Annotated in this window: 47 protein-coding genes and 2 pseudogenes (1 of these 49 cut by a window edge); 27 read left to right on the top strand and 22 right to left on the bottom strand. The window is 70.6% G+C overall.

Features of this window, described 5'->3' with window-relative positions:
- Together CP978_RS33925 and CP978_RS33920 are read left to right on the top strand one after the other, a co-directional pair.
- Positions 1-487 carry the final stretch of an MFS transporter gene (locus CP978_RS33925; RefSeq protein WP_043447473.1) on the top strand. The gene continues 755 nt to the left of window position 1, outside the view, so 487 of the gene's 1,242 nt are visible here — the last part of the coding sequence; its start codon lies beyond the left edge, outside the window; it ends in the stop codon at positions 485-487.
- Positions 488-507: 20 nt separating this feature from the next.
- Positions 508-978 carry a hemerythrin domain-containing protein gene (locus CP978_RS33920; RefSeq protein ID WP_043447469.1) on the top strand — a complete coding sequence of 157 codons (471 nt, stop codon included), beginning with the start codon at positions 508-510 and terminating at the stop codon, positions 976-978.
- 76 nt (positions 979-1,054) lie between these two features.
- Here CP978_RS33920 and CP978_RS33915 read toward each other — a convergent pair whose 3' ends face one another.
- The 4 genes from CP978_RS33915 to CP978_RS33900 form a co-directional block, all read right to left on the bottom strand.
- Complete coding sequence (locus tag CP978_RS33915; RefSeq protein WP_052454467.1) at positions 1,055-1,951, bottom strand: YHYH protein; 897 nt, start codon at positions 1,949-1,951, stop codon at positions 1,055-1,057.
- A gap of 300 nt (positions 1,952-2,251) precedes the next feature.
- Entirely contained in the window at positions 2,252-3,079 is an 828-nt protein-coding gene (locus CP978_RS33910) for a copper homeostasis protein CutC (RefSeq protein WP_052454667.1), read from the bottom strand.
- 65 nt (positions 3,080-3,144) lie between these two features.
- The gene (locus tag CP978_RS33905; RefSeq protein WP_043447467.1) at positions 3,145-4,668 is read right to left on the bottom strand and encodes a M81 family metallopeptidase; all 1,524 of its coding nucleotides are present in this window, start codon (positions 4,666-4,668) and stop codon (positions 3,145-3,147) included.
- 82 nt (positions 4,669-4,750) lie between these two features.
- Positions 4,751-6,028, bottom strand: coding sequence for an ROK family transcriptional regulator (locus CP978_RS33900; RefSeq protein WP_079162452.1), 1,278 nt, complete (start codon positions 6,026-6,028; stop codon positions 4,751-4,753).
- Positions 6,029-6,348: 320 nt separating this feature from the next.
- Here CP978_RS33900 and CP978_RS33895 point away from each other — a divergent pair, with 320 nt between their 5' ends.
- The 5 genes from CP978_RS33895 to CP978_RS33875 all read left to right on the top strand — a co-directional run bounded on the left by CP978_RS33895 (position 6,349) and on the right by CP978_RS33875 (position 12,962).
- Positions 6,349-8,166, top strand: coding sequence for a peptide ABC transporter substrate-binding protein (locus CP978_RS33895; protein WP_043447464.1), 1,818 nt, complete (start codon positions 6,349-6,351; stop codon positions 8,164-8,166).
- Between the two features lie 176 nt (positions 8,167-8,342).
- Positions 8,343-9,302, top strand: coding sequence for an ABC transporter permease (locus CP978_RS33890; RefSeq protein ID WP_043447462.1), 960 nt, complete (start codon positions 8,343-8,345; stop codon positions 9,300-9,302).
- On the top strand, positions 9,299-10,198 hold the full coding sequence (locus CP978_RS33885; RefSeq protein ID WP_150478360.1) for an ABC transporter permease: 900 nt from the start codon (positions 9,299-9,301) through the stop codon (positions 10,196-10,198). The genes CP978_RS33890 and CP978_RS33885 overlap by 4 nt, the downstream gene beginning before the upstream one ends.
- On the top strand, positions 10,195-11,973 hold the full coding sequence (locus CP978_RS33880) for a dipeptide ABC transporter ATP-binding protein (RefSeq protein ID WP_043447458.1): 1,779 nt from the start codon (positions 10,195-10,197) through the stop codon (positions 11,971-11,973). The genes CP978_RS33885 and CP978_RS33880 overlap by 4 nt, the downstream gene beginning before the upstream one ends.
- A 62-nt stretch (positions 11,974-12,035) precedes the next feature.
- Positions 12,036-12,962 carry an ROK family protein gene (locus tag CP978_RS33875; RefSeq protein WP_221501819.1) on the top strand — a complete coding sequence of 309 codons (927 nt, stop codon included), beginning with the start codon at positions 12,036-12,038 and terminating at the stop codon, positions 12,960-12,962.
- 199 nt (positions 12,963-13,161) lie between these two features.
- On the opposite strand, the gene CP978_RS33870 is transcribed toward CP978_RS33875, so the two are convergent.
- A complete protein-coding gene (locus CP978_RS33870; protein ID WP_043447455.1) occupies positions 13,162-13,530 on the bottom strand; it encodes a VOC family protein in 369 nt (122 codons plus the stop codon).
- Positions 13,531-13,594: 64 nt separating this feature from the next.
- On the opposite strand from CP978_RS33870, the gene CP978_RS33865 reads away from it, so the two are divergent.
- Positions 13,595-14,056, top strand: coding sequence for a MarR family winged helix-turn-helix transcriptional regulator (locus CP978_RS33865; RefSeq protein ID WP_043447453.1), 462 nt, complete (start codon positions 13,595-13,597; stop codon positions 14,054-14,056).
- A gap of 139 nt (positions 14,057-14,195) precedes the next feature.
- Here CP978_RS33865 and CP978_RS33860 read toward each other — a convergent pair whose 3' ends face one another.
- From CP978_RS33860 to CP978_RS33850, 3 genes are read right to left on the bottom strand one after another with little or no spacing between them, the layout of a single operon-like run.
- Positions 14,196-15,971: an ABC transporter permease gene (locus CP978_RS33860; protein WP_043447450.1), complete on the bottom strand. Its 1,776-nt coding sequence runs from the start codon at positions 15,969-15,971 to the stop codon at positions 14,196-14,198.
- Between the two features lie 2 nt (positions 15,972-15,973).
- Complete coding sequence (locus CP978_RS33855; RefSeq protein WP_043447447.1) at positions 15,974-16,819, bottom strand: ABC transporter ATP-binding protein; 846 nt, start codon at positions 16,817-16,819, stop codon at positions 15,974-15,976.
- Complete coding sequence (locus CP978_RS33850; RefSeq protein WP_043447444.1) at positions 16,816-17,358, bottom strand: PadR family transcriptional regulator; 543 nt, start codon at positions 17,356-17,358, stop codon at positions 16,816-16,818. Before CP978_RS33850 ends, CP978_RS33855 begins: the two co-directional genes overlap by 4 nt.
- 253 nt (positions 17,359-17,611) lie before the next feature.
- Between CP978_RS33850 and CP978_RS33845 the strand changes: the two genes are divergently transcribed.
- The 5 genes from CP978_RS33845 (at position 17,612) to CP978_RS33825 (ending at position 21,923) form a co-directional block, all read left to right on the top strand.
- Positions 17,612-18,226 carry a TetR/AcrR family transcriptional regulator gene (locus CP978_RS33845; RefSeq protein WP_043447440.1) on the top strand — a complete coding sequence of 205 codons (615 nt, stop codon included), beginning with the start codon at positions 17,612-17,614 and terminating at the stop codon, positions 18,224-18,226.
- 34 nt (positions 18,227-18,260) lie between these two features.
- Entirely contained in the window at positions 18,261-19,199 is a 939-nt protein-coding gene (locus CP978_RS33840; protein ID WP_221501031.1) for an NADP-dependent oxidoreductase, read from the top strand.
- 68 nt (positions 19,200-19,267) lie between these two features.
- Positions 19,268-20,014, top strand: a complete 747-nt coding sequence (locus tag CP978_RS33835; protein WP_043447437.1) for an ATP-binding cassette domain-containing protein — start codon at positions 19,268-19,270, stop codon at positions 20,012-20,014.
- Complete coding sequence (locus CP978_RS33830) at positions 20,014-21,327, top strand: DUF7224 domain-containing protein (RefSeq protein ID WP_043447434.1); 1,314 nt, start codon at positions 20,014-20,016, stop codon at positions 21,325-21,327. The genes CP978_RS33835 and CP978_RS33830 overlap by 1 nt, the downstream gene beginning before the upstream one ends.
- A complete protein-coding gene (locus CP978_RS33825) occupies positions 21,324-21,923 on the top strand; it encodes a hypothetical protein (RefSeq protein WP_043447431.1) in 600 nt (199 codons plus the stop codon). Before CP978_RS33830 ends, CP978_RS33825 begins: the two co-directional genes overlap by 4 nt.
- A gap of 63 nt (positions 21,924-21,986) precedes the next feature.
- On the opposite strand, the gene CP978_RS33820 is transcribed toward CP978_RS33825, so the two are convergent.
- Positions 21,987-22,652, bottom strand: a complete 666-nt coding sequence (locus CP978_RS33820) for a TetR/AcrR family transcriptional regulator (protein ID WP_043450271.1) — start codon at positions 22,650-22,652, stop codon at positions 21,987-21,989.
- Positions 22,653-22,755: 103 nt separating this feature from the next.
- On the opposite strand from CP978_RS33820, the gene CP978_RS33815 reads away from it, so the two are divergent.
- Complete coding sequence (locus CP978_RS33815) at positions 22,756-23,721, top strand: NAD(P)-dependent alcohol dehydrogenase (RefSeq protein ID WP_043447428.1); 966 nt, start codon at positions 22,756-22,758, stop codon at positions 23,719-23,721.
- Between the two features lie 71 nt (positions 23,722-23,792).
- Here the strand turns inward: CP978_RS33815 and CP978_RS33810 are convergent, their stop codons facing one another.
- Positions 23,793-24,680: a haloalkane dehalogenase gene (locus CP978_RS33810; RefSeq protein WP_043447425.1), complete on the bottom strand. Its 888-nt coding sequence runs from the start codon at positions 24,678-24,680 to the stop codon at positions 23,793-23,795.
- Positions 24,681-24,866: 186 nt separating this feature from the next.
- A complete protein-coding gene (locus CP978_RS33805) occupies positions 24,867-25,589 on the bottom strand; it encodes a TioE family transcriptional regulator (RefSeq protein ID WP_043447422.1) in 723 nt (240 codons plus the stop codon).
- A gap of 58 nt (positions 25,590-25,647) precedes the next feature.
- On the opposite strand from CP978_RS33805, the gene CP978_RS33800 reads away from it, so the two are divergent.
- Positions 25,648-26,868, top strand: coding sequence for an erythromycin esterase family protein (locus tag CP978_RS33800; RefSeq protein WP_043447419.1), 1,221 nt, complete (start codon positions 25,648-25,650; stop codon positions 26,866-26,868).
- A gap of 42 nt (positions 26,869-26,910) precedes the next feature.
- Here the strand turns inward: CP978_RS33800 and CP978_RS33795 are convergent, their stop codons facing one another.
- The 4 genes from CP978_RS33795 to CP978_RS36170 form a co-directional block, all read right to left on the bottom strand.
- On the bottom strand, positions 26,911-27,789 hold the full coding sequence (locus CP978_RS33795; RefSeq protein WP_043447417.1) for a TauD/TfdA dioxygenase family protein: 879 nt from the start codon (positions 27,787-27,789) through the stop codon (positions 26,911-26,913).
- Between the two features lie 43 nt (positions 27,790-27,832).
- Positions 27,833-36,901, bottom strand: coding sequence for a non-ribosomal peptide synthetase (locus CP978_RS33790; protein WP_043447414.1), 9,069 nt, complete (start codon positions 36,899-36,901; stop codon positions 27,833-27,835).
- Positions 36,898-40,869: a non-ribosomal peptide synthetase gene (locus CP978_RS33785; protein WP_207312937.1), complete on the bottom strand. Its 3,972-nt coding sequence runs from the start codon at positions 40,867-40,869 to the stop codon at positions 36,898-36,900. The genes CP978_RS33790 and CP978_RS33785 overlap by 4 nt, the downstream gene beginning before the upstream one ends.
- A 395-nt stretch (positions 40,870-41,264) precedes the next feature.
- Positions 41,265-41,390, bottom strand: coding sequence for a hypothetical protein (locus tag CP978_RS36170; RefSeq protein WP_260421140.1), 126 nt, complete (start codon positions 41,388-41,390; stop codon positions 41,265-41,267).
- Between the two features lie 149 nt (positions 41,391-41,539).
- Between CP978_RS36170 and CP978_RS33780 the strand changes: the two genes are divergently transcribed.
- Entirely contained in the window at positions 41,540-42,079 is a 540-nt protein-coding gene (locus CP978_RS33780) for a GNAT family N-acetyltransferase (protein ID WP_043447411.1), read from the top strand.
- Positions 42,080-42,211: 132 nt separating this feature from the next.
- Here the strand turns inward: CP978_RS33780 and CP978_RS33775 are convergent, their stop codons facing one another.
- From CP978_RS33775 to CP978_RS33760, 4 genes are all read right to left on the bottom strand, one after another.
- On the bottom strand, positions 42,212-43,438 hold the full coding sequence (locus CP978_RS33775) for a cytochrome P450 (RefSeq protein ID WP_043450267.1): 1,227 nt from the start codon (positions 43,436-43,438) through the stop codon (positions 42,212-42,214).
- A gap of 134 nt (positions 43,439-43,572) precedes the next feature.
- Positions 43,573-44,766, bottom strand: coding sequence for an NAD(P)/FAD-dependent oxidoreductase (locus tag CP978_RS33770; RefSeq protein WP_043447408.1), 1,194 nt, complete (start codon positions 44,764-44,766; stop codon positions 43,573-43,575).
- Entirely contained in the window at positions 44,763-44,963 is a 201-nt protein-coding gene (locus CP978_RS33765) for a ferredoxin (RefSeq protein WP_043447405.1), read from the bottom strand. The genes CP978_RS33770 and CP978_RS33765 overlap by 4 nt, the downstream gene beginning before the upstream one ends.
- 93 nt (positions 44,964-45,056) lie before the next feature.
- Positions 45,057-45,737 carry a TetR/AcrR family transcriptional regulator gene (locus tag CP978_RS33760; RefSeq protein WP_043447402.1) on the bottom strand — a complete coding sequence of 227 codons (681 nt, stop codon included), beginning with the start codon at positions 45,735-45,737 and terminating at the stop codon, positions 45,057-45,059.
- Between the two features lie 441 nt (positions 45,738-46,178).
- On the opposite strand from CP978_RS33760, the gene CP978_RS33755 reads away from it, so the two are divergent.
- Positions 46,179-47,696, top strand: coding sequence for an MFS transporter (locus CP978_RS33755; protein WP_079162451.1), 1,518 nt, complete (start codon positions 46,179-46,181; stop codon positions 47,694-47,696).
- Positions 47,697-47,753: 57 nt separating this feature from the next.
- Here CP978_RS33755 and CP978_RS33750 read toward each other — a convergent pair whose 3' ends face one another.
- Entirely contained in the window at positions 47,754-48,332 is a 579-nt protein-coding gene (locus CP978_RS33750; protein ID WP_043450263.1) for a TetR/AcrR family transcriptional regulator, read from the bottom strand.
- An 86-nt stretch (positions 48,333-48,418) separates the two neighbouring features.
- Between CP978_RS33750 and CP978_RS33745 the strand changes: the two genes are divergently transcribed.
- From CP978_RS33745 to CP978_RS33715, 7 genes and pseudogenes are all read left to right on the top strand, one after another.
- A complete protein-coding gene (locus CP978_RS33745) occupies positions 48,419-49,300 on the top strand; it encodes an SDR family oxidoreductase (protein WP_043447399.1) in 882 nt (293 codons plus the stop codon).
- A 122-nt stretch (positions 49,301-49,422) separates the two neighbouring features.
- Complete coding sequence (locus CP978_RS35335; protein WP_063839102.1) at positions 49,423-49,611, top strand: hypothetical protein; 189 nt, start codon at positions 49,423-49,425, stop codon at positions 49,609-49,611.
- 335 nt (positions 49,612-49,946) lie between these two features.
- Entirely contained in the window at positions 49,947-50,309 is a 363-nt protein-coding gene (locus CP978_RS33735; RefSeq protein WP_043447397.1) for a DUF2089 domain-containing protein, read from the top strand.
- Complete coding sequence (locus CP978_RS33730) at positions 50,309-50,569, top strand: hypothetical protein (protein WP_043447394.1); 261 nt, start codon at positions 50,309-50,311, stop codon at positions 50,567-50,569. The genes CP978_RS33735 and CP978_RS33730 overlap by 1 nt, the downstream gene beginning before the upstream one ends.
- Before the next feature lie 19 nt (positions 50,570-50,588).
- Positions 50,589-51,023 carry an SHOCT-like domain-containing protein gene (locus CP978_RS33725; RefSeq protein WP_043447391.1) on the top strand — a complete coding sequence of 145 codons (435 nt, stop codon included), beginning with the start codon at positions 50,589-50,591 and terminating at the stop codon, positions 51,021-51,023.
- Positions 51,024-51,102: 79 nt separating this feature from the next.
- Positions 51,103-51,318 (top strand): annotated as a pseudogene (locus tag CP978_RS33720) (IS1380 family transposase); the annotation flags it as partial.
- A 1,105-nt stretch (positions 51,319-52,423) separates the two neighbouring features.
- Positions 52,424-52,681 (top strand): annotated as a pseudogene (locus CP978_RS33715) (transposase); the annotation flags it as partial.
- Positions 52,682-52,977: 296 nt separating this feature from the next.
- On the opposite strand, the gene CP978_RS33710 reads toward CP978_RS33715, so the two are convergent.
- Positions 52,978-53,703, bottom strand: coding sequence for a hypothetical protein (locus tag CP978_RS33710; RefSeq protein ID WP_043447382.1), 726 nt, complete (start codon positions 53,701-53,703; stop codon positions 52,978-52,980).
- Between the two features lie 295 nt (positions 53,704-53,998).
- Between CP978_RS33710 and CP978_RS33705 the strand changes: the two genes are divergently transcribed.
- Positions 53,999-55,138 carry a serine hydrolase domain-containing protein gene (locus CP978_RS33705; RefSeq protein WP_052454463.1) on the top strand — a complete coding sequence of 380 codons (1,140 nt, stop codon included), beginning with the start codon at positions 53,999-54,001 and terminating at the stop codon, positions 55,136-55,138.
- Positions 55,139-55,246: 108 nt separating this feature from the next.
- Here the strand turns inward: CP978_RS33705 and CP978_RS33700 are convergent, their stop codons facing one another.
- Positions 55,247-55,669, bottom strand: a complete 423-nt coding sequence (locus CP978_RS33700) for a cell division protein ZapA (protein ID WP_043450259.1) — start codon at positions 55,667-55,669, stop codon at positions 55,247-55,249.
- A 408-nt stretch (positions 55,670-56,077) separates the two neighbouring features.
- Here CP978_RS33700 and CP978_RS36505 point away from each other — a divergent pair, with 408 nt between their 5' ends.
- Positions 56,078-56,359 carry an FmdB family zinc ribbon protein gene (locus tag CP978_RS36505; RefSeq protein WP_079162448.1) on the top strand — a complete coding sequence of 94 codons (282 nt, stop codon included), beginning with the start codon at positions 56,078-56,080 and terminating at the stop codon, positions 56,357-56,359.
- Between the two features lie 19 nt (positions 56,360-56,378).
- Positions 56,379-57,629: a formamidase gene (gene fmdA / locus CP978_RS33690; protein ID WP_043447379.1), complete on the top strand. Its 1,251-nt coding sequence runs from the start codon at positions 56,379-56,381 to the stop codon at positions 57,627-57,629.
- Positions 57,630-57,671: the final 42 nt, after the last annotated feature.

Here is a 57,671-nt window from a genome sequence, read left to right as displayed (position 1 = left end):
TGGTCTGGCCCAGACGGACGCAGCCAACCGGATGGCCGGCTTCGTCCTGCTCGCGGTCGCGATGCGCCCGATCGGCGGCTGGCTGTCGGACCGCATCGGCCCGGTACGGGTTCTGACGGTGTCCCTGACCGTGGTCCTCGCCGGAGCCTTCGCCCAGGCGTTCACCCCGGACCTGGCGCCGATCGGCACGATCGCCTTCCTCGCGCTGGCCGCCGCGCTCGGCGCGGGCAGCGGCGCCGTCTTCGCCCTGGTCGCACTCATAGCCCCGGCGAACCAGGTCGGCTCGGTCACCGGTGTCGTCGGCGCGGCCGGCGGCCTCGGCGGTTTCATCCCGCCGCTGGTCATGGGCTCGCTGTACGGCGCCTACGGTTCGTACGCCCTCGGCCTGGCGCTGCTCGCCGCGGTGGCGGCCGCGGCGCTCACCCTCACCGGTACCGGAGTACGTCAGTCGGTCACCCGCCGGGTTCCGGCGCCCCAGGCGAACTGAGCAGGAAGGACAGCGACACCATGTGCGAGTACTGCGGCTGCCAGGCGCTGCAAGCGATCGACGAGCTGACTCAGGAGCATGACAGGGTGGTGACGCTCATCAGCCGTGTCGGCGACGCCCACGCCGGCGGCAACGTCGCTCTCATGGCGGAGGTCGCCCGCGAGATCGCCGCCCTGCTCGGCCCGCACACCCGGGTCGAGGAGGAGGGTCTGTTCCCGGCCCTGGCCGCCGACTTTCCCGAGCAGATGGCCGAACTCGAGAGCGAGCACCGGCGCATCGAGGCCGTACTGGCGGAGGCGGACGGACCGTTCCTGGCCGATCCGACCTGGCCGCAGCGGTTGATCGAGACGCTCGCCTTGCTGCGTGACCACATACTCAAGGAGCAGGACGGCGTCTTCCCGGCCGCCCTGGCCTACCTGACCATCGAGCAGTGGGAGGCCGTCGAGGCGGTCCGTGCCCGCACGGACACCCGGATCTCGCCGTCACCGTGAGGGTGTCCGTGGGTCAGTGACCTCTCCGTCGGCCGGGGCTTGCCGTGCCGGACCGGGCCGCGGCCGGTGTCGATTCTTACCGGTGGCCCCAGCCGTGCCTGGACCCGGGAACCGTCACCGGCTTCCCCCGGAAGCAGCCGATCGAGTACGGGTACTCGCCGTTGAGGTGGTAGTGGTACATGACGACCTTGTGGCCGTCCCACATGATCGCGTGCGTATGGCCGTGGCAGACATCCAGGTCCTTGTTTCTGACGATCTTTCCGTCCTCGCCGCGCGGCCCGTAGATCCCGAAGCCGTCGATGGCGTATCCCACGAGCGGTGAGTGCCGGTCACGGGCATGCGCGGGCCCTCTGGAAGCCTTGCCGAAGCAGGTCTGCGAGGGGCCGTGGTAGTGGTACTGGGTGTCGTAGGGATGGCCCCAGCAGCGGTCGAGGGGCAGGGCCGCGTTCGGGTCGACCGGGCGGTCCTGCGCGTCGGTGGCCACCTCCAGGTGGAAGGTGCCGCCCGCCAGAGCCATCCCCGTCGTCAACTGGTCGATGCACGTGGGCGTCGCCGCGACGGACGGACGGCGGGGAACGGTGACGTCGAGGTCCCACGGCTTGATGGGGATCGCAGCGGCATTGGGGTACCCGTGCGCGGGAATCTCCGCGTAGTACTTGTACGCGGGGGTGCCCTTCTGGACGGGGAAGTGCCCGGTCGGATGGTCCGGGAGCCCGTTGCCCTTGAAGTGCCTCTTGGTCGAGGTCGTCGTCACCCGCAGTCTGCCGTGCCAGCGCAGTGTCCCCGACACAAAGGGCCGCTTGCGCACATCGATCACACCGTGCGCGTCGATCCACGGGCGGTCGGGCCGGGTGAGGGTTCCCCCGCGGCAGGCGTAGAGGGTGTTGCGCGCGGGTGACGCGATCGACGTACCGGTGGGCGGTGTGTGCAGACGCGTGATCGGGGTGTTCCCACCCTCGCTCCACGAATCCATGGCCGCCCGCACGGGACGGGGCACAGCGGCGGAGCCGGCCGGAGCCGGCGACGGAACCAGTAGCGCGCAGACCGCACCAGTGGTCAGCGCAACAGGTTTGAGCAGGCCGTGCATCAATGCTCCCCATCTCGACGAGGGCCGGAGGTCGTCACACCGGCGGCCCATGTCCCCGCCGCCTGCATCACCTCACCACGCCCCCGGCCCGTTGTCCCACGGACACGAACGGGCAACCGAGTGAGCGCCCCTCCCGACAGGGCCGGGGGGGGGGAGCATGGGGAGTCTCCCGACGGCTGTGTCCTGTCAGGTGCCTGGCCGACGGCCCTCGGAGCGGGACGAGCCGGTCGCCCGCGACTCCAGCATTCTCCTGGCCTCGGCGACCACCGCCGGGTCGGTGACAAAGTGCGTGTCCTGCGCGGCGGAGGCGCTGGAGGCACCGAGGGGGATCCAGGCGCCCACGCGCCGGGGTTCGGCGCGGCGCTTCGCGGAGAGATGGACGGCGGCCACGCCGGCAGCGGTCAGCGCGGGGATGTCGGAGGGGCGCACCCCGCCGCCCGCCATCACCTGCACGCCGGGCGCCACCTCGACCATGGCGGCGAGGTCGGCCAGCCCCTGTCCGGCGGCCGGGGCGCCGCCGGAGGTGAGCACCCGGGTGAGCCCCAGGGCGGGCAACTGCGCGGCGGTGGCGACCGGGTCCGCGGACTGGTCGATCGCGCGGTGCAGGGTCACCTCGACGGGGCGGCTCACCTCATGAGCCGCAGCGGCGAGGCGGGCGACGGCGTCGGTGTCGAGGCCTCCGTCGGCGGTGAGCGCGCCGACGACCACGCCGGAGGCGCCGGAGGCGATCACGGACCGCACCTCGGCGGCCATCAGGGCGATCTCCTCGGCGTCGTGGACGAAGTCGCCCGGCCGGCAGCGGACCAGGACCTGCACCGGCAGGCCCACGGCGGCGACCGCCTCGACGAGGGCGGCCGACGGGGTCAGGCCGCCCAGTTCCAGGCCGGTGCAGAGTTCGACGCGATCGGCCCCGTGGTCGAGAGCGACACGGGCACCGGCCGGTGAGGTGACGGCGATCTCCAGTGCGGGCCGCCGGGAAGGTACAGCCGGCCCGGGAACCTCGTCGGACGCCACCGATGCCAGGGCCCGGCCCGCCCCGCTGGTTCGGGGCGGGCCGAGGGGCCGGGAAGTGCGGTCGGTCACTCGTCGTCCCCGGTGAGCGGCTGGTCGGAGGCCGGGATGACACGGGCCGTCAGGTCCGGGTCGGCCATGTCGGGGTCGAAGGGGAACATCGGGCGGCGGATGCGGCGGTGACCGAGGCGCACCAGGTCCTGGTCGACACCGCCGGGAGTGAGGGCCATCTTCCAGCCCACCGACATGTCGAACAGCTCGGGCTCCAGATAGCCGATCTTGACGATCACGATGTCGGCGGAGCGCGGGTCGAGGTCGAGGTCGGTGAAGTCGTGCTCGTGGTGGTAGGGCTTCCGCAGCCTGGTGAGGATCGCGTACACACTGCCGACCCGGATGACGACCTCGGTCTTCGCGTCCCGGTCGCCGTGCCGGATCGAGTGGACCACACCGGTGAGCGTGACGGGGCCGGCGTGCCGGTCGTCGACCTCGGCGCCGGCGGTGACGGTGACGGTGGCGCCGAGCCCGGCGGCGACGGCGGTCTCGATCGCGGCGGGGCCCGGCACCGAGGCGTAGAGGACGGTCGGCCCGTCCTCCTTCTGGAACTCGGGGCGCTCGAGCAGCCGGGTCAGGCCCCAGGTGACGTCACCGGCGCCACCCGCCGTGGGGTTGTCGCCGGTGTCGCTGATGAAGTACGGCCGCTGGTCGGAGGCGAGGGCCTCGTCGAGGAGTTCGTCGTAGGTGCCGGTCGGGGCGACGAAGTCGAAGTCGTGGCGGGCGTTCCAGAAGCCCCGGGCGAGGCGTTCGGCCCCGGCCGAGACCGCCGCCGTGTCGTCGCCGGTGACGACCACGACGGCGCGGTTGCGGGGTTCGTCGGCCCAGGCGTAGCCGACCCAGACGGCGGCGTCCGTCACGCCGTCGGCGGCCTCGACCTCGTCGACCGCCGCGTACACGCTCTTCGCGGGTTCGATCCGGGTGGAGGTCTGCTCGCCGGCCAGCAGCACCGGGACCGGCACCCATGCCTTGACCGGGCGGGGGGCACCGGACACCAGCAGGTCGACCAGGTTGCGGACGGCGCGCTCCTTGGTCTCCATGTGGTCCTCGTGCGGGGCCATCCGGTAGCAGGTGATCAGATCGCTGCCGTGGACGAGTTCCCGGGAGACGTTGCCGTGCAGGTCCATCGAGGTGGAGACGATCACGTCGGGGCCTACGGTGGCGCGGATGCGTTCCAGCAGCACGGCCTCGGCGTCGTCGATCCCCTCCACGGTCATGGCGCCGTGGATGTCGTACCACAGGCCGTCCAACCGGGGCAGCGCGGCGAGGCGTTCGATCAGCTCGTCGGTGAGCGCGGTCCAGGCGGCGGCGGTGACGGTGCCGCCGGGCAGTGACTTGCCGACCAGGGCGCCGTGCCATTCGGCGGCCTCGCGCAGTTCCTCGCCGGGCGCGAGGAACGGGTACCGGTCGAGGACCTCGGTGCCGCGCGAGGGGTGGAAGGCGGGGGCCTCGGTGCGGGCCGGGGAGAAGGTGGAGGACTCGATGCCGAGGCCGGCGACGGCGATGACCGGACGGGCGACGGCGGTGCGGGTGTGGGACATGGCTCCTCGTGCGGGGTGGTGCGGAGTGGGCGGTACGGCCCGGGGCGGGAGTTCACCCGGTGCGGGTCTTTGTGAGCGGGCGTCAGCCCCTTCCGGGGGGCGCGGCGGTACGGAATCGGTCCGTGCCGGCGCCGATGCCCCCGGCGTCACCCAGGGCGCGGGCCAGGGCGTGCTGCAGGGCGAACAGTCCGGCGCCGACCAGTCCGGCGTCGGCGCCGAGCATGGCCCGCTCGATGGTGAGATGTTCGGTCACCAGCGGGTGGCAGCTCTCGTAGAGCTGGCTGCGCACCGCGGCGACGAACGGCTCGAGGGTGGAGAGGATGCCACCGAGATAGACGGCGTCCGGGTTGAAGAAGTTGACGTTGGCGGCGAGTACCCGGCCGAGGTGGTCGCCGGCCCTGCGGACGGCTCGGGTGGCCTCCGGGTCGGCGTCGGTGACGAGCCGCACCACGTCCTCGGGGCCCGCGACGTCGAGACCGCGTTCGCGCAGGATGCGCACGAGCGCGGCGCCGGACGCCACGGTCTCCAGACAGCCGGTGTTGCCGCAGGAGCAGGGGATGTCGGCGCCGCCGTCGAGGCGGATGTGGGTGATGTCGCCGGCAGCTCCGCGGGCGCCCCGGTAGAGACGGCCGTCGGCGATGACGCCGGCACCGATCGCCGAGCCGATCTTCACCATGATCGACTGCCGGTGTTCGGCGGGCCTGACGCTCTGCTCGCCGACCGCCATGCAGTTGGCGTCGTTGTCGACGACGGCCGGGACCCCGAAGCGCTCCTCCAGCCAGGCGGCGGCCGGGAAGCGGTTCCAGCCGAGCATCCGGGACGGCTGGACGACGGCGCCGGCGGCGACGTCCACCGGCCCGGGCAGGGAGAGCCCGACACCCCGGAGCCGGTCGCGTCCACGCAGCTCGGCGAGGGACTCCAGGTGCTCGGCGAGCCTCGGCAGGGCGGCCTCGGGACCGTCGGCGATCTCGAACGGGACGTTGGCGACGTCACGGACACCGCCGCCCGGGAGCACCACACCGATCCGGGCATGGCGGCCGCCGACGTCGGCGGCGACGGCGTACTCGTCGTTGCTGCCCGCCCTGAGCACCCTGCGGGGGCGGCCGCCGGTGGAGGAGTGGGTGCCCTCCTCGGCGATGAGCCCGCGCTCGACCAGCTGGGCCACGGTGAGGGAGATGGTGGAGGGAGCCGTGCCGAGGAGTTGCGCGAGTTCGGCGCGGGACGTGGCCTGGCCCGAGGCGACGAGTTCGAGGACCCGCGCGGCGATGGTCGTGCCCTTCTGCGCGGTGCCCTTCGACGTCGCACCCTTCAGGGACACGCCCTTGGTGGTCCTGCGGTCCCGTGGACTTATTTCAGTCATGTACGAAGTAACTTCCGCAATGGTGGATGTGACGGAGACAGTACGCCCGTCCCGGCGGGCAGGGAACAGCCTCCGTGAAGGAAGTGGACAGCGTCAGCGCACAGTTAAATCGCCTCAAATCAGTACATAGACACCACTCAAGGCGCCTGAAGTGGCTGACTGTGACTTTTATCGAAACTGCAGAAACTTACTTTTTACTAAATCTTGTTTGTTTGTTCGGCGCGTCCGTCGTTGTATGTCGCCATACACAGCGCCGATCCCGCGGCGCCGGCCCGGGTCCTCCCGGGATGTATGCGGGTCCTTTCACTCTGAGGAGAGTCATGTTCCTTGCTCACACGGCGGCCGGCCGCCGCTGGGCCCTCGTCGCGGGTGCCGTCGTCACCACCGGCGCGCTGCTCACCGGCTGTTCCGGCGGCGGTGGCTCGTCGTCCTCGGGCTCGGCGTCGTCGGACACCATCAACTACGCCCTGCCGGCGAACTTCACGCCGAACTGGATCCTTCCGGTCGGCACCGCCTCGCACCTGAACACCAACAACGCCTCCATATCCCAGGCCGTCTGGGAGCCGCTGATCGCATACGACGGTTCCACCGGCACGGTCGGCTGGAACAAGGACAACTCGCTGGCCACCGACGCGAAGTTCGCCGCGGACAGCAAGAGCGTGACGATCACCCTCGGCGATCGTCACTGGAGCGACGGCAAGCAGATCACCTCGCGCGACGTGGAGTTCTGGTTCAACCTGGTCAAGGCCAACAAGGCGGACTGGGCAAGCTACAGCCCGGGCAAGGCGCCGGACAACTGGACCTCCTTCAAGACGATCGACGACACGCATTTCACGATCACCTTCGACAAGGCGTACAACCAGGAGTGGATGCTCGCCAACGAGCTGAGCATGATCCGCACGATGCCGCAGCACGTCTGGGACAAGACCAGCGACTCCGGCGCCGTCTCCGACCTGGACCGCACCGCCGTCGGCGCCAAGAAGGTCTGGACGTACCTCAACAACGCCGCCAAGAAGATCTCCGGCTATGCGACCGACCCGCTGTGGAAGACGGTCAGCGGCCCGTACACCATCAAGTCGTTCTCCACCGCGGGCAAGGTGGAGCTGACCGCCAACGCGAAGTACGACGGCGGCGGCAAGGCCAACATCAAGAACGTCAATCTGCTGCCGTTCACCACCACCGACGCCGAGGAGAACGCCCTCCGCGCGGGCACCGTCGACTACGGCTACATCAACGCCACCGATCTGAGCCAGGAGTCGTCCTTCAAGGCCAAGGGCTATTCGGTGAAGCCGTGGACCGGCTGGGCGATCACCTACATGCCGTACAACTTCAACAACCCGGCCATGGGCCCGGTGTTCAAGCAGCTGTACGCCCGCCAGGCGATCCAGATGTCGGTGGACCAGACCACCCTCTCCAAGGTGGTCTTCAACGGCACCGCCGTCTCCACCTACGGCCCGATCCCGCAGGGCCAGGAGTCGTCCTTCGTCTCCCCGGAGCAGAAGAACAACCCGTACCCGTTCGACACCGCCAAGGCGAAGAAGCTGCTCACCGACCACGGTTGGACCGAGCAGGGCGGCACCATGGTGTGCACCGGCCCCGGCAGCGGCGACAACCAGTGCGGCGCGGGCGTCGCCAAGGGCACCAAGTTCGAGATGGAGGTGCTGTCCCAGTCCGGCTCCACCGTGACCGACAACATGATGAGCGCGCTGCAGTCGTCGTTCGCGAAGACCGGCATCAAGTTCGGCATCAAGACCGCCCCGGTCAACTCCGTCCTGTCGCAGTCCGGCCAGTGCACCGCCGACGAGTCGGGCTGCAAGTGGCAGCTGTCCTTCTTCGGCACCGCGGGCAGCTGGTACTTCCCCGCCTACCCGAGCGGTGACTCGCTCTTCGCCACCGGCGGCGGCTCCAACTTCGGCAGCTACTCCAACGCCGAGGTCGACAAGCTGATCAACGAGACCACCACGTCCTCCTCGAACGAGGCGGTGCAGAAGTACAGCGCCGCGCTCGCCAAGGACCTCCCCGTGATCTGGCTGCCGGAGCCCGACTACCAGATCTCCGTGGTCAAGGACGGCCTCGGCGGCTTCGCCCAGGACTCCCTCGCCAACTTCCACCCCGCCATGTGGAAGTGGACCAAGTAAGCCCGGTCGGTGTCCGCGCGGGCCGACGGCAGCCTGTCGGTTGCCCGGGGCCCGCGCGTCCGCACCACATCGGCACCGCCGCACCGGCACTCGCCGCACCGACACCCACGTCGCAGTGACGTCCATGTCCAGGTGACACCCGAGCGCACCACAGAGACGAAGCGACCGGAACACATATGAGCACTCCCTCGTACCTGATCAGACGCGTCCTCCAGGCCGTCGCGGTGATCGTCATCGTGACGATCGTCGTCTTCGGCCTGCTGCACGCGCTGCCCGGAGGCCCCGCACGCGGGATCCTCGGACCGCAGGCCACCGCACAGCAGATCGCCCGCTTCAACCACGAACAGGGCCTCGACAAGTCCCTGCCCGTGCAGTACTTCTACTACCTCGGCCAGCTGCTGCACGGGGACCTCGGAACCTCGTACACCCTCAACGAGCCGGTCTCCCAGCTCATCACCGAGCGGCTGCCGAAGACCCTGGTCCTCACCGTGCTGTCGGCGCTCGTCGGCCTCGTCCTGGCGATCCCGCTGGGCATGTGGCAGGCCATGCGCCGCAACAAGCCGGTGGACTACGTCATCACCACGCTGAGCTTCATCGCGTACTCCACGCCCGTGTACTTCCTCGGGCTGATCCTGGTGCTGGTCTTCAGCCAGATGCTGGCGTGGTTCCCGTCGCAGGCTCCGCAGGGCGAGACGCTGGGCCAGGTGCTCTCCGACCCGCAGGCCCTGGTGCTGCCGGTGGTCGCGGGCGCGGCCTCCATGGTCGCGGTGTTCAGCCGCTACATGCGGTCGGCCACCCTGGAGAACCTCTCCGAGGACTACGTCCGCACGGCCAGGGCGGGCGGCTCCCGCTCCCACGCCATCCTGTGGCGGCATGTGTTCCGCAACTCGCTGACGCCCGTGGTCGCCATGCTCGGCTACTACGTGCCGGTGCTCTTCGGCGGTGCCCTGGTCGTCGAGCAGCTCTTCAACTACCCCGGCATGGGGCTGCTGTTCTGGACCGCGGCGCAGTCCTCCGACTACCCGGTCCTGCTGGGCTGCGTCCTGGTGATCGCCGTCGCCACCGTCGTCGGCACCCTGCTCGCCGACATCGTCCAGCGGATCATCGACCCCCGAGTGAAGGCAGGCCGGGCATGAGCGCCGTCATCCAGCCGGACATGGCCCCGACGAAGGCCGCCGCGCCGCGTGAGGCCTCCGGCGTACGGCTCGCCGTCCGCCGTTTTCTGCGCAACAAGCTGGCCGTCGTCGGACTGGGCGTCGTGGCCTTCTTCTTCCTGTTCTGCTTCGTCGGTCCGCTGGTGTACTCCACCGACCAGACCCACACCCTGCTCCAGCAGGTCAACCTCGCCCCCAGCGGAGCGCACTGGCTCGGCACCGACGCCGTCGGACACGACGAGCTGGGCCGGCTGATGTACGGCGGCAAGGTCTCCCTGATCGTCGGCCTCGCCGCGGGCGTCCTCGCCACCGTCATCGGCACCCTGTGGGGCGCCGCCGCCGGTTACGCGGGCGGCTGGATCGACGCCGTGATGATGCGGATCGTCGACGCCGGCATCGCCATCCCCGCGCTGTTCATCCTGCTGGTGGTCTCCGCCATCACCACGCCGGGCCTGACCGGTCTCGTCCTCATCCTGGGCCTGGTGTCCTGGCTGGTGCCGTCCCGGCTGGTCCGCGCCGAGACCCTGACCCTGAAGAACCGGGACTACGTCCTGACCCTGCGCGCCATCGGCGGCACGCACGCCCGGGCCATCCTGCGTCACATCCTGCCGAACTCGGTCTCGACCATCATCGTCGCCGCGACCTTTCAGGTCGCCGACGCCATCCTGCTGGTCGCCTATGTCTCCTATCTGGGCATGGGAGTCCGGCCGCCGCAGACCGACTGGGGCGGCATGCTCTCCGCCGGTCTCACCGCCGCCTACTCCGGCTACTGGTGGCTCATCCTGCCGCCCGGCCTGGCCATCATCCTGGTGGTGTGGGCGTTCAACGCGATCGGGGACGGACTCCGCGACGCATTCGATGTGAGGGGACGCGGATGACCGCCACCACCAAGGGCTCCGCCGCCCGCACCGCGGTGTCCGGCCCGATCCTCGAACTCGACGACCTCGGCGTCGTCTTCACCACCGAGACCGGCGACGTACCCGCGGTCAAGGGTGTGTCCCTCCAGGTCCGACCGGGCGAGACGCTGGCCCTGGTCGGCGAGTCCGGCTCCGGCAAGTCGACCGTCGCGCTCGCCGCGATGGGCCTGCTCGCCGGGAACGCCCGCGCCACCGGCAGCGCCGTCATCGCCGGCACCCAGATCGTGGGCGCCTCGGAGAACGGCCTCGCGGCACTGCGCGGCAAGACCGTCTCCATGGTGTTCCAGGAGCCGGCCACCGCACTCGACCCGCTCACCCGGATCGGGAAGCAGATCACCGAGGTGATCCGCAACCACCGCGAGGTGTCCGCCAAGGAAGCCGCCGCCGAGGCCGTCGAACTGCTGCGCAGGGTCGGCATCCCCGAACCGGAGAAGCGCGCCCACGCCTACCCGTTCCAGCTCTCCGGCGGACAGCGCCAGCGGGTCGTGATCGCCATGGCCATCGCCAACGAGCCCGTCCTGCTCATCGCCGACGAGCCGACCACCGCCCTCGATGTGACCGTGCAGGCCGAGATCCTCGATCTGCTGCGGCGGCTCGCCGCCGAGACCGGCACCGGTGTGCTGCTCGTCACCCACAACATGGGCGTCGTCGCCGACTTCGCGGACCGGGTCGCCGTCATGTATCACGGCGAGATCGTGGAGACCGGATCGGTCGAGGACGTCCTGCTGCGCCCCTCCCACGACTACACCCGGCGTCTGCTGGCCGCCGTGCCCCGGCTGTCCGTCGCCGGGACCGCGGACGGCACCGGCCGGCCTGCCGGGTCCGTGCCGGCAGGGACGAACCGTTCCGCGGCCGAGCCGTCGGCCCCGCCCGCCGGGACCGACCGGCCCGGGAGCGAGCCGGTGGTCGAACTGCGTGACATCAGCGTGGTGTTCGGCCGTGGCAGGGCCGCCGTACGCGCTCTCGACGGAGTGTCGTTCCAGGTCGGGCCGGCGGAGACCGTGGGTCTGGTCGGCGAGTCCGGCTCCGGGAAGTCGACCGCTGCCCGGGTCGCGCTCGGCCTGATCCCGCCCACCTCCGGCACCGTCTCCCTCTTCGGCACCGACCTCGGCCGCACCCGCGCGCGGGCCCGCCGCGCCCTGCGCTCCGGCATCGGTGTCGTCCTCCAGGACCCGGTGGCCTCGCTCGACGCCCGTATGACCGTCGGCGAGTGCATCGCCGAACCGCTCCGGGTACACCGTCACGATCTGTCCGCCAAGGACCGGCAGGCCAAGGTGGCCGCCGTCCTCGACCGGGTCCGGCTGCCACGCGAACTCGCCCGGCGCGCCCCCCGCGAACTTTCCGGCGGACAGCGCCAGCGGGTCAGCCTGGCCCGCGCCCTGGTCCTGGAACCCCGGCTGCTGGTCGCCGACGAACCCACCAGCGCGCTCGATGTGAGCGTGCAGGAAGCGGTCCTGGAGGTCATCGCCGAGCTCCAGGGCGAACTGGGCTTCGCCTGCCTGTTCGTCTCCCACGACCTCGCCGTGGTGCAGCACTTCGCGCAGCGCGTCGTCGTGATGCGCGCCGGCCGCATCGAGGAGCAGGGCTCCACCGGGACGACCCTGCTGCATCCGGAGACCGACTACACCCGCCGTCTGCTGGCCGCCGTACCGGTGCCCGATCCGGTGGTGCAGCGGGGCCGCAGAGCCGAACGCCTGGCCACTCTCGCGGCCGGCCGTACGGAGGCCCAGGCGTGACCAGCCCTCCACCCTCCCCCCACACCCCGCAGGACTCCGCCATTCCCAGCACTCTCCGGCCGCTGTTCGCCGGCATCGACATCGGCGGCACCACCACCCAGGTGGTGCTCTGCTCCGACGACCTGACCGTCCTCGACCGCGCGGAGACCGCCACCCCGGCGCAGGAGGGCGGCCGGGCCATGGTCGGCGCCGCGCTCGAGGCGCTCGCCCCGCTGCTGGCCCGTACCCCGGGCCGCCTGGTGGGCGCCGGAATCGGTGCCGCCGGGGTGGTGGACTCCGCGAACGGCCGCATCCTGGTCGCCAGCGACTCCTTTCGCGGCTGGGCCGGCTTCGCCGTCACCGCCGCCGTCGAGGAGGCCCTCGGTGTCCCGGCCTTCCTGGACAACGACGTCAACGCCTTCCTCTACGGGGAGGTCTACGGCGGAGCGGTGCGCGGCGAGACCGACGTCCTCGGCATGACCCTGGGGACCGGCGTCGGCGGCGCCCTGTGGACCGACGGCGCCCTGTACACGGGTCCGCACGGCGCGGCCGGCGAGATCGGCCACATCCCCGGCTTCGGTGACCTGCCCTGCTCCTGCGGCGGCCGCGGCCATCTGGAGACGTTGGCCTCCGGCCGCTCCATCGGGGCTCGTTACGCCGACCGCACCGGCCGGCACCTCACCGCCCGCGAGGTCGCCGGGGCCGCCGTCCGGGGCGACGAGGACGCTCTCGCGGTGTACCGCGCCGCGGGAGAGGGCATCGCCCGGGCGATCGTGATCACGGCGGGCGTCGTCGACATCACCACGGTGGTCGTCGGCGGCGGCGTCAGCCGCGCCTGGCCCCTGCTGGAGCCCGTCGTCCTGTCCGCCCTCGCCGCCGATCCCCCGGTCAGCGGCCACCCCGTCCGCCTGGTCAAGGCCGCCCTGGCCTCCGACGCCGTCCCGGTCGGCGCCGCCGCCCGCGCCCGACGGGAACTGGGCACGGGGGTGACGGCGACGGCGACGGCGTAGGTGCGGGGCGACGGGGCGACGGGGTCGAAGGATCACAGATCCACGGGGCCATGGGGTGCCAAATCTCCCGGGTCCGACCCGTTGGACCACTTCGACATGGCGGTCCGGGTGCGCGACACCGACAGAGTGATCCGCTGTCAGCACACCCGGCCGCAGGCCGTCCCCGTCTCCGTCCCCGTCCCCGACCAGACCGCCCCGCTCAACCACGGTCGTGGAGGGTCACCTGGTAGCCGTCGGGGTCCGCGAACGTGAAGGTGCGGCCGAACGGCCCGTCGACGGGCGCTGAGACGATCGTCGTGCCGGCGGCGACGAGGGCGTCGTGGATGTCCTGCGCGTCGGGGGCGTGCAGCCACAGCGCCATCCCCTGGCCCGGCTGCGCGATCGTGTCCAGGTCGACGCCCGCGACGACGTCGCGGACGGCGAACGCGATCGGCTTGGTGTCGAACACGACAGCGTGCGGCGGTCCTGCGTCAGAGCGCTTCAGCCCCAGGTACTGCTCGTAGAAAACGGCGGAGCGCTCCAGGTCGCGCACCTGCAGTGAAATGAAGTCGGGTCCGGTGACGGCCATGATTTTTGCCTCCTCATCGCATGTCAGTCTTCTGACATGCCGCAACGTATGTCAGACTGCTGACATGAGTCAAGGTGAGCCCGGAGTCGAGCTGGACACATCACTGGGGTACATGCTGAAGGCGGCGTCGAGCGCTCTGCACTCCGCCCTGGAGGCCGTGCTGAGTCCGCTCGGCATGACGATCACCCACTACTCCTGCCTGGAGCTGCTGGCCCAGCGAACGGGCCTGTCGAACTCCGAGCTCGCCCGCGGCGCGTTCGTCACCCGGCAGTCGATGAATGTGCTTCTGCAGGCCCTCGAACGCCAGGGACTCGTCATCCGCCCGGCACGGGCACCCGTGGGCAGGGCCCTGCCCACCGAGCTGACCGATCGTGGGCGCGCCCAGCTCGAGGTGGCCAGCGCCGCGGTTCGCCGCGTCGAGCAGGACATGCTGGCCGATCTGGATGCCGACGAACAAGCTCAGATGCGGCGCCTGCTCACCACATGCATCGCCTCACTGACCGAACCGCCCGCATCGGCGACGTGACTGCTCCGGAATGCGCGTTTGCCGTGGCCCTGCTCACATGGGTGCGGAAAGGACCGGCACATCGACTTCCTGGGCCTCCACCCTTTCGGCGGCAAGACCGGCCGGCCCAGGGCGGTTCGGCCGGCCTGGTGAAGGTCCGTCAGGCGGCTGGGGCGTTGAGGGTGCGCCCGGCCGGACTGCGGGTGTGAATCCAGGCGGGCAACGCGGTCAGCACCCCGACGGCGAGCAGTACGCCGAGGGCGGCGCTGAGCAGCCACGTTCCCGGGGGCGTGATCTGCGTGCCGAAGAGCCAGTACAGGCCCAGCCCGGCCGGAATGCCCACCGCCACTCCGGGCACGGCAGGCAGGAGTTGCGCGACACAGAGCGCCGAGACGACCTGGCCGGGTGTGGCACCGAGGGTACGGGCGATGGTCAGGGCGCGCCGGGCCTGCATCGCGGTGCTCCGGCCGAGAAGCACGGCGTTGAGCGTGGACAACGCCACCAGCGCGACGGTGACGGCGAGCAGCACCTGGCCGGTCTGGTCGGTCCGCACTTCGATGGGGCCGAACCGCTTGAAGTCGGGAGCCGCGTCGAGTTCGGTGTGCCAGGTGAGCAGCGCGGTGACCATGACGGTGGTGGCGGCCGTGCCGGCGGAGGCGAGGACGGCGCGGCCGGGCCGGCGGGCGAGCAGCCGGACGCCGAGCAGCAGCGGCGTCGGCAGATACGCCGTCACGGCGTTCAGGTGCGGGTGGTGTGTGAGCAGGTGCGCCGGGTCGACCACGGCCTGCACGGTGCTGGTGCGCGCGGCACGCACGGCGGGGCCGAGCGCACCGGTCACGGCGACCACGACGGCGAGGAGGACCGCGGCGAGAACGGTGCCGGAGTCCGGCGGGCTCACCGTGTCGAGCAGGCCGGCACTGGGGTCGACCAGCTCGGGCGCGGCCAGCGTCCCAGCGGCCAGTCCCAGCGCGGTGGCCAGGCAGGTCAGCAGCAGGTACTGCGCCAGCAGTACGGCGGTGACGGTTCCGGGGCCCGCGCCGACGGCCTTGAGCAGTCCGGCACGCCGGTTGTCGCGGGCAGAGCGTACGGTGGCCAGCGCGGCGAGGGTGACGGTCGCGGCGACCGCGAGGAGCCAGCCGCCGACGACCAGGGCCGGCTGGGTGTCCTCGATCATGTTCGTGTCCGTCTGGAGGACGGTCTGCCAGTCGTGGGTGTTGACCCAGAAGTCGTCCCTGTTCTCGGGGGTGAAGGCGGTGTCGAGCCAGCGACGGGTCGCGGTGGGGTCGGTCAGTTTCAGGTGGATCAGGTGGACACCGGGGGTGTCGCCGGCTGTGGCGCGGATGTCGGCGGTGGTGAGCCAGATCCTGCCGCCGTAGTCGCTCGGGCCCGGTCCCTGGGCCCAGTCGCTCCATGGATACACCGGGGTGGCCGCGCTGATCGCGATCCCGACGACCGGATAGCCGCGCTCACCGACGGTGACGCGGTCGCCGACGCGCACGCCGAGCGCCTGCGCGAAGCCGCGTTCGACGACCGCGCCACCGGCACGCACCCAGGTACCGGAGGTCACCAGTGGGCGGTCCACCGCGGACGGCGAGCTGTCGCGCCCCTCGACCGAGGAGTGCGCGGTCCGGCCGTGCGCCCCGATGGTGGTGTCGAATGCGAAGACCGGGTCGGCCTGGGCGGCCACGCCGGGTGTGTGCGCGAGGCGTTCGGCCAGGGCGGACGGGTCCGAGGCCGTCGTGATGGCGGTGATGTCGGGCCCGGCGGTGGCCGCGCGGGTCTTCGCGTACCCGGTGGCCACGGCGTCGTTGGTCGCGAGTCCAAGGGTGAGGGCGGAGGTGGCGAGGGTGACGGCGAGCAGGAACATGAGGGACTCGCCGGGACGGCGGCGCATGTCGTGCAGGATCAGACGCCCTGTCAGCAGCAGGTGTCCCACGGTCAGTCCTCCCAGCTCAGCAGCGCGCCCAGCCCTGTGCCACCGCCGTCGCCACGGCCGTCGCCGTCCAAGGGGGTGATGTCGGCCAGCGTTCCGTCGCGCAGGGTGACGATGCGGTCCGCCGTGGCGGCGACGCGCTCGTCATGGGTGACCATGACCAGGGTCTGACCGGCGGCGCGCAGTTCGTCGAAGAGGCGGAGGATGTCGTGGGTGGCGGCACTGTCGAGGTTGCCGGTGGGCTCGTCCGCGAGGACCAGCAGCGGCTCGTTGACCAGGGCGCGGGCGATGGCGACCCGCTGCCGCTGCCCGCCGGAGAGCTCCGAGGGCAGATGCCGGGCCCGGTCGGCGAGCCCGACCCGTTCGAGGAGGCCGGCGGCGCGGTGGCGGGCGGCGCGCGGGGAGGCTCCGGCGAGCAGTGCGGGCAGCTCGACGTTCTCCGTCGCGGTCAGCTCGTCCATCAGATGGAAGTCCTGGAACACAAAGCCGACGGTCCGGCGCCGCAGCGCGGCCAGCGCGCGTTCGCCGAGGTGGTCGATGCGCCGTCCGCCGAGCCACACCTCGCCGTCGGTGGGCCGGTCAAGACCGCCGAGGAGCTGCAGCAGCGTCGACTTGCCGCAGCCGCTGGGCCCGGTCACGGCGAGCGTCTGCCCGGCGGGAACATCGAGGTCCACCCCGTCGACCGCCCACACCAGGCTCTCGTCCTGACCGAAGACGCGCGTCAGGCCGACCGCCCGCAGTACCGGCCCGGCCGTCTCACCAGGTCGGCTGCCGGCATCACGCACGTCCGGACCGCCATCCGTACCCCTCTGCTGCGACCGGCCCCCGGCCCGCTGACCGACTCTCATCATCCGTTTCCTCCGCCTTTCTCACGCGGGGTGCGGGCCGACCAGGTCCGCTCGCACGCCTGAAGCCAGCGCAGATCGGCCTGCAGCCGGAGGGCGATGCCCTCCAGGAGCAGTCCGGCCTCCGAGTCCGTGTCGTGGGCGAGGGCGGCACGCTGGGCCTCGGCCAGGTCGCGCATCAGCTCCCGCCGCTGCGCGTCCACGAGTGCGAGGGGATCGGCCAGTCCCGACTCGGCGGCGGCCACCAGCTTCAGATGGAACTCCGTGACATCCGCCCTGGCGCCGACGCCTTCGGCCATCCATGCGGCCACCCGCTGCTGCCCGGCCGCGGTCAGCCCGTACACCTTGCGCCGCGGGCCACGCACCGGCAGATCCTCACGCTCCAGGACGACCAGGCCGGCCTTCTCCAGCCGGGTGAGCGTCACATAGATCCGCCCCGCGTTCAGCGTCTCCCCCAGCGGCCCGAGCGCCGCGGCCAACCGCCTGCGCAGGTCATAGCCGTGCAACGGCTCCTTGACCAACAACGCCAACACCACGTCCTGCACGGCCCGCCCCTCCTCCGCCGACGGTCAATAGTTAACGGTTATCCTTTGGGCCGTCAAACCGTTGCGTCGGATCATGCGGCGGCTGAGCCAACGACCGTCGCACTGGAGGGACTTCGACGGGGCGGCGCGAGAGTGCCCCGGTTACAGAATTTGACATCTGTAACCTGTGCGGCCTAGCGTTCGATCCATGGAACGGACAACGCTGGGCGCGGAGTTGCGCGTGCCATCGGTCGGTCTGGGACGGTGACCGCTGATGCCCGCAGGCGTACCCCTGAATCCGGACCGCATTCTGGCGGCCACCGAAGAGATCTTGCGCCGCCACGGGCCGGCCAAGGCCACGGTCGTCGATGTCTCCCGGGCGCTCGGCGTCAGCCACGCCGCTGTCTATAAGCACTTCGCCTCCAAGCAGGCACTGCGCGAGGCCGTGACCCGACGGTGGCTGAACCAGAACCGGGACACCCTGGCCGCAATCGCCCATGACACCGCCCTCCCGCCGCCCCAACGGCTCCGGACCTGGCTCATGGCGGTACTGACCGTGAAGCAGACCAAGATCCGCGAGGATCCGGAACTGTTCGCGGCCTATGGAGCCCTGGCAGCCGCGCACAGCAGCGTCGCCGCCGAGCACATCGCTGATCTGCTGCACCAACTGGAGGTCATCGTCGCCGCCGGTGCGTCGGACGGCAGCTTCGCATGCGGTGATCCGGCCGCGACCGCACGCACCGTCTTCCATGCCACGGCCCGGTTCAACCACATCGCTCACGCGTCCGAGTGGCAGAACCCGGGCATCGGCACGGAACTCGACGAGGTGTGCACCTTGCTCCTGGAAGGGCTCAAGGCCCCCGTCTCGCGGCCGAATCCCTCCCGTTGAACCAACCCACCGCGAACGACATGGAGTCGACACCATGGTGCACGCAATCGGAGTGAGGCAACCGGGCGGCCCGGACGCGCTCGAAGAGCTCCGGCCGGCCGCCGAACCACTCGGCCCCGGACAGGTCAGGATCCGGGTCGGCTGTGCCACTGTCAACCCGGCCGATGCCGTGATCCGCTCCCGCCCTCGGCAGGACGAGGCGGACGTCGTGCGGGTCCCGGGCATGGAGGTCGCCGGCGTGATCACGGAGATCGGCCCCGACGTCGACCGGCCCTTCGAGCCCGGGGACGCGGTCATGGCCATCGTGGTGCCTTCGGGCGAGCACGGCGGTTACCGGTCCGACCTCGTCGTACCGTCGGGTTCGGTCGCGAAGGTCCCGGCAGGACTCTCGCAGACCCAGGCAGCCACCGTCCCGATGAACGGTCTTACGGCCCAACTCGCGCTCGACACGCTGGCACTCCCGGCCGGGGCCTCGGTCGCGGTGTCCGGAGCGGCCGGGACGGTGGGTGGGTACGTCATCCAACTCGCCAAGCTGGCAGGGCTGATCGTGATCGCGGACGCCGGCCGACAGGACGAGGCGTTCGTCCGTGCCTGCGGCGCCGACGAGATCGTGCCGCGGGAGGACGACTTCGCGGCCGAGATCCGCCGCCGCCACCCGGCCGGCGTGGACGGGCTCGTCGACTGCGCCGTACTCGATTCGGCCGCGCTGCCCGCGGTCAAGGACGGCGGCACCGTCGTCACGGTTCGTGGCTACCAGGGCGACGGAACCGACCGCGTGCACGTCACACCGATCTTCGTCCGCGACTATGTGGAGGCGGGCGACAAGCTCGACCGGCTGAGCGACCTCGCGGGCAGCGGACGGCTCACCGTCCGCGTGGCCGGAGTACTCCCCGCGGAGCAAGCCTCGGGCGCCCACCATAAGCTCGAGGAGCGAGGCAGGCGCGGGCGGCTCGTCCTGGAGTTCGACAACTGACCGGCCGGTCGAGCCGGCTGAGCAGCGCACTGTAGGAACGACGTTCTCCTGAAGAAGGCCCTGAGGCTGTGTCTGTCGAGTTCGACTCCTGCACCTACCAGTACCGGCGAGGCCCGGTCGTCCTTGACGGACTCAGCTTCGCCTTCCCCCCGGGCCGTACCGTGTTGCTCGGGCCCAACGGTGCGGGCAAGACCACGCTGCTGGCTCTTGCCGCCTCGGCCTTGAAGCCTCGCTCCGGCACCGTCTCCTTCGCCGGACTCGACCCCGCCGTGCGCTCCCAACTGCGCGCCTATCGACGCCAAGTGGGGTGGATGCCCCAGCACATCACTCCCGTTCCAGGTATGACCTGTCAGGAGCAGGTCGCCTATGCCGGCTGGCTCAAGGGCATGTCACGACGCGACGCGTGGGACGGAGCGCTGGAGGCACTCGGTCGGGTCGGACTCGCCAAGAAGGCGGGACAGCAGGCGTCCTCGCTGTCCGGTGGACAACTGCGCCGGGTGGGTGTGGCGCAGACGCTGGTTCACTCGTCGCGGCTTGTTCTGATGGACGAGCCGACGGCAGGTCTCGACCCCGCGCAGCGGGGCACGTTCCGGAAGGTCGTCGAGCAGCTCTCCGAGGATGCCGACATCGTCGTCTCCACACACCAGACCGAGGACCTGTCCGAGGTCTACGACCATGTGGTGGTCCTGTCGGACGGGACGGTCCGGTTCAGCGGTACGGTCGCGGAATTCCATGCCCTGGCCCCGACTGACACCGCCTCGGGCCGGCTCGCGGAGGGCGCCTATGCTGCGGTTCTCGACGGGGGCGAGGCATAGTGCTGTTCCGTGTGCACCCGCGCGCCAACTCGGCTGTGCTCGCTGCTCCCCTGCTTCTCTGCATCGTGGTCCTCCATGTGTCCTCGGATTATGTCTCCGGTGATCTGGACGGCTACTGGCCCGCGGCCACCGCCGGGGCGGTCACCGCTCTGAACTTCATCGCCCCGGTGACCGCGGCGTGTGCGGCGTGGGAAGCCGGCAGGCTCCGCCGAGCCAAGATCGGGGACGGGACCCCGGCCCGCAGCGGGTGGCAGATCGCCGGGGCATCCCTGGTGCCGGTCGTACTGTTGGGTCTTCTCGCCCTCGCGGTGGCAGTCGCGGTCGCTCGCCTGCGGATGGAGTCGGCTCCCGGGTGGCCGGATGCCAGGATCATCGCCTCGGCCGGTGTCGTCGTATGCGCCCATGTCGTCGCCGGTTACGCGCTCGGCATGTGGTTGCCCGCCGTGGCCGCCGTCCCGGTGGTCCTCGTCGGCGACTATCTGTGGAACGTGTATCCGCCCGCGCTGGAGCCCCTGTGGCTGCGGCATCTCACTCGGCCGGCCGCCGGCTGCTGCATGAGCACCACCGCAGTCGACCCGAAAGGGATCCTGGCACCCGCGCTGGTGGCTGTCGGCCTGGCCGGCCTGGCAGTCGCCGCGGCGGCCGTGTCCCGGGGCACCCCCCGTCTGGGGGGCCTGCCCGACTCCGTCCCCTACGCGGGTGCCGCATTGGCGGTGATCGCCGCCATGGCCACCACTGCCGGGGGCGTCAGCCTGGTGAACACATTCGGCCCCGACGCGGTTCGCCCGCGTCCCGCGTCCGACCTGATCTGCGCCGATTCCCAGGACACCCGGGTGTGCGTCTGGCCCGAACACGCATCCCGCCTCACCGAGACGGCCCGTACGGTCAGCGCGGCGGTCGCACGCCTCCGTCTCGCGGGAGTGACTCCACCGGCGGTCGTCACCGAAAGCAACCGGCACCCGAGCCGGACGCAATGGACCGTCACGGTCAAGCAGGACCCCGGCTTCACCGGCCAGGACATCATGGCCGGTATCACCGCCGACCTCACCACGGTCCTGGTCGACGACCCGGGCATCGAGAGCGACACAGACTGTCCGGCCGACCCGGCCAAAGCGGCACAACAGGCTTTCGCGTCCGAGGAAGAACTCCGCATCTGGCTCTCCGTTCGCGCAGGCATGAGCCCACAGGAAGCCCGACGTCGAACCGACCCACAGACCTGGGGGCCTGTCGCGGATGTCCTCCACGGCAGCGTGACCAGCCAGAAGAACTGGTACCGGTCCACCCTCGCCCGGGCGCGGTGCCTGCCACGATGACCTGGTGGCTTTACACCCGGCGCACGGTCCTCCTCGCGGTCGTCACCGCCGGGTTCTGGATGACGACGCTCGCCGTCGGGAACACCAGCCTTCCGCTGCCCCAACTGGGCGGAGCGACATCGGCGAGCGTCCCGTTCGTTCTCTTCGCCCCGCTGGCACCGGCCATCGCCCTCAACGCCTGCTACGGCACGCCCACCCCCGTCGAGGCGACGGCGGTACGACGCGTCGCCGTTCGCGATTCCCTGCTCGCCCTCGCGGTGGTGGCGGCAACGGCCGCTGTGGCGACCCCGGTCGCAGCAGGATGGATCAGCGGCGTCGACGGCTTCCTCGCTGAGTCCGCCGTCCGCAATCTGGCCTGCTACACCGGGCTCGCTCTCATCGGCAGAACAGTCCTCGGAAACCACGCTTCCACAGTGATCCCCACGCTGCTCGCCCTGACCGTCTCGGTCTTCGGCTACGGACCGGGACAGGCGGCACACTGGTGGGCCTGGCCCGCGGCACAGCCCTCCGACGTCCTCTCCTGGGCGGGCTCCGCCGCCCTCCTCATGATCGGCCTGTACCGCACGGCCCGAGGAGACTTTCCCGGCCACTCGTGACGGTGCGACATATGCGCGCCCGGCTTCCTGCTCCTGCGTTGCCGCGCATCAGGTACTGGACGGTCACCGGCCCGGGGAGCTGTCGGTGGCGAGCGGGACACTCCCGAGCGACAGCGCGCTGGGCGGGGGCAGCGGCCCGTGGGCCGCCTCGGTGCGGAACGACTGGAGGAGATACGCCACCAGGCGCCGGGACGCCGCGCGGTCGTGCGGCAGCGCGGTGACCAGGCCGCAGTGGGCCAGCAGGGCCACGGTGAGGTCGGAGGGGTGGAAGTCGGCCCGGAGTGCGCCCGCCGCCTGGGCCCTGCGGACCAGGGTCATGAGGTCCCGCTCGGCCTGTTCCCTGGCCCGGGCGTGCTGCACCGTGCTGTCCGGGAAGGCCGCGAGGAACGCGGCGGGGAACCCCCTTTCCTCCCGCTGGAGTTCGCAGACCGTCTCGATCAGCCGCTGGAAGCCCTGCCAGGGGTCGGGGTCGGCCAGCGCCTCGGTGAGGGTCCCGGCACAGGTCTTCATCTGCTCGGCGAACGCGGCTCGCACCAGGACGTCCCGGGTCGGGAAATGCCGGTACAGCGTGGCCACGCCGACTCCCGCCCGACGCGCGACGGTCGCCATGGGCGCATCGATGCCGTGCTCGGCGAAGACTGCGCGGGCGGCGACCAGAATGCGCCCCCGATTGCGCCGGGCGTCGGTCCGCAGCCCGTCCGGGCCCGCGATCCGAGAGGATTCACCCACCACTGTCTCTCACCTCCGGCCAAACGGACGATCTCGTCCGTTTCACAGCCTACGCTCGGCGCCCTGGTCCCCCGCACGGCCACTGGCGGCGAAGGTGAGAACGATGAACGACCGCACGATGAAAGCAGTATTGTTCGACCGCTTCGGCGGCCCCGAGGTGTTGTACGTGGGCCGGGTACCCCGCCCCCAACCCGCACCCGGCGAGGTCCTCGTCCGGGTGCGTGCGTTCAGCGTCAACGGCGGCGAACTGGCGGCCCGTTCCGGTCGCCTCCGCCTCCTCACCGGCCGGAGGTTCCCCAAGCGCATCGGGCTGGACTTCACCGGTGAGGTCGCCGCACTCGGCACCGGTACGAGGGGCGTAGCGGTCGGCGACCGGGTGTGGGGTGTCATGGGCCGTCTCTCCGGGTTCGGCAGCGCCGCCGAATATGTGACCGTGCGGGCCGAACGGCTCGGCCGGGTCCCGGACGGACTGGACCTGGTGACCGCCGCCGCACTGCCGGTGGCCACCACGGCCGTCACCGCGCTCCGCGACAAGGCCGCACTGCGCCCCGGCGAACGGCTGCTCGTACGGGGCGCGGCGGGAGGGGTCGGCAACGCCGCCGTCCAGCTCGGGCAGGCGTACGGCGCCGAGGTCACGGCCCTGGCCCGCGCCGCCAACCTGGACTTCGTCCGCTCCCTCGGCGCCCGCCATGCCGTCGACCACCGGACCGTCGCCCCGGCGGAGCTGGGCCTGTTCGACGTGGTCCTCGACACGGCGGGCACCGATCTGCGGGCCTTCCGGCGCCTGTTGAAACCCGGCGGACGCATGGTCACCATCACCTTCGACCAGACCCGGCTCGCCGCCTCGCTCGGCTACATCGCGGCCAGCGCCGTACACGGGCGCGGCCGGGTGCGCTTCTTCAGCGGCGACCCCAAGCGGGCCCTCTTCGACGACCTCGCCCGCGAGGTGGCGGAGGGAAGGCTACGCCCGGCGGTGGACGAGGTCTTCCCCCTGGAGGAGACAGCGGCGGCCCACCGGGCGCTGGAGGCGGGCGGAGTGCGGGGAAAGTACGTGGTCCGAGTCGACTAGGACCAGTCCGGGCGATATCGACCACCTCATCGGCCGAAAGGTCCCGCTCCGGCGGCCAGAAGGGGGCCCCGTCAGCTCAGCGTCTCCATCCAGTCGGCGATGGCCCGTCCGATCTCGTCCGGGGAGTCTTCCTGGACGAAGTGGATTCCTGGCACCGTCACCTCGGTCTGTGCCGGCCACTTGCGGACGAAGTCGAGCAGCCAGTCGCTGGCGAGGATCGCGCCCGGCTCGGCCTTCACGAACAGTTTGGGTACGTCGCTCGTGGCCAGCCAGTCCGCGTAGGCGGCCGTGATCGCGGCCACATCGGCGGGCTCACCCTCGATGGGGATCTCCCGGGGCCAGGTCAGTGTCGGCCGACGTCCCTCGCCGGGCTCGGCGAACGGCCTTCGGTACGCCGCCATCTCCTCGGCCGAGAGGGTGCGCAGGACGGCCTGCGGCAGCACCTGTTCGACGAAGAGGTTGTCCCGCAGGACCATCGTCTCGCCGGCCTCGGAGCGCAGCTCGTGCAGGAGCAAGCGCTGTCCCATCCTGTCCCAGTGGTCCCAGGCCTGCGGTCGCACGATCGCCTCCATATAGGCGATGCCCTTGACCGCCTCACGGTGGCGGTTGGCCCAGTCGAAGCCGAGCGCCGAGCCCCAGTCATGAACGACCAGCGTGACGCGCTCATGCACGTCCAGAGCATCCAGCAAGGCGTCGAGATGGCGCCGGTGCTCCACGAAGCGATATGAGCCTGGCCCGCTGTCGGGCAGCTTGTCGGAGTCGCCCATGCCGATCAGGTCGGGGGCGATGCAGCGGCCCCGCGACTGCAGATACGGCAGCACATTGCGCCAGAGGTACGACGAGGTGGGATTACCGTGCAGCAGCACGACGGGGTCGCCCTCGCCGATCTCCACATACGCCATCTCGAGGCCGAGAACCCGCCGGCGCTGCTTCGGGTACGGAAATGCCGCGGAGATCATGGTCGTTTCCTCCCTCGCCTAGCGGCTGCTGATCGTGCCGAATCAGCCGTAAGCGGGTGTTTTCCACCAGTCTCGCATCGCCTCGACAGGTGTGCGGTGGCTGCGGAACACGGACGACGGACGACGCGGCCGTCGACCGAGTGGCTGGTCTGCGGCTCGTGTGCTCTCCGGCCGGCGGCCGACGTCTCATTCGCGCCGGCGGAGGTACTCGTCCAGTTCGGCGGCGCCGGTCAGCATCGCGCGGCTGCGGCTGGACAGTCGGCCGTGCCAGTCGCGCAGTGCGGTCTCCAGGGGCTTCAGCCCGCCGGCCGCTCGCACCTGGGCGAGCAGCGGGGCGATCTGCTCCAGCAGATAGCCGCCCCGCCTGAGCTGGTGGGCCAGTCGGGCGTCCCGTACATCGGACTGGTGGTAGACGCGGTACCCGGTCCGTGGGTCGCGGCGCGGGGTCACCAGACCGGCGCGCTCCCAGGTGCGCAGTGTCGCGGGCCGGATCCCGAGCTTCCCCGCCAGTGGACCGATGAAGGTGCCGCTCACCGCGGCCGGCTCGGGCGTCGTGGTGGGCTCCAGGTCACGGAGGGCGCTCTCCACGGCCTGGAGGGTCCGGCGGTCGTCGAGGAGCTGGGCGTGGCTCTCGTCGAGGAGTCGGAACGCCTCGTCGACCGCTCCCCGGTTCACGGCCCGCATGATCGACGTCGCCGTCGGGTGGCCGTGGCCGGGCACCAGGGCGAGGAAGGCGCTCAGGGCCTGTGCGTGCAGCGGGGTGTAGGTGCGGTAGCCGTGGGGTGTGCGATCGGCGGGCGGAAGGATGCCGGCCTCCTCGTAGTTCCTGACCGCCTGCGTGGACAGACCGTGCCCGCGCGCCAGATCGACCGGCCTGAGGCGCTCGCCGCTTTGAAGGTTTTGGCCCATGTCAGCGACGATACCGCGGCAAAGTTTCAACCGAGGGTTCAACGATAGCGTTGAAGGCATGGCTACTGACATCAAGGACGCCGCCCATGTCGTCGACGCTGCCGTCGTCCTGAGGCTGCTCCCGGCCCGGCCCCGGCTGCTGGCTCTGGGCGAGCCCACCCATGGCGAGGACACCCTGCTCAGGCTGCGCAACGAGCTGTTCCGGCAGCTTGTCGAGGAGGAGGGCTACCGAACGATCGCGATCGAGAGCGACTGCATGACGGGGCTGGCCGTGGACGACCACATCACCTCGGGAACCGGCACCCTCGACGAGGTCATGGAGCATGGGTTCAGTCACGGCTGGGGCGCCTTCGCCGGCAACCGCGAACTGGTGCACTGGATGCGCGCCTACAACGCCGGCCGGCCCGCGTCCGAGTGGCTCCGCTTCGCCGGTTTCGACGGCCCGCTGGAGATCACCCACGCCGCGAGCCCCCGGGAGGCCCTCACCGCACTTCACGACTACCTCGCGGCCCGGGTGGACGCGGATCTGCTCCCCTGCACCATGGACACCCTCGACGGTCTGCTCGGCACCGACGACCGGTGGACCGACCCCGCAGCGATGATGGACCCGGCCCGGTCTGTGGGGCGGTCGGTCGAGGCCAGGGAGTTGCGGCTGCTCGCCGACGATCTGGTGGCGCTGCTCGACGCCCAGACACCGCACCTGCTCGCGGCCACCTCGCGGGAGGACTGGGACCGGGCCTGCCTGTACGGGCGGACCGCGACCGGCCTGCTGCGCTACCACCACTGGATGGCCGACACCTCACCGGCCCGTATGACGCGGCTGTGCGCGCTGCGCGACGCGATGATGGCCCACAACCTCCTTGCCCTCGCCGCTCGGGGCCCGGCACTCGTCCACGCCCACAACTCCCATCTCCAGCGGGAGAAGAGCACCATGCAAATGTGGCAGGGGTCGGTGGAGTGGTGGAGCGCCGGTGCGCTGGTGAGCGCCCGGCTCGGCGAGGAGTACGCCTTCGCGCCCACGGCCCTCGGCACGATCCGGCACCAGGGAGTGGACACCCCGCCGCCGGACACCGTCGAAGGACTCCTCTACGCCCTCCCGGAGGACCGCTGCGTCATCGACGCCCCGCGGCTGGCCGCCGCCCTCGGCGACAGGCGGCCGGCGCCCCGGGTGTCTCCCTGGTTCGGCTACGCCCCGCTCGACCCGGCCCATCTGGCGGACAGTGACGGCATCGTGTTCGTGAAGGACGTCTCGAAGGAACCTCGTCCGAGTCGCCCCTGACGCCGAAGCTGTTCGAGGGGCCGGGGATCGGTGACCCGGCGGTCAGGCGTCCAGTTTGGTGCCGTCGATCGCCACGCGGCGGCCTTCCCGGGTCAGGGGGAAGTAGTCCCAGACGGCATGGTGCTGGACGCTGCGGTTGTCCCAGAACACCAGGGTGCGTTCCTGCCACCGGACCCGGCAGTGCAGCAGCGGGGTCTGGGCGATGTGCCGGTAGAGCATGCCGAGCAGGGCGTCGCTCTCGGCCGGGGAGAGCTGGGTGATGTGGGACGTGTAGGGGGCGTTGACGAACAGCAGCTTGCGGCCGTTCTCCGGGTGCCGGACGACCACGGGGTGTTCGGTGCGCGGCACGTCGTACTCGGGCGGCGGCGTCTGGCCGGCCGCGGTCCACGGCAGGGCACCGTCGTGGAGGGCCGTCAGACCGTCGAGGAAGGCGCGCAGGGCGGGTGAGAGGAGTTCATAGGCGAGGTGCATATTGGCGAAGAGGGTGTCGCCGCCGCTGCCGCCCTCGGGCATGGTCGTGATGTAGAGCATGGATCCGAGGGAGGGTTCGGCGTCGGCGGTGCCGTCCGCGTGCCAGCCGTTGCCGGCCACGTTCCGCGAGTCCTTGCCGGCCTTGATGTCCAGGATGTACGGGTCGGAGCCCTCGACCGGCAGGGTGACGGGGTGCAGGTCACCGAAGACGCCCGCGAAGCGCTTGTGCTCCTCGGGTGTGATGTCCTGGTCGCGGAAGACCAGCACGTGGTGGGCCGCGAAGGCGTGCTTGAGTTCCTTCTCCTGCTGTGGTGTCAGCTCCCGGGCGAGGTCGATGCCGGAGACCTCCGCGCCGAGCAGCGGGGTCAACGGAGCGACGGTGATGGCCTCGTAGGGTTCCACGGGGCGGGTGGTGAGCTGTTCGACGGCTCGCAGTGCGTAGTCCTCCATGAGGGACCTCCGTGATGGGTCGGGGGTGGGGCCGGGGCGGTTCTCAGGGCATGGTCGAGGAGTTCGGCGGTGACGGGGCCGAGAGGACGACGGCGATGTCCTGGACGTGGGGTTCGGCGACGAGTTCGTAGTGGTCCGCGTCGATGCGCTCGACCCGTGGGCCAGGCAGGTGGTGGTCCCAGGCGTCGGGGGCGGTCGGTTCCGGGGCGAGGAGCCCTTCGCCGACCGGGCGTTCGGCGAGCCAGACGGTGGTGGGGGTGCTGTGCAGACGCGGTACGTGATGCCCGGCCATGGCGGCGAGGTTGCTGCGGCAGCAGTGCGCGAGGCGCTCGGCGTAGGCGCGGCCGGCGTCCGGCAGGCTTTCGGCGCGGCCGCCGCTCAGCTCGCGTGCGAAGACGGCGTCCACCTGTTCCTCGCTGTAGGCGGCGAGGAGTCGTCCCGCACCGGGCGGAGGCGGGTCGAGCAGGTAGAGGGCGTCCACGGCGTCGCCCTGTGACTCGGCGAGTGCCGCCATGGACAGGGCGGTCCAGGCGCCGAACGACCAGCCGGCGAGGCGCAGTCGGTGGCCGGTGCCGGGGAACGTGTCCCGGACGGACGCCAGATAGCGTTCCGCGCGCTCGGTGATCGTCAGGGGGGCCTGCGCGGGGTCGCGCAGCGCCGGGTCGGCGATCAGGCAGACAGTCAGGTCGTCGGGCAGGGCTGCCACGAGGGGGCGGTAGGCCTGGATGTCGCCGCCGACGGGGTGGACGAGGCACAGCACGTCGCGGCCCGTTCCTTGCTGCCACACCTCGACCTCCACCGCTTCCGAGGAACGGGTGTCGGATCCGAGGTGGCCGAGGATCTCGGCGAGACTGACCCGATGGCTGAGGCGGGACAGGTCGAGGTCGGTGCCGAAGAGGCGTTTCACCTCGTCGAGGAGTTCCAGAAGGGTCAGTGAGTCGGCTCCCAGGTCGTACAGCGCCGCCTGGGGGTCGATGGTGTCCACGCCGAGAAGTCCGCAGAGGGCGGCGGTGAGGGCGGTGGTGGGGTCGTCGTCGGCTGCCGGAGTACGCGGGCGGGGTGCCGGTTCGTAGAAGAGGGATGCGGCGGCCAGGTCCGTGGTGTTGACCATCAGATGCGGCAGGCGCAGATCGAGGGCCTGCTCGAAGAGGGTGGCGCCTTCCTCGGGCGTGAGCGCGACCGTCAGATGTGCCTGATGGCGGCTGTCGGTGCCCAGAGCGTGCTGCGCCATGCCCACCTCTCGCCATGCGTCCCAGCCGATGCTCATCCGCACGGTGCGGGTGCGGCCGGATGGCGCGTGGTGGGCGTGGGCGTCCAGGAAGGCGTTGGCCGCCGCGTAGTCGAACTGGCCGACGCCCCCGAACCGGGCGGCCATCGACGAGCAGAACAGCGCGTAGTCGGGGTCGTGTTCGGCGAGGAGGAGTTCGACGAGCAGGGCACCGCGCAGTTTGGCCGCGGTGGCGCGGCGGGCGGTGACGGGTTCGCGCCGGGCGAGAAGGCCCCCCGCGGCCGTTCCGGCGGCATGGACGATTCCGGTGAGGCCGGCCAGGTGCGGGGCGAGTCGGGCGGCGATCGTCTCCGGTTCCTCCGTGGCGAGGTCGGCGGACACCAGAGTGACACGGTCGGGGAACGCAGCGAGCGCGTCCGGTGTGTCGGTGCCGCGTGCGACCAGGACGACGCGGTTGCCGGGTTGCCGCAGCAGGCAGGCGGCCAGGGTGGTGCCGATGCCGCCGGTGCCACCGAGCACCAGGTGGGTACCGGGGATGGACGGCGGGGCCGACTCCGGTATGGATACGGGGACGGACTGGAGTGTGCGGTGCCACCAGTAGCCGTCGCGCAGAGCCGTCGCCGTCATGGTGAGTGCGGTGTCGAGGAGCACGTCGGGCAGATGGGCGGCCCAGTCGGCGGGGCGGGGTCCGGGCAGATCGGCCCAGCGTGCGGACACGCCCAGTTCCTGGCGGGGGACTTCGAGGGCGGCGGCGAGCAGACCCGCCTCGGGGGTGCGGACGTCGCCGGTGACCGGCTGCGCCTGGTGGGACAGCAGCCAGAGGTTCGGCCGTTGCCCCTCCGGGAGGGCGGCCACGGCCAGGGTGAGGGCGGCGACGGTGTCGAGGCAGGCCCACTGGCCCGTCTCGACGGCGTCGGTGCTCGGTTCGCCGTGCAGGGCGAGCGGCAGCGCGTGCAGCCAGTCGACGGCCGGGGTGGCGCCGGTGACGCGGGTGAGGAGCGCGGAAAGGTGCGCGGGGTCGGCGGGGTCGGCCTGGTAGCGGTCCTCGTCGATGCGGGTGAAGACGGCTCCCGCTCGCACGGTCACGACCCGGGCGTAGTGCCGTTCGAGGAACCGCCAGGCCTCGTCCCCGGAGTCACCGGAGTCGGCGGAGTGCGCGGAGTCGGCGGCGGTGACGACGACGGCGATGCGGGCAGGATCGTGGCCGCCGGTGCGCGCCCGGCGCAGGCGTGCCCAGAGGGGCTGGTGGAGCCACTGGGCCATGGGCAGTCGTGGTACCTGCTCGGGTCCGGGTGCCGCGGTGGCCTCGTCCGCCGGGGCGGCGCGTTCCGGAGCGGGTGCGCGCGGAAAGTCGTACTCCGCGGTCTCGAAGGCGGGCGGCGGGAAGTCCCAGGGCGCGGGGGCCGGGCCCTCGGGCCAGAGGAGGGTGTGTCCGGCGGTCCACGCCTCGGCGAGGGCGTGCGGGTCGAGGCCGTCGGCGGACAACCGGGGCGCGGACGGTGCGGGTGCGACCGTCGTCAGGGAGCGCAGCCGGCCGACGGCGGAGGAGACGTCCGGGCAGGCCGCCGCCGCGCGGTGGCTGAGCGCGGGCCGGCCGGCCTGGAGATGGCGTAGCACCTGCGGGTAGGCGTCGGGGTGTGCCTCCAGGTAGTCGGCGATGCGACGGCCGTCGGCGCGCACGGCGGCGTCGGAGCTGCCCGACAGCACCAGACAGGGAATCACCGGCAGCGCGTGGGGAGCGGCCGGTGTCTCCTCGGGCCGTTCAAGGAGGAGGTGCGCGTTGGTTCCGCCGATGCCGAAGCTGCTCACGGCGGCCACCCTGGGGGTGTTCGCCGGCCAGGGTTCGGCCGCGACGGGCACCCGGAACGGGCCGTCGTCGATGGCGGGGTTGAGCCGGTCGAAGTCGGCCGTGGGCGGAAGGATCCCGTGGTGCACGGCGAGGACGGCGCGGATCAGGCCGACGACTCCGGCCGCGGCGCCCAGGTGTCCGATCTGGCTCTTCACCGAGGACAGCGGCACTCGCGCGTCGTCCTCGAGCCCGTACGCCTCGCGCAGCGCGGCGGCCTCCACGGGGTCGCCGAGCCGGGTGCCCGTGCCATGGGCCTCGATGTAGCCGAGGTCGGTGGCCCGGCGGCCGCTGCGCGTCAGGGCGGCGCGGATGGCGTCGCGCTGTCCGGCGCGGGAGGGAGCGCTGTAGCCGAGCTTGTCCGCGCCGTCGTTGTTGACGCCCGACCCGGTGAGGACGGCGTACACGGTGTCGCCGTCCCGGCGGGCGGCGGAGAGGGGTTTGAGGACGACGGCGCCGGCGCCGCTGGCCCCGATGGTGCCCTCGGCGTCCGCGCTGAAGGGCCGGCAGTGCCCGTCCGGCGAGAAGATGTGCTGCGGGCGGTAGGTGTAGCCGTCGGTCAGCTCGGTGTCGACGAGGACACCCGCGACGATCATCGCCTCGGCGTCGCCCTGCCGGAGCATCCCCGAGGCGATATGCACCCCGACGAGGGAGCTGGAGCAGGCGGACTGGACGGTGAGCGCCGGGCCGGTGAGTCCCAGATGGTAGGCGGCCTTGGTGGCGAGGAAGTCCTTGTCGTGATGCTGGGCCATGCGGAAGCTGTCCGGCAGCGCGCCGGGATCCGCCTCGCGGAGCATCTTCTGGTGGTAGGTGTTCTCGCCGCAGGACGCGATGATCCCCACCCGCCGGGTGGCGGGGTCGCCCAGCCCGGTGTGGGCGAGGGCCTCGACGCAGTTCATCAGGAGGTGGCGCTGCTGGGGGTCCATCAGCCGGGCTTCCTGGGGGCTGATGGTGAACCTGCCCGGGTCGAAGGCGAGCAGGCCCGCCATCTGGCTGCGGGCACCGGTGCGGCCCTCGGTCGCGGGAAAGTGCTCGATGCCGCGGCGGCCGGTGACCACCAGGTCCCAGAAGGATGCCAGATCGTCCGCGCCGGGCAGCCGTACCGCCATCCCGATGACGGCGATCGGTTCGTCGGCTCGTGCCGGCGCCCGGGAAGGGGCACGGTCCGGCTCGGCGGCGGTGCGGTCCTGTGTGAGGAACCGGGCAAGCGCGCGCAGGCTGACGTGTTCGAACAGATCCGGTACGGAGAAGGGAAGGTCGCCCTCTCCCGCGCATCTGAGGTGGAACCGCATCAGGTCCAGACTGGTGGCCCCGGCGTCGAAGAACCGCTGGTCGACGCCGGGCACCTTGCCGGTGGCCGTCTCGAACAGGCCGGCCAGCCGTTGTTCGAGTCCGGTCGGGGCCTCGGTCGGGGAGGCGGCGGGAAGCAGTTCTCTGCCGGGTGCGGTGAGTGCCGCCCGACGGTCCAGTTTGCCGCTCGGCGTGCGGGGGAGGTCGTCGACCAGGCGGAAGCGGGCGATACGGATGTAGGCCGGGAGCAGTCCGTCGAGATGGGCGGCGAGGCCGACGGTATCGGGGGCTTCTTCCCCGCACTGGAGGACGGCCACGAGCCGGCCCTCCTCCACGCCGGCGACGGCGTTGGTCACCCCGGGGTACTGGAGGAGCGCGGCCTCGACCTGTCCCAGTTCCAGCCGGTGGCCGCCGAGTTTGACCTGGCCGTCGTCGCGGCCCGCGTGGTGCAGCAGGCCCTGCCGGTCGAAGTACGCCTGGTCGCCGGTGCGGTAGAAGGTGCCGAGTTCCGGATCGTCGAGGAACCGGTCGCGGTGTGCGTCGTCGCCGCCGAGGTAGCAGCGGGTGGCCATGAGGCCACCGATCAGCAGTTCGCCGGTGACGCCGGGCGGGACGGGGAGGCCCTCCTCGTCGGCCACCCGCAGCACCGCCCCTGACACCGGCCGCCCGATCGCGGGGCGCAGGGGCCAGGTGGCGGGGTCGCCGTCGAGCCACAGTCCGCTGACGACATGGGTCTCGGTCGGGCCGTAGTGGTTGAACAGCCGTGCGCCGCCCGGAAGTCCGGCGAACCAGGTGCGGATGGCGTCGGTGCACACCAGCTGCTCGCCCGCGGTCACGACCTCTCGGAGTCGGGAGGGGTACCGGCCCAGGCGCACGCCGTGTTCGGCGAGGAGTTGGAGGGCCACATAGGGGAGGAAGATCCGTTCCACGGCCCCGTTCTCCAGCTCTCGCAGCAGGGCGGGGACGTCCTGCCGCCAGGCCGGTTTCACCAGCCGCAGCTCGCCGCCGTTGCACAGGGTGGTCAGGATCTCCTGGAAGGAGACGTCGAAGGACAGCATGGAGAACTGCTGGGTGACGGCGGGCCGGTCCAGTCCGCCCTGCTCCCGCTGCCAGGACAGCAGGTTGCACAGGGTCCGGTCGGGGACCTGGACGCCTTTGGGGGTCCCGGTGGAGCCGGAGGTGAACAAGGTGTACAGGGGGCGTAGCCCTTGGTGCCGGTGGGGAACGCGTGGGGCCCGGGGTGTGTCGGCGAGGGTGAGGACGTGCCGAGGCAGGTCCGGCGGGGCGATGGTGTCGAGAACGGCGGTGTCCTCGGGGGCGACCACGACGCAACGCGGTGCGGCCTGGTCGAGCACATGGCGCAGCAGGGACGGCGGATAGGCGGGGTCGAGGGGGACAAGGGTCAGGTTGAGGCGGGTCGCCGCCAGGAGGGCGACGATGTGTTCGACGGAGGGCTGGAGGTAGAGGGCCACGGCTGCGGGCGCGGCGGGATCGGCCGGGCGGAAGGCGCTCAGGGCCGAGGCGAACTCGTCGGCCTGTGCGTCGAGTTCGGCATAGGTGAGGGTGGTGTCGCCGAGGGTCACGGCGGGGGCGTCGGGGGTGCGGGACACCTGGCGGGCGAACGCCTCGGCCACGGTGGTCACGTCGTCCGCGGGCTCGGTGCCGTGGCCCGGCCGGTCGAGGCTGTGCCGGTAGGGGGCGACGAGTTCGCGCAGGGTGAGGTCGCTGCCGGCGGTCAGATGCTCCAGGGCCTCACGGAAGAGCCGGGCGGCGACCCGGGCGCGCTCGGTGCCGATGTCGTCCCGGTACTCCCACAGGCAGTCGAAGCCGGACTCGTGCTCGACGACCGAGAGGGTGAGGGCGCACTTGGCTCCCGTCGGCTGCGGCCAGCGGGGCTCGGTGCGACAGCCGTCCAGGCTCAGCCGGGAGAACTCGGTGTTCTCCAGCACGAACAGGTAGTCGAACAGCGGGGTGCGCTCGCGGAAGGACCGGTCGGCGAGGACGTCGGCGAGAGCGACCTCCTGCCCGCCCAGCACGGCACTCACGGTGTCCGCGTGCGCGGCGAGGTTGCTGTCGAGGGTGTCCCGGGGCCGGGCCGCCAGGTCGAGGAGCACGGTGTTGGCGAACATGCCGACCACATCGCCGAACTCGGGGCGGGGGCGGTTGGCCACGGGTGCGGCGACCAGCGGGCGGGTCTGTCCCGTCACTCCGTACAGGCTCGCGGTGAACGCGGACACCAGTAGCTGGAACCGGGTCAGTCCCGCTGCGGCGGCGCGCCGGTCCAGGGCGGTGCGATGCGTCAGGTCGAGGGAGGTGCGCAGGAGCCGGGCCCGCCGACGCTGTTCGGGTGCGGGGTCGGGCAGGGGGGCCGAGGGGGCCGGCTCGTCGTCGTAATGGGCGAGGAGGTCCGCGCGGTGTCGTGCGTAGGCGCCGGTCGCACGCCAGTCCTGCTGCCAGCGCGCGAAGTCGAGGGGGATGACGGGCGGTTCCGGGCGTGCGGGGGCCCCGGCGTAGGCCTCGCTGAGGTCCTGGAGGAGGAGGTTGAGGGACCAGCCGTCCACGGCCGCGTGGTGGAGGTGGAGGAGCAGCAGGCCGCCGTCGGACCGCCGCACCCAGGCGGCGCGGAACATCCGCGGATCGGTGAGGTCGAAACGGTGGGCGAAGAAGCGGTCGGCGGTGTCCTGCCACCGCTCCCCCGCCCGGCTCTCCAACGGTTGCCAGGGGTCGTAGGGGCGTTCGGTGCGCTGACGCAGTCCGTCGGGGGCCGGGACCAGACAAGTACGCAGGGCCGGGTTCCGCTGCACCAGGGTGTGCACCGCGCGGTGCAATGCCTCCGGGTCGACATGTCCCCTGATCCGGAAAGCGAGCGGCACGTCGTAGGAGCGGTCCTCGGGGTCGCGCTGGTGCAGCAGCCAGAGGCGTTCCTGCTCGCTGGTGGCGGGCGCGTCCGGTTCCTCGGTGGCGGGCGGTACCGGCGGGTGCGGGCGGGCGGCGCCGTCCGGGGCGTGCACCGCGTCCGCGAGGGCGGCGAAGTCGGCGCGCAGGACGAGGTCCTGGGGCAGGTCGACGGCGAAGCGGTGGTGGATCTCGAAGCGGAACCGCAGTGCCTTCAGCGAGTCGCCGCCGTTGGGGATCCAGCGGTCGTCGGGGCGCAGTCCGCGGACGTCGAGGATCTCCTCGGCGATCTCCAGCACGGGCCGTTGTTCATCGGTGACCCGGGCGGCGCCCTCGCGGCCGGCCCGCCAGGGTGTTCCCGCTGCCTCGATCAGGGCGGCCCGGTCGACCTTCCCGTTGGCGTTCAGCGGGAGTTCGGTGACCAGATGGGTGTGATGGGGGCGCATGTACGGGGGCAGGGCGGTGGTGAGGTGGCGCTCGTAGGCGTCGAAGTCGAGGCCGTCACCGGGGACGAGGAAGGCCAGCAGTTCGTTGCGGCCGGCCGTGTCCCGCCGGACGCAGGCATAGACCTGGCGCACGGCGGGCAGGGCCTGGATCCGCTGCTCCACCTCACCGGGTTCGATGCGGAAGCCGCGCACCTTGACCTGCCGGTCCGCCCGGCCGACATAGGTGACGCGTCCCTCGGGGTCCTGGCGTACGAGGTCGCCGGTGCGGTACCAGCGGCATGGGGTGCCGCTCTCGTCCGGCAGCTCGACGAAGCTGCGCGCGGTCTCCTCGGGAAGGTTGCGGTATCCGCGGGCCAACGCCGTTCCGCAGAGCAGCAGTTCGGCAAGTTCGCCGGGGTCCGCGGTGCGTCCGTCCTGGGTGCGCAGCAGCAGTCCGGTCCCCGGCAGCGGGGTGCCGATCGGTACCTCGTCGGTGTCGAAGTCCCGTGGGACGGGGTGGATCAGGGCGAAGGTCGTGGCCTCCGTCGGGCCGTACACGTTGTGCAGAACGGTGGCGGTGCCGGGATTGGCCTCGTACCAGCGGCGGATCGACCGTGGGTCGAGTCGTTCCCCGCCGATGAGGACCTGGGTGGTGTCGGCGAAGCAGTGGGGGACCTTCTCGACGACCGTGTGGAACAGGGCCGCCGTGATGAACAGGGTGTCCACCCGGCGCTCGCGCAGCACGGCCTCGAGCCGGTGGGGGGTGTGCACCTGTATGTCGTCCAGTACGACGCAGACACCGCCGGTCACCAGCGGGGCCCACACCTCGAAACTGAGGGCGTCGAAGGCGGGGTTGGACAGACAGGCGTAGCGGTCCCCGGGCTTCAGCTCGATATAGCCGGGCCGGGCCAGCCGCAGCACGCCCGCGTCGGTGACCTCGACGCCCTTGGGGCGGCCGGTGCTGCCGGAGGTGTAGAAGACGAAGCCGGTTTCGTCGGGAGCACCGGCGGTGGGCTCCGGCTCGACGGTGTCCTGCGGGGGCCGGAGCAGGTCGGCGGCGTCCAGGGCACCGGGGTGGGCGCTCTCGCCGTCGTGGATCACGACGGCGGCGCCGGAGTCCTCGAGAATGTGACATTGCCGGTCGTGGGGGCTCACCCGGTCGAGCGGGACGACGACGGCGCCGGCCCGGCGGATGCCCAGCATGACGCACACCAGTTGCCAGGAGCGGGGCAGGCAGACCGCGACGGCCTGCCCGGGGCGCACTCCACGACGGCGAAGGTGAGCGGCTACCCGGCCGCTGAGCCGGTCGAGTTCCGCGTAGTCCAGGACATGGGCGCCGTCCTCGACGGCGACCGCGGCGGGCGTACGGCGGGCCTGGGCGAGTACGGCCCCGGCGAGCGAGCCGGGCTCGAGGCGAGGGGTGTTCATCGCGCCTCTCCCACCGGTGCGACGGCGGAGTGCTGTTCCGTGGCCGACTGCTTCTCGTGATACGCGAGTTCGGCGGCCAGCAGGTCGGCGACCCGTGCCGTCCCAGTGCCCTCCAGGACCTCCCAGTGGTCGCACTCCAGCGTCTCCACCCGGAAGTCTCCCGTCGCGCGTCGCCGCCAGAAGTCACGGACCTCGGCATGGGAGGGGGTGTCGGCGCCGTCGGGCACGGCCTCGGCGAGGACGAGACGGGCGGGAGAGGCGCCCGGGCGGTGGTCCCGGGCGGTGAGCCGGTTGTGGTTGTAGAGCCGGAAGTACCGGTCCACCTGGGCGTCGTCGATACCCGGGTACATCCCGTTGAACCGCACCAGTTTGTCGCGGAACTCGGCCGCGTCGACGGGGGTGATCGCCTCCCGGGCCGAGGCGTCGTCGGTCGCCTGGGTGTCGAGCAGGACGACGCTGACGTCATCGCGTCCGGCGAGGCTCAGCAGGCGTCCCATCTCGTGGGCGACCAGGCCTCCGTAGGACAGGCCGGTCAGCACGAGGGGCCCCTCGCCGAGGGGTTCGAGCATCCGCAGATACGCCTCCGCCATGGCCTCCACGGTGGGCAGGACGTCCTCTCCGGGGTTCACGCCCGGGGACTGGATCCCGTAGAGCCCCGTGTGAGCGGGCAGGAGTGCGGCCAGCGGGAGGTAGCAGAAGGCGGTGCCTCCGGCAGGGTGCACGCAGATCACCTTGGGGCCCGGGCCCCGGCGGAACTCGATGAGACTGCCCGGCTCATGGTCGGTGGCGTCCTCCCTCAGCAGCGCCGCGAGCGATTCGATGGTGGGACGCACCATGACCTCGGCGACGGGGAGCGGACGGCCGAAGGTCTCGGTCACATGGTGGGCCATCTTGATGGCGGAGAGGGAGGTGCCGCCGATGTCGAAGAAGTTGTCGCCGATGCCTATCCCGGGGTGCAGCAGGACCTGCTGCCATATGCGGTACAGGGCGTGTTCGACATGGTCGCGCGGGGTGGCCGTGTTGACCTGGTCGGTGGTCTGCTCGCGGGCCTGCCGCAGGAGCGCGGGGCGGTCGAGCTTGCCGCTGGAGTTCAGCGGGAGGCTCTCCAGATCGACGAAGACGGCGGGGATCATATAGTCGGGCAGGTCCTGGGCGAGGGCTGTACGCCAGTCGTTGCGGGGCGGTGCACTCCCCCGGCCGATGCCCGCGACCAGCCGTGGCTGACCGGCCGTGTCCCGGTCGACGAGGACGGCCGCCTCGCGCACGCCCGGCAGACGCAGCAGCGCGGCCTCGATCTCCCCGGGCTCGATCCGGAAGCCACGGAGTTTGACCTGGTCGTCGGCACGACCCGCGTAGTGGGCCTGACCGTCGTCCCCCCAGCGGGCGAGATCTCCGGTGCGGTAGACGCGGGCGCCGGGGACGAACGGGTCGGGCAGGAAGCGTTCCTCGGTGAGGTCGGGGCGGTTGAGATAGCCGCGGGCCAGGGACTCCCCGCCGAGATAGATCTCGCCGACGACGCCGGGCGGGACGGGCTGCATCCGGGAGTCGAGCAGGTAGAGGCGGGTGCCGGGCAGCGGCCAGCCGATCGGGCAGGGGCGCTCCAGCGGGCGTGGCTCGTAGTAGGCGGTGCTGTAGAGCGTCGCCTCGGTGGGGCCGTACCCGAAGCAGATCCGTAGGCCGGGCAGGTGTTCGGTCATGCGGTGCAGTGCGGCCTCGGTCAGGGACTCGACGCCGGTGAGCAGCTTGCGCAGGGGCAGACCGCGCAGGCGCTCGCCGGGATCCTCGTCGATCCAGCGGACGTAGGCGGGCGGCAGGAACGCCTGGGTCACCCGGTGCTCGCGCATCCAGCCCAGCAGGGCGCCCGGGTCGCCTCGCACCTCGTCGGGGACGATGTGCACCTCGCCGCCGGTGGTCAGGGGCAGCAGGAGTTCATGGATGGAGGCGTCGAAGGCGGTGCTGGACCAGGCCGAGCCGATCTCGCCGGGGGCGGTGCCCATCCGTTCGTGCCAGACCGTGAACAGGTTGAGGACACTGCGGTGTTCGACGGCGACGCCCTTGGGCCGTCCCGTGGACCCGGAAGTGAAGATCACATATGCGATCCGGTCCGCGGCGCGGGTGACCGCAAGCGGCGGCAGGTCACAGCTCGCCGCCTCGGCCTCCACGGTGCCCAGGTCGAGCCACTCCCCCGGGCGGTCCACCTCCGGGTGGTCGCTCAGTACGACGGGGCAGACGGCGTCCTCGACCATGGCGGTCAGCCGGGAGACGGGCTGTGCGGGGTCGAGTGGGAGGTAGGCGGCGCCCGACTTCAGGATGCCCAGGATGCCGACGAGCAGGTCGCGGTTGCGTCGCGCGTGCAGTCCCACGACGTCACCGGGGCGGACCGAGCGAGCGACGAGGGCGTGCGCGAGGCGGTTGGCGCGGCGGTCGAGGGTCGCGTAGTCCATCGCGCCCTCCGTGTCGACGACGGCGACATGGGTGGGATGCTCGCGGACCCGGGCCTCGAAAAGATCGGTGACTCCGCTGGCCGCGCGCAGAGCGGCTGCCACGGGGTCGGCCGCCGGGGGTTCCCCGTGCTGTCGTGTCGCGTCCCCCCGGCGGATCAGATGCCGGCGCTCGCCCGGGTCCATCAGTTCCAGGGTGTGGATGTCGCGGTCCGGGTGCCGGGCGAGGTCGGTGAGCAGGTGGCGCAGGTGTCCGGCCCATCGCTCCACGGTGCCGGCGTCGAACAGCGCGGTCGCGTAGTCGAGGTGCCCGACGAGGCGGCCTTCGGACTCGGCCGCCGACAGGACGAGGTCGAACTTGGCCGGGGCGTCCTGGATCGGCAGGGGCTCGGTCGTCACCCCGGGCAGGTGCAGCAGGTCGTGCCGGTCCGGCACCCAGGCCAGCATGGTCTGGAACAGGGGGGTGTGGGAGGCGCTGCGCGGCGGGTTCATCAATTCGACGATGCGCTCGAAGGGCAGGTCCTGCTGGGCGAGGGCCGCCCGGACGGCGGTGCGGGTGCGGGCCAGGGCCTCGGACGCGGTGGGGGAACCGGAGAGGTCGACGCGCAGCGGGAGCGTGTTGACGACGAAGCCGATGAGTCCGGCGGCGCCGGGTGCGCGGCGGCCGGCCACCGGGCTGCCGACAACGATGTCGTCCTGTCCGGACAGGCGGGACATCAGGATGGCCCAGCCGGTGAGGACGGCGTTGAAGAGGCTGGCCTGCTGGGAGCGGACGAGGGCGCGGAGCGCGTCGGTGACATCGGCGTCCAGAGCGAACTCGACGCGTCCGCCGTCATAGCGCTGTTCGGCCGGGCGTGGCCCTCGGGTGGGCAGTTCCAGGACGGCCGGAGCGCCCTCCAGTGTGCGTCGCCAGAAGTCCTCCTGGGAGGCGAGGGCACCGCCGAGGACCGCCTCGCGCTGCTGTTGCGCGTAGTCCGCGTACTGCACCGTGAGTTCCGGGAGGTCTGCCTTGCCGCCCGTGAGCGCCGCCGTGTAGTGGGCGGCGACCTCCTCCATCATCACCTTCATCGAGGTGCCGTCGAAGATGATGTGGTGGAACGTCAGCAGCAGGACGTGCCGTCGGGGACCCAGCGCGATCAGCCGGCCACGCCCGAGCGGGCCGGCCGCCAGGTCGAACGGCCGCTCCGCCTCCTCCCGTTGATATCGGGCCACGCGCTCGTCGGGATCGGGGTCGGCACCGAGGTCCTCGAAGACAAGCTTGAACCCGGCGCCCGGCGGGTCGATGTGCTGGCTCACGACGCCGTCCTCCGCCACCAGCCGTGTGCGCAGACTCTCGTGACGGTCGGTCAGAAGCCCGAAAGCGCTCAGCAGGGCCTCGCGATCGAGCGGGCCGTCGATCCGGAAGGAGGCGAGGGTCTCGTTGTAGGCGGCGTTCGCGCCCGGCAGTTGGGCCAGGAACCACAGCCGCTGCTGGGAGAAGGACGCCGGACGGATGCGGTGGGACTCGGCAGGGGGCGTGTTGTGCACCGGCAAGGCCTGGCTTTCCTGTGGGGGTTGACCGGGGCGGAACGACGGCGCATTGAAGGACGGCACCGCACGGAATTCCGCCGGCGGACAACCGTCAATCCGGTGGGTGGGGATGCGCCGGAATTCGATCGATTGCTTTACCTGGTTATGTTGATGCACTTGTCATCGGGAGCCACCCAGATGACTCCTTTGACATGGACGTGATCATGGATCCACGCCCTGCGGCATGTCAACTCTTGACTTTATTAAGGGACTTGCCGTATATGCCGCACCCCAAAGGGCTCCCGGGTCGCCAAGGTGCTGCTCACCGATCCGGAGCTCGTCGGTGCGCTGTGCGCCAGGCGTATTCCGGGTGATACTCACGCCCTGCTCGGGATCCGAAACTGGTGGAATTACTAGTTGTGCACGGCGGCGGCCGCAACGAAAGGATCAGCGGTAAATGTCGCGGCCGGGCGATCGACGGCCGGGCCGTAGGCATGTCTCATCGACGACCCGTCGATGCCGTCCAAGTCGTTGATCATGTCGGCACTCTGCAGAAGGGCACTGACGCCACGTCCCTTGCCGCCTCGCAGGAAACCCCGGGCGGACCGGGGCACCGCTGCCTTGCGGCGCCAGGGTCTGTTGCGAAAGTGACTGGTCACGGTCCTTTGATCCGTGTTTCGATGCCGCAGTGAAGAGCGAGAGCGTGTCCGGTGTGGACGTACCCCCGAGTGCCCGCCGGCGGACCGATGGTGACCTCGGTGACTGTGTGCGGGTGCTGGCAGCGGTCCATGAGCATGACGGCTATCCGGTGAACTGGCCCGAGTTCCCGGAGGCATGGCTCACGCCGCCGTCGCTGGTCGCCTCGTGGGTGGCGGAACTGGACGGCCGTATCGCCGGCCATATCGGCCTGTCCCGGAGCGATGCGGGGGACGCGGCACCCGGGCTGTGGAGCGCTCGCGCAGGGGTGAGTGTCGACGCGACCGCCGTGGTCAACCGGCTGTTCGTCGCGCCGTGGGCCCGCGGCCACAGGATCGGTGCGCTGCTGATGGCGCAGGCTGTCACCGAAGCACAGGATCGCGGCCTGCATCCGGTGCTCGATGTGGTGGCTTCCGACACTGCGGCGGCCGCCTTGTACGAGCGGCTCGGCTGGCAGCTGCTGGCCACGGTCGAACAGCAGTGGGGCCCGGAGCAGAAGGTGACCGTCCGGTGTTATGCGGCGGCGACCTGACGTCGGTGCCCCGGATCACAGCCGCTCGTCGAGGACTGAGGCCAGGTCGGGTCGCCTTGCTTCCGGTGCGACAGCTGCGACGGCGCGATGCCTTCGGCGGCATCGCGCCGTCGCTGTTCCCGCTGACCGTCGTTACCAGGTGACGGGCAGCTCGTGGAGGCCGTAGATCACCGCGTCGTACTTGAACTTCACGTCCTGGAGCGGGACGGCCGCACGGAGGGTGGGGATGCGGCGGAAGAGGGTCGGGTAGACCACCTGGAGCTCGAGGCGCGCGAGCGGCTGGCCCACGCAGTGGTGGGTGCCGCCGCCGAACGCCTGGTGCCGGCGGGCGTTGCGGGTGATGTCGAGCCGGTCCGGTTCGGCGAACACCTCGGGGTCCCGGTTGGCCAGTTCGCCGAGCAGGATGACACCGTCACCGGCGGGGATGGTGTACCCGGCGATCTCGATGTCCTCCAGCGCCGTGCGACGCCGGCCCAGGTGCACGATGGAGAGGTAGCGCAGCAACTCCTCGACCGCGTTCACGACGACCTGGGGGTCCTCGGCGTCGCGGATCATCTCCAGCTGCTCGGGGTGCTGGAGCAGCGTCAGAGTGCCCAGGCTGATCATGTTGGCGGTGGTCTCGTGGCCGCCGAGCAGGAGCAGCACGCCCATGGTGGCGGCCTCGCGGGCGGTGAGCTCGCCGGACCGCACCTGCGCGCCGAGCTTGGAGATCAGGTCGTCGCCCGGCTCGGCGGTCTTCTGGGCGACGAGGTCGTGCAGATAGTCGGCGAGCGCCGTGTGCGCCGCGCCGCGTTCTTCTCCGGTCGCGGTGGCGGAGACCAGCACCTTGCTGTTCCGCTGGAAGAACTCGTGGTCCTCGTAGGGCACCCCGAGCATCTCGGAGATCACCAGGGACGGCAGTGGCAACGCCAGGCACTGGACGAGGTCGGCGGGGTTGGGGCCGGCCAGCATCCGGTCGATGAAGTCGTCGGTGATGCGCTGCACCGCCGGGCGCATCACCTCGACCCGCTTGATGGTGAACGCACCGCTGATCATGCGGCGCAGCCGGAGATGCTCCGGGTCGTCCATGCCGACGAAGCTGAGATCGGTGGCGCCCCCGTGGCTGTACCGGGGATCGATGGGGCTGGGGAAGTTGGGCGCGGCGAAGTCGGCGCTGAGACGCGGGTCGGCCAGCAGTTCCTTCTGTTCCGCGTGACCGGTGACGGCCCACGGGGTCGAGCCGCCCCAGGAACGCACCCTGGTCACCGGACCGTGATCGGCGAGGGCCGTTAACTCCGGGGACGGCGCGAAGGGGCACACGGCGGAGCGGGGCGGCGGGAACGCGGGAATGCTGTCGTCTGTCTTGCTCTGGGTGGTCATCATCGGCTTCCGTGACGTGGGGGGAAGAGGGAACGCGCCCGTGGGGCGGGGTGGTTGCGGCCTACGGGAGGCCGGTACGGGACCTGCGGCGGGCAGACCCGCCGTTCCCGACCATGCGGGTTGAGCGGCCGGTATCAGGGGGTGACGGGCTGCCGGGGCCGCGTGTAGTGGTCCACCACGGCGGCACGCTGCAGACGGGCCTGCTTGGGCATGTTCCAGCCGAGGACGCACTCGGGCCCCTGAGGGCCTGTCATGCTGACCACGAAGCGCCCCTCGACCGGGTCGCCCTCGACGACCTCGGCCCGGGCGACGGCCGAGGCGATGCCGTAGACCTGGAGCTTGACGTCGAACTGGTCGGTCCAGAAGTACGGAACAGGCACATAGGGCTTGCCGTCACCGAGGATGTCCGCAGCGACGGCGAGACCCTGCTCGGCGGCGTTGGTCCGGTTCTCCAGCCGTACGAGCCGTCCCAGCCCCTGATGGTGCCAGCGGGCCACATCCCCCACTGCCCAAATGCCCGGAGCCGCCCGGCAGTAGGCATCGCAGACGACACCGTTGTCCAGGTTCAGACCGCTGCTCTCCAGCCAGTCCGTGGCCGGAGTGCAACCGACCGCCGTGACCACGACGTCCGCCTCCAGCTCCGTACCGTCGCTGAGCCGCAGACCGGAGACCGCGCCGTCCTCGGTGTGCAGGGCGTCCGGCAGCACCCCGCCGCGCAGCTTGACCCCGTTGCGCCGATGGAGGTCGGCGAGATGACCGGCGACCAGGGCACCGAGCTGCCCGGTCATCGGTGCCTCCTGCGGCCCGACCAGGGTCACGTCCAGGCCCATCTGCCGCGCGGTCGCCGCGGTCTCCGCCCCCAGCACGCCGTCACCGACGACGACGACCCGGCGCGCGGAGAGCAGACCGGCCCTCAACGCCGCGGCGTCCTCCAGTTTTCTGAGCACATGGGTACCGCGCACCCCGCGCTGTTCGGGCAGGGTCCGGGCGGTGGCGCCGGTCGCGATGACCACGGCGTCCGCGGTGAGGGTCCGTCCGGACGCGGTGGTGATCTTGCGGTTGTCGGCGTCGAGGCCGACCGCGGGGTCGCCGAGGACGAACTCCGCGTCCAGCGCCGCCAGGGCTTCTGCGGAACGCAGCTGGGCGCGCTCCGGCTCCCAGGCGCCACTCAGGACCTGCTTCGACAACGGTGGCCGGTCGTAGGGAAGTTCGCTCTCCGAGCCGAGCAGGGACAGGGATCCGGTGAAGCCCTTGCGGCGCAGCGCCTCGGCAGTCGTCAGACCGGCGGCCGAGGCTCCGACGACCAGAACGCTTTGTACGGAAGTCATGCCTTGTCGTCCAGGTGGATGCAGGCGGCGGGACAGACGGCGGCGGCCTCGAGGACCTGCTCGTACTGGTCCTCCGCGGGGGTGGCGTCGAGCAGGATGACGATACCGTCGTCGTCGCGCTGGTCGAAGACCTCAGGGGCGATCAGCACGCATTGTCCGGCGCCGCAGCACTTGTCTTCCTCGACGGTGATCTTCATGGTTCTCCCGGTGTTTCGGTGGGGGGACAGGGCCGGACCCGGCGGGCGGGTCTCAGCGTTCGCGGGGACGCCCCCGCTCATGGGCGGGGTACTTCATCGACGGCGTCCGGTGGGGTGGGTCGTGGGGGCGGTGAGCAGTCCCACCAGCGCGTCCTCAAGGGCCGTCGCGGTGCGCGGCCAGGAGGCGCCGGGCTCGGCCGTGCCGTCGGCCAGGGTCCGTTCGTGCTCCGCGCAGGTGTGGGTGATCAGGTGCCGGGCCATCTGTCCGCGCTCGCGGCGCACTTCCGCGGACAGGGTGGACTCCAGACATCTGCCCAGGCCGGAAAGGGTCTGCCGGAGGCTGTCGCGGGTGAGCGACTCATCGGTGACCAGCGCTCGCATCAGGGGGTCGGTGAGCACCTGCACGGCGAACCGCGCCTGCCAGGACGGCACACCGAAGGCGCCCAGGTGCTCGGTCACCGGGCGGACCAGGCAGCGGACCCACTGCCGCACGTCGTCGCTGTCGCCGACGTCCTCCACATAGCGCCGGCGGATGGTTTCGACCTGGCCCCCGTGGCTGGTCATGATGGCGCGCACCAGGGCGGTCTTGCTGCCGAAGTGATAGCTGACGACGGTGGTGTTGGCCTGTCCGGCCGCCTCGCCGATCTGCCGGTTGGAGACGTTCGAAAGACCATGCTCGGCGTACAGGCGCTCGGCCGCCGCCATGATCGCCTCACGGGTCCCGGCCCCACGAAGGGATCTGCGCTCCGTCCGGTGAGTGGTGTCGTTCACCATGTCACCGGCACTTCGTGCAGCGGGGTGGCCAACACACCTTCCGTACACCGCAGTTCACCAGAGCTCGTCCGGCTCATGTCGTCTCCTCCGCTCGGTCGCCCGCCCACTAAAACCCGAGCATCTCTTTTAAATCAACCGACTGACTTAATTCCGTGGCTCGATGGGCCGAAAACACGCCTTCCCACCCCCCGGGAGGGACGGCCGAGGGCCAGGCCTCGACACCTACCGAGTCGGCCATGCGCGACCGCTCGCAGCACCGCTCCACGGTGACGGCCCCGTCCCCCGTGTTAGATTGCGCACTGCAATCCCCCTTCACCCCCGTGGGAAAAGCAGTCTGCGCACGGCGAGGGCGTACATTCACCGCCCCGCGACAGAAACAGACTGAGGACACCGTCGCCGCCGCGATGCACCACGCCGCTACTCGAACCTCGAGGAGTGTGCATGCGTGCACATCGCCCCACCACCACAGCCGGCCAGCCGACAACCGGGTCCGCGGATGCGCCCGCGTCGCTGCGGGAGGCGTGGATCGCCCTCGCAGGACTGTCCGCGGTGTTTCTCGTAGAGATGCTGGACAACTCGATCCTCAATGTCGCCCTGCCCACGATCGGACGCCAACTGCACGCGTCCACGACCGCATTGCAGTGGGTCACGGGCGCATACTCGCTCGTCTTCGGTGGACTGATGCTGGTCTTCGGCGCCGTCGCCGACAGGGTCGGCCGACGGCGGATCATGCTGGCCGGACTGTCCCTGCTGGCCGTCGCGAGTCTGGCGACGGCGTTCGTCACCTCGGCCGAGCAACTCATCGCGGTCCGGGGCGCCATGGGCGTCGCGGCAGCGATGACGGCTCCGGGGTCCATGGCTCTGGCCTTCCGCCTCTTCGACGAGGACCGGCTGCGGGTGAGCGCGATGACGCTCATCTCGACCGTCGGCCTCATCGGCCTCGCGGTCGGCCCCACCGCGGGCGGCTTCGTGCTGGCGTTCGCTCCCTGGCAGGTCCTGCTGCTGGTCAATGTGCCGATCGCCGTACTCGCCCTCATCGGCATCCGGGTCGGCGTCGCCGCAGACGACAAGGCCCGTCTGCATCGCGATCCGGTCGATGTCGCGGGTGCGGTGCTGGGCACCGCGGCGATCACGCTCTCCCTGCTCGCTCCGACGCTGTTCGTCAATGAGGGGGCCGGCTCCTGTGGCGCGTGGATGGCCGGCGCCGGCGCCGTCCTGGCGGTGATCGGTTTCGTCGTCCGCGAGCGAAAAGCCGTCCACCCCCTCCTCGATCTGAGGCTCATCGCCCATCCGCTGGTCTCCAGCGGACTGGCCCACAAGGCCGCCACCGGCCTGGCGACCGCCGGACTCGGCTACCTGGTCACCCTGCAGCTACAGCTCGACTGGGGCTGGACACCCGGGCTGGCGGCCATCGGAATGCTGCCCCAGGTCATCGTCCTCATCGGCGGCGGCGCCCTGATCACCCCCTTCGTGAAGCGGGTGGGCATGGAGACAGCGGCATGGCTCAGCTCCGCGGCCGTTGTGGCCGGGCTCGCGGTCTACTCCCTGCTGAGCGACTACGGCTACCTCTGGGTGGCGGTCGCGCTGGTGCTCACCGCCGCCGGGATGCGCATGGTCGGCGTCGTGGCCGGCACCAACGTCCTGCGCGGCCTCCCGGAGAGTCGCACCTCCATCGGCGCGGCACTCGTGGACACCTCCTCCGAGGTCGCCACCGGCATCGGGGTGGCCGTCACCGGAACGATCCTCGCGGCCCTGTTCACCGGGAACATCGCCTCCTCGCACTGGAGCACCCAGCAGGTGTCGCAGTTCCGGGACGCCGTCACGACCGCGGGACTCACCCTGACGGTCGCCTCTGCGGCGCTCGTCGGCTGGGGCGTCCTCCGTGCGCGCAGCATCACGGGCCAGCGGTCCCTCTCCGCCACGATCGCGGACGACGACACTCCGGCCCGGGAGATCTGACAGCGACGGGCCACGCGGCGACGCGCAAACAGCCGATGAGTGGGCGTGGCCGACCGGTCAGCCCAGCGATGCGCTCGCCGCACGCAGTTCGTCCAAGGCCGCCAGGGTGTACCCGGCGAGCTCGTCCTCGGCGTCACGGTCGCCCTCGGACCATGCGGCGTATCCCCGCTTGAAGGCGAGGACACCCAGCTCGCCCGCGAGTGCCGCGGTCGGGTCGGGTACGCCGCGGGCGACGAGGGCATCTGTCATCGCGGCCGCCAGACTGAGACTCTTGAGGGCGTCGCGCTCCTGGAGTTCGGTGCTGGCGGACACCGCGGCCTTCAGTCGAGAGGCGAGCTCACGGTTCACCGGGCCCATCGCACTCGAGGCACGCTCGAGACCGGCGGCGACCGCCGCGAGCGGGCTGGCACCTTCGGGTGCCTCGGCGACCCCCTCGGCCAGCAACCGGCACAACATCTCCTGCTTGGCCACCAGCAGCTCGCGCTTGTCGGGGAAGTGCCGGAAGAAGGTGCTTTTCGTGACCCCGGCGCGCTCGGCGATCTGCGCGACGGTCGTGGCGTCGTACCCCTGCTCGGTGAACAGATCGACGGCGGCGACGACGAGGCGTTCACGCGCCCCCGGTTCCCAACGAGCCATGGATCCCATCATAGCGACGGGACTCTTGTCCCATCACTCTGCTAACGTCATAAGACAAAGGTCCCATCACTTTTCAGAGGTGTTTCATGCGCGTCTTTGTCACCGGCGGCACCGGCCTGATCGGTTCCGCCGTCGTCGCCGAGTTGCTCGGCAACGGCCACACCGTCCTCGCACTCGCCCGCTCCGACGCGTCCGCGCTGGCCGCCGAGAAGGCGGGCGCCGAGGCGATCCGGGGAGGTCTCGGCGATCTGGATGTCCTCCGTGCCGGGGCCGCTCGGGCCGACGGGGTCATCCACCTGGCCTTCAGCCACGACTTCAGCAGCGCCGAGGCCGTCGCCCGGGCCGTCGCCGAGGAAAGCGCCGCCCTCGCGGCCATGGGCGAGGAACTCGTGGGCAGCGACCGCCCGTTGGTCACGGTCTCGGGTACGCCGTATGTGCCGGGCCGCGCTTCCACCGAGGCCGACCCGGTGTCGACGGACGGACCGGTCGGCGGTCGCGGCCGCGCGGTCACGGCGATCCTGGAGCTGGCCTCGCGCGGGGTGCGGAGCACGGCCGTACGCCTGCCGCGCACGGTCCACAACGAGGGCACGGGCGGGTTCGCCGGGCTGTTGACCGACATCGCACGCCGCAGCGGGGTGTCCGGCTACCCCGGCGACGGCACCCAGCGCTGGCCGGCCGTGCACGCGCTCGACGCGGCGGTCCTCCTCCGGCTCGCCCTGGAAGAGGCTCCGGCCGGAACCTCCTGGCACGCCGTGGCCGACGAGGGAGACCCGGTGCGCGACATCGCCACCGTCATCGGCCGGCGACTGGGCCTGCCGGTCGAGTCGGTGCCGACGGAGACCTACGGCCCCCTCGGCCCGATCTTCTCGGCCGACCAGCCCTCGTCCAGCACCCACACCCGGCAGACTCTCGGCTGGCAGCCGAGGCACGTCGGCCTTCTGGAGGACCTGGAGAACATCCAGCCCTGACCGGGCGAGCGGGAAGGCCCGGCGAGTCCCTGACGGTGAGCACCGTGCCTCCGCCGGGCCTTCCCGAGCGGCCGCGAACGCCTGGGCGGCGCAGGACCGGCAACGACAGAAAGGGCATACACATGGGCGTCTATGTGTCGGTCAGAGGGTGGCTTGAGTGCGACGAGACCCAACTCGCCGCCGCCCAGGAGATCATCTCGTCCCACACCGACGAGCACTACTCCAGCGGCTGGACCACACCTCGGCAGCGGGTCAACTGGACCTCTTACCTCTTCTACGGCGCCGACATCCGGGAGTCGGCTCTGGACTGATTCATGGGCCAGCTCCGAGAGATCGCCCGGATCCCGGCTTCCGATGACGACGGAGACCTCGTCCGGGGCCTGTTCCTTGCCAGTCACGAAGTCGATGGAACGACCGAGTGGCAGGTCCGCGAGGGCCGGCTCGTCGTCTCGTCCGCCGACATCAGACACCGGTACCTCGACGCACAGCCCCACCCATCCATGGATCCCCGTCGGCGGGCGCGGGAGCCCTCAGACGTAAATATTGAATATACAGCCACAGATCTTAAGTTTTCTGCATTGACCCCTTAAAAAACTCAATGTACAACTGAATGGCAAGCACGCCGCCGAGAGCACAGGAGCCGAGGGTGGACTGGCAGGACCTGACGGACCTGACCCAAGGACGACCGTTCGTGGTGGAGCGGGTCCGGCTCGCCGACAGCGGCGTCGCGGTCGAGGGGCAGTTCGAGCCGCCACAACTGGCTCAACTCGGCGTCGACGACCAGGTGTTCGTTGCCTCGTTCGTACGGTCGCACGGTTCGATCAAGGAGATGGAGCGGATCTTCGGGGTGAGCTACCCGACGATCAAGTCCCGCCTGAAGCGGATCGCCGAACACCTCGACTTCGTCGACACCGCCCCACCGTCCACCAGCGCCGCCGATGTCATCGATCGCCTTCAGCGCGGGGAGATCAGCGCCCAGGAGGCACTGTCCGAGCTGGAGGGGGCCTGATGGTCCCGCAACTGGTGACGGTGCGCTATCGCCGTTCCGACGGCCGCCGGCGCCGCCTGTACGTCCCTGTGGTGCCGGTCGTACTGGCGCTGTCACCGCTGCTGCTGCTCGCCGTATCGGCTGGACTGGTCGCCTGCTCGGCCACCCGGATCAGTCCGATGGGCGCGCTGCGCGGCACCGGGCAACTGCTGTGGGCACTGCCCGGCACCCGGTTCGAGATCGACGACGGCCGAACGGCCTTCCTGATAAGCGTCAGATGAATCGGAGAGGAAGAACGACATGAACGAGCAGCGCCGTCAGGTCCTGCAGATGCTGTCCGAAGGCAAGATCACCGCGGACGAGGCCGAGCGGCTGATCGACGTCCTCGACCGCGAGAAGCCCGAGCCGACGCCGGGCGCCGCACCCCGGTCGAAAAGCCGCCCCAAGTACCTGCGTGTGATGGTGGACGCGGCGGACGGCTCCGGTGGCGACGACGGCGCGAGCCGAGTCGACATCCGGATCCCGCTCCAGCTGCTGCGCGCCGGGGTCCGGCTCACCAGCCTCCTCCCGCCGCAAGCACTCACCAAGGTCAACGACGAGCTGAACAGGTCGGGAGTACCCATCGACCTCACGGAGCTCAAGCCACAGCACCTCGAGGACCTCATCGACCAGCTCGACGAGGTCACCGTCGACGTCGACGACCCTGACGCCAAAGTGCAGGTTTTCTGCGAGTGACACGCGCTCCAGCCTCGCGCTTTCATGAAGCGGGCCGTCCGACAGGTGGTCAGTTCAGCAAGACCGGTCTCGACCGGACGTCGGCATGACCATCGCCGACACCATCCACCAGCCCGCGCTGAAGATCCCGGCCTCGGCCTGGACCTCGGCCATCGAGACGGACGGTGAGGTCCGTGACGGTGCCTGGGCCGCCGAACTGACCTGCGACATCCTCGACGGCCACCCCAAGGGAAGGCGGCTGATCGTCCGCAAGCCGTGTAGATCTGCGCCACTGCGCCCGCGATACGACGATGGTCCGACCAAGATTCCATAGTCGGAGCCTTCGTTTGCGCTGATGGGCCGCTGCGAGGCACCGCGATCACCCGTGTGACCAGCGAGGTCAGGTCAGACGTGCGTCTCGAAGCATCCTGACTCGTCACCGATAGTAACCGTTATGCGCAGCTTGGCGCCAGAAGCGGTCGGAACGAAGATCGTCCCGTTGTAGATCTCTTTCGGCCCTCGCTTCGGCGTAGGAGTCACAGCAACGGTTGCATCCGCGGGGCGGACGTACACGGCTGGATCAGCTGGCCCCACCCCTCCGATGGCTTCCACCCGGATCAACGCGTCATGCGGCGTCTTCTGCTCCTTCGCAGTGGCAACCCAGAACTTGGCGACCCCCGAGCTCGCCGCCAAGGCAGCGGTATCGAAAGGGCCGGCTTGGACGCCGCCCGACTCAGCAGATCGTGCATCATCCGCGACCTTGAGACACCGAGCGCCCCGCGCACTGCTGGGGGGCGCTGAAACCACGCCCCTGCCGCTGGTCCCCTGTGTCGTAGTTGATGAGGAACCGGAGCCATCAGTGGCAGCGCTCTCGCAACCTGCCAGGACCCCAGCCAACAACAGGACCGCTCCACATCGCCGAGTTCGGAGTTTCCCAGGGAACACGGAACCTGCGCTCATCACCGCTCCGTTCGTTTCCTACCACGGACTCTGTTCTGTGCTCCGTCTACACCCGTGCCCGGGCTCTTGTCACGGGGCCCGGGCACGGGTGTTCAGCCAAGCGTTGGGACTACTCCGTACACAAGCAGGGCAGTTGCTTCAACCGGTCCTGCCCACTGTGAACGACCCTCCATGCGCTGCAGCGCACCAGCCTCGTCAGTACCGAACGGAACCAGAGCCGCCGGCGGCAGACGGACGATCACTCGCCCTAACCTCGCGCCTTCATGAAGCGGGCTGTCCGACAGGTGGTCAGTTCAGCAGAGAATGCCCCTGAACAGCAAGAATGAGGATTTTCGAGTTCGCCTTGTTCCCGCTGAAACCAGAGGCACTTTCCAGGTGAAGCAGCCTATAGGTTCCTATCCCTGCGTGCGTGTCCGGGGCGACGGCCGTCGGGTCGTCTCCCAGGCCGGTTCGGTCCCGCTACGGCCGCCCAGAACAAGGTCTGGCTGGAGATCGTGCAGATCGCGCTCGACCTGCTGGCCTGGATGCCCATGCTCGCCTTGGCCGGCAAGGCCCGGCTCTGGGAGCCCCGCCGCCTGAGGCTCCGCCTGTTCACCGACGCCGGACAACTCGTCACCACCGGCCGCCGCCGCATCCTCCGCCTCGCAGCCCACTGGCCCTGGACCCACGACATCACGGCCGCCCTCGACCGACTCGCTCAACTGCCGAACCCCGGCTGACCAGTAGATCTCCCTGTCTCGACGAACAGCACCATCTCGACCCGGAGCAGTGGAACCCGGCGCTCACCCGATGCGACAACCGGGCCACTGCCCTGCCCACCATCAGCCACACAAAGTGAAACGGTCCAGCGACTCCGTCGGCGGACCGTCACGAAGGATCGAGGCTAGAGGCCCCGCGCCGTCACCACTCACTTCGACAATCGTGCCTACGTCCTTCATGGGGCGGTCACCGTCGCCGCGATCCGGCTGTGGCTTCGCTTCTGAGCCCTGCCCGATGACGTCCGATTCACCGTGGCCTACCGCAGGACGGGACGGTTGGCAGACGTGTACTCCTCCGCGATGTTGAACACGCTCGCACAGCATGGGCATTCACCCTTGCCGAAGAGGTGAGCAATTCCGTCAGCGAGTGCCTCGCGGCCGTCGCGGACGGCAGTCTCGTGCATCCACCGTCCGATACCGGAGAGCCCCTCGCGCGACGCCTGCCGCAGGACACGACGGTCCACGTCACCTTGGTGCCAGTCCCTGATCGCTGAATAGCGCCCGTAGTCCCCGATGGCGATCGTCACTTCCACGGCGCAGTGGGGGCAGGTCAGGTGGTAGAAATCGTCCGTAAAGTCGCCCAGGACGGCACTCCAGTGGTACTGCTCCTTGGCCGCGAGCAAATCGAGGAAGGTGGCGAGGTAATCGACGGGCCGCGATTGCAGGTGCCGATCCAGCAGCTTACGGAACTCCGCGATCGCGCCGGCGCAGTCCGCCAGCAGATCGTCGCAGCCGTGGTGTCCTGCCGCACGTCGTAGGATCGTCCCGGCCAGTCCACGCGCCCGTGCGCTCCTCGAGGCGAGACGCACCAGGCGCGGCAGGGCGGCAAAGCCGGCGGGGAAGACGAGGTCGTGTTCGAGGACCAGTCGGTATCTCAACTCCTCCCACGCTTCGGCGTTGTCCTCGAGCTCCACCCGTTCCAGAAGCGCGGGGACGCGATCGACATCCATGTAGCAGTCATGCATCTGCGTCCAGTTCACCACCTGGGCATTAAAGCGCGGTTCAGGCGGCCGGACGACGGGGCCAAGATCACCGCCCTGCTCAGCATGGTCTCCACAGCAAGTACCGGGGCGAGAGGCTCCACGACTTCCTTGGTGACCACGGCCACGAGCCGCGCGGGTGCGTCACTGTCCAGCAGCGCTCCAGCGTATTCACCACGGCGAGGCCGCAGTTGCCAGTGCAGGTTCAGCGACCGTTGGAACGGTTCTGGTCGGAGCCGCGTTGGGCTCAACGGGCGAACCTGATCGCGGCGCCCCGAACGAAGGGGGAGGTGGGTCTGTGAACACCAGCACGGTGCCGGACAGTCCGGCGCAACGGCGCGTCGAGGAGATCCTCGCGGAGTTGACGGGATCAGGCGTGGAGGCCGGGGTGCAGGTGGCGGCCTGGTGCGACGGCGAGTTGGTGGTCGACGCGTGGGCGGGAACGGCCGACGTCGCCGAGGAACGGCCCATGGGGCCGGAGACCTTGGTGCCGGCCTGGTCGACCGGCAAGGGCGTGGCAGCTGCCCTGGTAGCGGTACTGGTGGACCAGGGGGTGCTGGCGTATGACGCGCCGGTGGCGCGGTACTGGCCGCGGTTCGCTGCGGAGGGGAAAGAGCGGGTCACTCTGGGGCACGTGCTCGCTCACTCGGCCGGGTTGCCCCAACTGCCCGCGGACGTGACCCCGGAGCGGCTGCTCGACCTGCCGGCCATGGCCGACTGGATCGCCGGGCAGCAGCCGCAGTGGGAGCCCGGAAGCGCGTTCGGCTACCACGCCTGGACCTACGGAGTGCTGTTGGCCGAGATCCTACGCCGGGCCACCGGCCGGACCTGCGACCAGTTGCTGCGGGACGAGCTGGCCGGTCCGCTCGGGATCGGTGACGAGCTGCTCTTCCATGTCCCTGAGCACCTGACGTCGAGGGTGGCCACCTGTTACGACGGTGGTTGGGCGGCGCGTCTGGAACGAATGCCGCCCGGGGCGCCGTTCTTCCGCTGCGTTCCCCACGGGGTGCTGCCGGTGGCGGAGTTGGGCAACCGCGACGATTTCCGGCGTATCGCATTGCCGGCCAACGGGATCATGACCGCGCGTGGAGCAGCCCGTCTGTATGCGGCACTGGCGTGTGGCGGTGAGCTGGAGGGTGTACGGCTGCTGTCGGCGGCGACCTTGAAGGAGGCGACCACGGGGTGGGTGAGCGGGGTGGACAGAATGATGGGCACGACCTGCACGATGGGCGGCGGCTTCGTGATCGGGGACAGCGGAGAGAAGTCCGTGCGCCCGGCGGGCGGCTTCGGCCACAGCGGGTCGGGCGGCAGTACGGCCTTCGCCGACCCGGCGCATCGGTTCTCCTTCGCTCTGGTCAAGAACAGGATGACGGTGCCCGGCCTGGACGCACGGTTGACGAGTGAGATCCGTACGGCACTCGGTATCGCGAGCGGCTGAGCTCTCGCGGACACGCACGTTCCGACGTTCCGGCGTGCCGCCCTTCCACCAGCGCACCGACACACAAGGGGCCCGGCATGCGCCGGGCACCTTGTCCGTCTCCGCTCGTCAGAGCTTGCCGCCGATCTCGCACGCCCGGCACGGCGGCTGCCCGCAGGTGCACTGCATGATGGCGTCGATGACGCCTCGGTCGTGGTAGAGACACTCGTCCTTGCAGGTGTGACGCGGTATGAACCCGGCCGGGATCTCACCGGGCCATGGCTCATGACCGTCGCGGCAGCGGGCGAACCGCTCGGGGTCGGTGGAATGCAGGTCCTGCATGCGCGAGCGCGCCTCGTCCTCCAGCTCCCGCACCCGGCGCACCAGACTCTTCAGCTCGGCGGCGATGCCGGCGTACTGGTCGGCGCCGGTCCTCACATGTGCGGCCCGCAGGGCCATCATCGCGTTGCCCAAAAACCTGCCGGCGTCCTGAAGGTCGGTCACGTGATGCAACTGAATGCCGTTCACGCCTCGTACCCACACGGCGTCCATGTTGCTCACCGATCCGCCCTCCCGGCGTTCTTCTTGTTTTCTTGTCGGCACAGTATGCGCGGCGCCGGAGCCCCGCATAAGAGAACAAACTATTCACCGAAGCTAAAACCCTCACCCGCAAGCGTCCAGTGAATTCGGAGTGAATCGCCTCACTCCGCTCCCTCGCCCCGGACCTTCACCGGTTCCGCACGGCAGCCGACTGATCGATGTGACCGCCCGCACATGCATTGATGTGCACGCCACGGGCCGTCTGAGCCCGAGAGGGGTGGTCGGGCCGTCCCTGACTTGACACCCGCATGGGTGGGACGTCTCCTTGAAGAGAGGAAATGGACCTGCGTTTTCGCAGCGCGCCACAAACTCATTTTCGCGGGATTTCATGAGTGTCCAACGTTTCCGGAGCGAGCGATAATGGCCACTTACGAATACTTGTGCGGCCGGTGCGGCCCTTTCGATGTGAAGTCGGCGGTCGGAAAAGCTCCGGCGGTGTATGACTGCCCGGTCTGTGCGCGGGCTGCGAGGCGTTTGTACTCCGCGCCCGGCCTGTCGTTGACCTCGAGAGCGTCCGCCGCCCTCCGCGAACGGGAGGAACGGTCCCGTGAGGCCCCGGCAGTGGTCTCCGAGGTGCCGCTGCGTACCGGGCCGGAGTCAGGGCCGAAACGCCCACCGCACCCCCCGCTCCCGCGGCCCTGAGTTGATACGAGGAGCCGTCATGCCCGAAATTCTCTTCAGTGTGGACCAGAGCAAGTCGATGCGCGAACAGGACGTTCCCGGTCACAACAGATGGCACCCGGACGTCCCCGACGTCGCCATGGTGAAGCCGGGAGCGGAGTTTCGGCTGGAGTGCCGTGACTGGACCGACTGCCAGATCGGCAACAACGACTCCGCAAACGATGTGCGCGACATCGACCTGACCGTTCCCCATATGCTCAGCGGCCCCATCGGCATAGAGGGCGCGGAACCCGGCGACCTGCTCGTCGTCGACCTGCTCGACCTCGGCCCCGTCCCGCAGCAGACCGGGAACGCGGCGGGTCAGAGCTGGGGCTACACCGGGATCTTCGCCAAGGCCAACGGCGGTGGCTTCCTGACCGACTACTTCCCGGACGCCTACAAGGCGATATGGGACTTCCACGGCCAGCAGGCGACCTCCCGTCACCTTCCCGGGATCCGGTTCACCGGGATCACCCACCCCGGGCTGTTCGGAACGGCCCCCTCCGCGGAGATGCTCGCCCGCTGGAACGCCCGTGAGAAGGCGCTGATCGACACCGACCCGGACCGGGTCCCGCCCCTCGCCATCCCGCCGGACAGCACCAATGCGCTCACCGGCACGGCCACCGGCAGCATCGCCGAGCGCATCGCCGCAGAGGGCGCACGCACGGTCCCCGCCCGCGAGAACGGCGGCAACCAGGACATCAAGAACTTCACGCGCGGTTCACGGGCGTTCCTGCCCGTGTATGTCAAGGACGCCAAGTTCTCGGCGGGCGATCTGCACTTCAGCCAGGGCGACGGGGAGATCACCTTCTGCGGCGCCATCGAGATGGGCGGCTTCGCCGACTTCCACGTCGACCTGATCAAGGGCGGCATGGAGAAGTACGGCATCACGACCAACCCGGTGATCATCCCGGGCAACGTGGAGCCGCAGTACACGGAGTTCCTCACCTTCACCGGGGTCTCCGTCGACCACGACACGGACACCAACTTCTACCTGGACGCGACCCTGGCGTACCGCAGGGCCTGCCTCAACGCGGTCGAATACCTCAAGAGGTTCGGCTACAGCGGCGAACAGGCCTATCTGCTGCTGGGCTCGGCACCCGTCGAGGGACGCATCAGCGGCATCGTCGACATCCCGAACGCCTGCTGCTCGCTGTACGTGCCCACCGCCATGTTCGACTTCGACATCCGGCCGTCCGCCGCAGGTCCGGTGAAGGCCGACCGCGGCCGGGCCGCGCTGACCAGCGCCTGATCCCACCGGACCGGATCACGGCGGGTGCCGATCAGACCGGTA

Origin of the sequence: Streptomyces nodosus (assembly GCF_008704995.1) — a bacterium.
In the GTDB taxonomy this organism is placed as follows: Bacteria; Actinomycetota; Actinomycetes; order Streptomycetales; family Streptomycetaceae; genus Streptomyces; species Streptomyces nodosus.
This window is presented reverse-complemented; position numbering and strand designations above follow the sequence as displayed.

Excerpts from the sequence above, each read along its gene's own strand:
- CP978_RS33770 (WP_043447408.1), bottom strand. The coding sequence starts at position 44,766 with ATGACTTCCGTACAAAGCGTTCTGGTCGTCGGAGCCTCGGCCGCCGGT.
- CP978_RS33815 (WP_043447428.1), top strand. The coding sequence starts at position 22,756 with ATGAACGACCGCACGATGAAAGCAGTATTGTTCGACCGCTTCGGCGGC.
- CP978_RS33905 (WP_043447467.1), bottom strand. The coding sequence starts at position 4,668 with ATGTCCCACACCCGCACCGCCGTCGCCCGTCCGGTCATCGCCGTCGCC.
- CP978_RS33805 (WP_043447422.1), bottom strand. The coding sequence starts at position 25,589 with ATGGGCCAAAACCTTCAAAGCGGCGAGCGCCTCAGGCCGGTCGATCTG.
- CP978_RS33880 (WP_043447458.1), top strand. The coding sequence starts at position 10,195 with ATGACCGCCACCACCAAGGGCTCCGCCGCCCGCACCGCGGTGTCCGGC.
- CP978_RS33895 (WP_043447464.1), top strand. The coding sequence starts at position 6,349 with ATGTTCCTTGCTCACACGGCGGCCGGCCGCCGCTGGGCCCTCGTCGCG.
- CP978_RS33795 (WP_043447417.1), bottom strand. The coding sequence starts at position 27,789 with ATGGAGGACTACGCACTGCGAGCCGTCGAACAGCTCACCACCCGCCCC.
- CP978_RS33845 (WP_043447440.1), top strand. The coding sequence starts at position 17,612 with ATGCCCGCAGGCGTACCCCTGAATCCGGACCGCATTCTGGCGGCCACC.
- CP978_RS33855 (WP_043447447.1), bottom strand. The coding sequence starts at position 16,819 with ATGATGAGAGTCGGTCAGCGGGCCGGGGGCCGGTCGCAGCAGAGGGGT.
- CP978_RS33825 (WP_043447431.1), top strand. The coding sequence starts at position 21,324 with ATGACCTGGTGGCTTTACACCCGGCGCACGGTCCTCCTCGCGGTCGTC.
- CP978_RS33840 (WP_221501031.1), top strand. The coding sequence starts at position 18,261 with ATGGTGCACGCAATCGGAGTGAGGCAACCGGGCGGCCCGGACGCGCTC.
- CP978_RS33900 (WP_079162452.1), bottom strand. The coding sequence starts at position 6,028 with ATGACTGAAATAAGTCCACGGGACCGCAGGACCACCAAGGGCGTGTCC.
- fmdA (WP_043447379.1), top strand. The coding sequence starts at position 56,379 with ATGCCCGAAATTCTCTTCAGTGTGGACCAGAGCAAGTCGATGCGCGAA.
- CP978_RS36505 (WP_079162448.1), top strand. The coding sequence starts at position 56,078 with ATGGCCACTTACGAATACTTGTGCGGCCGGTGCGGCCCTTTCGATGTG.
- CP978_RS33790 (WP_043447414.1), bottom strand. The coding sequence starts at position 36,901 with ATGAACACCCCTCGCCTCGAGCCCGGCTCGCTCGCCGGGGCCGTACTC.
- CP978_RS33810 (WP_043447425.1), bottom strand. The coding sequence starts at position 24,680 with ATGATCTCCGCGGCATTTCCGTACCCGAAGCAGCGCCGGCGGGTTCTC.
- CP978_RS33750 (WP_043450263.1), bottom strand. The coding sequence starts at position 48,332 with ATGGCTCGTTGGGAACCGGGGGCGCGTGAACGCCTCGTCGTCGCCGCC.
- CP978_RS33775 (WP_043450267.1), bottom strand. The coding sequence starts at position 43,438 with ATGACCACCCAGAGCAAGACAGACGACAGCATTCCCGCGTTCCCGCCG.
- CP978_RS33865 (WP_043447453.1), top strand. The coding sequence starts at position 13,595 with ATGAGTCAAGGTGAGCCCGGAGTCGAGCTGGACACATCACTGGGGTAC.
- CP978_RS33765 (WP_043447405.1), bottom strand. The coding sequence starts at position 44,963 with ATGAAGATCACCGTCGAGGAAGACAAGTGCTGCGGCGCCGGACAATGC.
- CP978_RS33920 (WP_043447469.1), top strand. The coding sequence starts at position 508 with ATGTGCGAGTACTGCGGCTGCCAGGCGCTGCAAGCGATCGACGAGCTG.
- CP978_RS33725 (WP_043447391.1), top strand. The coding sequence starts at position 50,589 with ATGAACGAGCAGCGCCGTCAGGTCCTGCAGATGCTGTCCGAAGGCAAG.
- CP978_RS33760 (WP_043447402.1), bottom strand. The coding sequence starts at position 45,737 with ATGGTGAACGACACCACTCACCGGACGGAGCGCAGATCCCTTCGTGGG.
- CP978_RS36170 (WP_260421140.1), bottom strand. The coding sequence starts at position 41,390 with ATGATCAACGACTTGGACGGCATCGACGGGTCGTCGATGAGACATGCC.
- CP978_RS33915 (WP_052454467.1), bottom strand. The coding sequence starts at position 1,951 with ATGGATTCGTGGAGCGAGGGTGGGAACACCCCGATCACGCGTCTGCAC.
- CP978_RS35335 (WP_063839102.1), top strand. The coding sequence starts at position 49,423 with ATGGGCGTCTATGTGTCGGTCAGAGGGTGGCTTGAGTGCGACGAGACC.
- CP978_RS33730 (WP_043447394.1), top strand. The coding sequence starts at position 50,309 with ATGGTCCCGCAACTGGTGACGGTGCGCTATCGCCGTTCCGACGGCCGC.
- CP978_RS33700 (WP_043450259.1), bottom strand. The coding sequence starts at position 55,669 with ATGGACGCCGTGTGGGTACGAGGCGTGAACGGCATTCAGTTGCATCAC.
- CP978_RS33890 (WP_043447462.1), top strand. The coding sequence starts at position 8,343 with ATGAGCACTCCCTCGTACCTGATCAGACGCGTCCTCCAGGCCGTCGCG.
- CP978_RS33870 (WP_043447455.1), bottom strand. The coding sequence starts at position 13,530 with ATGGCCGTCACCGGACCCGACTTCATTTCACTGCAGGTGCGCGACCTG.
- CP978_RS33800 (WP_043447419.1), top strand. The coding sequence starts at position 25,648 with ATGGCTACTGACATCAAGGACGCCGCCCATGTCGTCGACGCTGCCGTC.
- CP978_RS33755 (WP_079162451.1), top strand. The coding sequence starts at position 46,179 with ATGCGTGCACATCGCCCCACCACCACAGCCGGCCAGCCGACAACCGGG.
- CP978_RS33745 (WP_043447399.1), top strand. The coding sequence starts at position 48,419 with ATGCGCGTCTTTGTCACCGGCGGCACCGGCCTGATCGGTTCCGCCGTC.
- CP978_RS33885 (WP_150478360.1), top strand. The coding sequence starts at position 9,299 with ATGAGCGCCGTCATCCAGCCGGACATGGCCCCGACGAAGGCCGCCGCG.